This is a genomic window from Acetobacter sp. JWB (genome assembly GCF_003323795.1).
Classification (GTDB): Bacteria; Pseudomonadota; Alphaproteobacteria; order Acetobacterales; family Acetobacteraceae; genus Acetobacter; species Acetobacter oryzifermentans.
This window is the reverse complement of the sequence record NZ_CP030871.1, coordinates 57,672-115,342: the sequence shown is the minus strand read 5'-3', so window position 1 is coordinate 115,342 and position 57,671 is coordinate 57,672. Positions and strand designations below refer to the sequence as shown.

At 53.0% G+C, this 57,671-nt stretch carries 48 protein-coding genes, 1 other RNA gene and 1 pseudogene (1 of these 50 only partly in view); 18 read left to right on the top strand and 32 right to left on the bottom strand.

Features of this window, described 5'->3' with window-relative positions; translation table 11 throughout:
• Nucleotides 1–10: 10 nt before the first annotated feature.
• The 5 genes from cyoD to DS739_RS00530 form a co-directional block, all read right to left on the bottom strand.
• Nucleotides 11–343: a cytochrome o ubiquinol oxidase subunit IV gene (gene cyoD, locus DS739_RS00555; protein ID WP_003629825.1), complete on the bottom strand. Its 333-nt coding sequence runs from the start codon at nucleotides 341–343 to the stop codon at nucleotides 11–13.
• A complete protein-coding gene (gene cyoC / locus DS739_RS00550; RefSeq protein ID WP_006116681.1) occupies nucleotides 343–948 on the bottom strand; it encodes a cytochrome o ubiquinol oxidase subunit III in 606 nt (201 codons plus the stop codon). The genes cyoD and cyoC overlap by 1 nt, the downstream gene beginning before the upstream one ends.
• Before the next feature lies 1 nt (nucleotide 949).
• Nucleotides 950–2,941 carry a cytochrome o ubiquinol oxidase subunit I gene (cyoB, locus tag DS739_RS00545; protein ID WP_006116680.1) on the bottom strand — a complete coding sequence of 664 codons (1,992 nt, stop codon included), beginning with the start codon at nucleotides 2,939–2,941 and terminating at the stop codon, nucleotides 950–952.
• Between the two features lie 5 nt (nucleotides 2,942–2,946).
• On the bottom strand, nucleotides 2,947–3,873 hold the full coding sequence (cyoA, locus tag DS739_RS00540; RefSeq protein WP_006116679.1) for a ubiquinol oxidase subunit II: 927 nt from the start codon (nucleotides 3,871–3,873) through the stop codon (nucleotides 2,947–2,949).
• A gap of 612 nt (nucleotides 3,874–4,485) precedes the next feature.
• Complete coding sequence (locus DS739_RS00530) at nucleotides 4,486–5,262, bottom strand: Bax inhibitor-1/YccA family protein (RefSeq protein ID WP_006116678.1); 777 nt, start codon at nucleotides 5,260–5,262, stop codon at nucleotides 4,486–4,488.
• A gap of 189 nt (nucleotides 5,263–5,451) precedes the next feature.
• On the opposite strand from DS739_RS00530, the gene DS739_RS00525 reads away from it, so the two are divergent.
• The 4 genes from DS739_RS00525 to DS739_RS00510 all read left to right on the top strand — a co-directional run bounded on the left by DS739_RS00525 (nucleotide 5,452) and on the right by DS739_RS00510 (nucleotide 10,694).
• On the top strand, nucleotides 5,452–6,015 hold the full coding sequence (locus DS739_RS00525; protein ID WP_006116677.1) for a hypothetical protein: 564 nt from the start codon (nucleotides 5,452–5,454) through the stop codon (nucleotides 6,013–6,015).
• Nucleotides 6,016–6,223: 208 nt separating this feature from the next.
• Complete coding sequence (locus DS739_RS00520) at nucleotides 6,224–8,452, top strand: PQQ-dependent dehydrogenase, methanol/ethanol family (protein ID WP_006116676.1); 2,229 nt, start codon at nucleotides 6,224–6,226, stop codon at nucleotides 8,450–8,452.
• A 52-nt stretch (nucleotides 8,453–8,504) separates the two neighbouring features.
• The gene (locus tag DS739_RS00515; protein ID WP_035353914.1) at nucleotides 8,505–9,923 is read left to right on the top strand and encodes a cytochrome c; all 1,419 of its coding nucleotides are present in this window, start codon (nucleotides 8,505–8,507) and stop codon (nucleotides 9,921–9,923) included.
• Between the two features lie 129 nt (nucleotides 9,924–10,052).
• Nucleotides 10,053–10,694 carry a uracil-DNA glycosylase family protein gene (locus tag DS739_RS00510; protein WP_006116674.1) on the top strand — a complete coding sequence of 214 codons (642 nt, stop codon included), beginning with the start codon at nucleotides 10,053–10,055 and terminating at the stop codon, nucleotides 10,692–10,694.
• A gap of 6 nt (nucleotides 10,695–10,700) precedes the next feature.
• Here the strand turns inward: DS739_RS00510 and DS739_RS00505 are convergent, their stop codons facing one another.
• The 6 genes from DS739_RS00505 to DS739_RS00480 all read right to left on the bottom strand — a co-directional run bounded on the left by DS739_RS00505 (nucleotide 10,701) and on the right by DS739_RS00480 (nucleotide 19,673).
• Nucleotides 10,701–11,939, bottom strand: a complete 1,239-nt coding sequence (locus tag DS739_RS00505; protein WP_050793150.1) for a glycerate kinase — start codon at nucleotides 11,937–11,939, stop codon at nucleotides 10,701–10,703.
• Between the two features lie 120 nt (nucleotides 11,940–12,059).
• Nucleotides 12,060–14,294 carry an FUSC family protein gene (locus DS739_RS00500; RefSeq protein ID WP_035353917.1) on the bottom strand — a complete coding sequence of 745 codons (2,235 nt, stop codon included), beginning with the start codon at nucleotides 14,292–14,294 and terminating at the stop codon, nucleotides 12,060–12,062.
• 143 nt (nucleotides 14,295–14,437) lie between these two features.
• Nucleotides 14,438–14,971, bottom strand: a complete 534-nt coding sequence (locus DS739_RS00495) for an adenine phosphoribosyltransferase (protein WP_006116671.1) — start codon at nucleotides 14,969–14,971, stop codon at nucleotides 14,438–14,440.
• Between the two features lie 161 nt (nucleotides 14,972–15,132).
• Nucleotides 15,133–17,376 carry an ATP-binding protein gene (locus tag DS739_RS00490; RefSeq protein ID WP_035353919.1) on the bottom strand — a complete coding sequence of 748 codons (2,244 nt, stop codon included), beginning with the start codon at nucleotides 17,374–17,376 and terminating at the stop codon, nucleotides 15,133–15,135.
• A 103-nt stretch (nucleotides 17,377–17,479) separates the two neighbouring features.
• Complete coding sequence (locus DS739_RS00485) at nucleotides 17,480–18,742, bottom strand: multidrug effflux MFS transporter (RefSeq protein ID WP_035353961.1); 1,263 nt, start codon at nucleotides 18,740–18,742, stop codon at nucleotides 17,480–17,482.
• 151 nt (nucleotides 18,743–18,893) lie between these two features.
• Nucleotides 18,894–19,673, bottom strand: a complete 780-nt coding sequence (locus tag DS739_RS00480) for a TVP38/TMEM64 family protein (RefSeq protein ID WP_035353922.1) — start codon at nucleotides 19,671–19,673, stop codon at nucleotides 18,894–18,896.
• Nucleotides 19,674–19,687: 14 nt separating this feature from the next.
• Here DS739_RS00480 and DS739_RS00475 point away from each other — a divergent pair, with 14 nt between their 5' ends.
• The 7 genes from DS739_RS00475 (at nucleotide 19,688) to rodA (ending at nucleotide 28,560) form a co-directional block, all read left to right on the top strand.
• On the top strand, nucleotides 19,688–20,737 hold the full coding sequence (locus DS739_RS00475; RefSeq protein ID WP_035353925.1) for a COX15/CtaA family protein: 1,050 nt from the start codon (nucleotides 19,688–19,690) through the stop codon (nucleotides 20,735–20,737).
• Between the two features lie 293 nt (nucleotides 20,738–21,030).
• Nucleotides 21,031–22,620 (top strand): 2-isopropylmalate synthase, encoded by a 1,590-nt coding sequence (locus DS739_RS00470; RefSeq protein WP_035353929.1) that lies wholly within the window; start codon nucleotides 21,031–21,033, stop codon nucleotides 22,618–22,620.
• A gap of 204 nt (nucleotides 22,621–22,824) precedes the next feature.
• Entirely contained in the window at nucleotides 22,825–23,871 is a 1,047-nt protein-coding gene (locus tag DS739_RS00465; RefSeq protein WP_035353964.1) for a rod shape-determining protein, read from the top strand.
• A gap of 95 nt (nucleotides 23,872–23,966) precedes the next feature.
• Nucleotides 23,967–24,881: a rod shape-determining protein MreC gene (mreC, locus tag DS739_RS00460; RefSeq protein ID WP_006116664.1), complete on the top strand. Its 915-nt coding sequence runs from the start codon at nucleotides 23,967–23,969 to the stop codon at nucleotides 24,879–24,881.
• Between the two features lie 4 nt (nucleotides 24,882–24,885).
• On the top strand, nucleotides 24,886–25,449 hold the full coding sequence (locus tag DS739_RS00455; RefSeq protein ID WP_006116663.1) for a hypothetical protein: 564 nt from the start codon (nucleotides 24,886–24,888) through the stop codon (nucleotides 25,447–25,449).
• Nucleotides 25,450–25,468: 19 nt separating this feature from the next.
• Nucleotides 25,469–27,397, top strand: coding sequence for a penicillin-binding protein 2 (mrdA, locus tag DS739_RS00450; RefSeq protein WP_006116662.1), 1,929 nt, complete (start codon nucleotides 25,469–25,471; stop codon nucleotides 27,395–27,397).
• Nucleotides 27,394–28,560, top strand: a complete 1,167-nt coding sequence (rodA, locus tag DS739_RS00445) for a rod shape-determining protein RodA (protein ID WP_006116661.1) — start codon at nucleotides 27,394–27,396, stop codon at nucleotides 28,558–28,560. The genes mrdA and rodA overlap by 4 nt, the downstream gene beginning before the upstream one ends.
• A 104-nt stretch (nucleotides 28,561–28,664) precedes the next feature.
• Here the strand turns inward: rodA and DS739_RS00440 are convergent, their stop codons facing one another.
• The 8 genes and pseudogenes from DS739_RS00440 to hrcA all read right to left on the bottom strand — a co-directional run bounded on the left by DS739_RS00440 (nucleotide 28,665) and on the right by hrcA (nucleotide 38,164).
• The gene (locus DS739_RS00440) at nucleotides 28,665–29,894 is read right to left on the bottom strand and encodes a M48 family metallopeptidase (protein ID WP_035353932.1); all 1,230 of its coding nucleotides are present in this window, start codon (nucleotides 29,892–29,894) and stop codon (nucleotides 28,665–28,667) included.
• Nucleotides 29,895–29,906: 12 nt separating this feature from the next.
• Entirely contained in the window at nucleotides 29,907–30,347 is a 441-nt protein-coding gene (locus DS739_RS00435) for a biopolymer transporter ExbD (RefSeq protein ID WP_006116659.1), read from the bottom strand.
• Nucleotides 30,348–30,400: 53 nt separating this feature from the next.
• On the bottom strand, nucleotides 30,401–30,820 hold the full coding sequence (locus DS739_RS00430; protein ID WP_035351226.1) for a biopolymer transporter ExbD: 420 nt from the start codon (nucleotides 30,818–30,820) through the stop codon (nucleotides 30,401–30,403).
• A 30-nt stretch (nucleotides 30,821–30,850) separates the two neighbouring features.
• A complete protein-coding gene (locus tag DS739_RS00425; protein WP_198403919.1) occupies nucleotides 30,851–31,846 on the bottom strand; it encodes a MotA/TolQ/ExbB proton channel family protein in 996 nt (331 codons plus the stop codon).
• 86 nt (nucleotides 31,847–31,932) lie between these two features.
• Nucleotides 31,933–32,682: an energy transducer TonB gene (locus DS739_RS00420; protein WP_006116656.1), complete on the bottom strand. Its 750-nt coding sequence runs from the start codon at nucleotides 32,680–32,682 to the stop codon at nucleotides 31,933–31,935.
• 342 nt (nucleotides 32,683–33,024) lie between these two features.
• A protein-coding gene (prfB, locus tag DS739_RS00415; protein WP_096884278.1) for a peptide chain release factor 2 occupies nucleotides 33,025–34,156 on the bottom strand; the annotation gives its coding sequence in 2 pieces (ribosomal slippage) (nucleotides 33,025–34,086 and nucleotides 34,088–34,156; 1,131 coding nt in all).
• A gap of 58 nt (nucleotides 34,157–34,214) precedes the next feature.
• Nucleotides 34,215–36,967: pseudogene (locus tag DS739_RS00410) on the bottom strand (penicillin-binding protein 1A).
• A 96-nt stretch (nucleotides 36,968–37,063) separates the two neighbouring features.
• Complete coding sequence (gene hrcA / locus DS739_RS00405; RefSeq protein WP_006116653.1) at nucleotides 37,064–38,164, bottom strand: heat-inducible transcriptional repressor HrcA; 1,101 nt, start codon at nucleotides 38,162–38,164, stop codon at nucleotides 37,064–37,066.
• A gap of 100 nt (nucleotides 38,165–38,264) precedes the next feature.
• Between hrcA and rph the strand changes: the two genes are divergently transcribed.
• Both rph and rdgB read left to right on the top strand, forming a co-directional pair.
• Nucleotides 38,265–38,999 carry a ribonuclease PH gene (gene rph, locus DS739_RS00400; RefSeq protein ID WP_035350695.1) on the top strand — a complete coding sequence of 245 codons (735 nt, stop codon included), beginning with the start codon at nucleotides 38,265–38,267 and terminating at the stop codon, nucleotides 38,997–38,999.
• Nucleotides 38,996–39,595: an RdgB/HAM1 family non-canonical purine NTP pyrophosphatase gene (rdgB, locus tag DS739_RS00395; protein WP_006116651.1), complete on the top strand. Its 600-nt coding sequence runs from the start codon at nucleotides 38,996–38,998 to the stop codon at nucleotides 39,593–39,595. Before rph ends, rdgB begins: the two co-directional genes overlap by 4 nt.
• Before the next feature lie 16 nt (nucleotides 39,596–39,611).
• On the opposite strand, the gene DS739_RS00390 is transcribed toward rdgB, so the two are convergent.
• The 4 genes from DS739_RS00390 to aroA form a co-directional block, all read right to left on the bottom strand.
• Complete coding sequence (locus DS739_RS00390) at nucleotides 39,612–40,964, bottom strand: L-dopachrome tautomerase-related protein (RefSeq protein ID WP_170315320.1); 1,353 nt, start codon at nucleotides 40,962–40,964, stop codon at nucleotides 39,612–39,614.
• A gap of 114 nt (nucleotides 40,965–41,078) precedes the next feature.
• Complete coding sequence (gene rpsA, locus DS739_RS00380; RefSeq protein ID WP_006116649.1) at nucleotides 41,079–42,797, bottom strand: 30S ribosomal protein S1; 1,719 nt, start codon at nucleotides 42,795–42,797, stop codon at nucleotides 41,079–41,081.
• Between the two features lie 284 nt (nucleotides 42,798–43,081).
• On the bottom strand, nucleotides 43,082–43,735 hold the full coding sequence (gene cmk, locus DS739_RS00375) for a (d)CMP kinase (RefSeq protein ID WP_006116648.1): 654 nt from the start codon (nucleotides 43,733–43,735) through the stop codon (nucleotides 43,082–43,084).
• Nucleotides 43,732–45,132, bottom strand: coding sequence for a 3-phosphoshikimate 1-carboxyvinyltransferase (gene aroA / locus DS739_RS00370; RefSeq protein WP_081461454.1), 1,401 nt, complete (start codon nucleotides 45,130–45,132; stop codon nucleotides 43,732–43,734). The genes cmk and aroA overlap by 4 nt, the downstream gene beginning before the upstream one ends.
• A gap of 192 nt (nucleotides 45,133–45,324) precedes the next feature.
• On the opposite strand from aroA, the gene DS739_RS00365 reads away from it, so the two are divergent.
• Nucleotides 45,325–45,660, top strand: coding sequence for a TIGR02300 family protein (locus tag DS739_RS00365; protein WP_006116646.1), 336 nt, complete (start codon nucleotides 45,325–45,327; stop codon nucleotides 45,658–45,660).
• A gap of 73 nt (nucleotides 45,661–45,733) precedes the next feature.
• Here the strand turns inward: DS739_RS00365 and folB are convergent, their stop codons facing one another.
• From folB to ffs, 6 genes are all read right to left on the bottom strand, one after another.
• Complete coding sequence (gene folB / locus DS739_RS00360; protein WP_006116645.1) at nucleotides 45,734–46,135, bottom strand: dihydroneopterin aldolase; 402 nt, start codon at nucleotides 46,133–46,135, stop codon at nucleotides 45,734–45,736.
• A 3-nt stretch (nucleotides 46,136–46,138) separates the two neighbouring features.
• Nucleotides 46,139–46,939: an SDR family oxidoreductase gene (locus DS739_RS00355; RefSeq protein ID WP_035350721.1), complete on the bottom strand. Its 801-nt coding sequence runs from the start codon at nucleotides 46,937–46,939 to the stop codon at nucleotides 46,139–46,141.
• A gap of 20 nt (nucleotides 46,940–46,959) precedes the next feature.
• The gene (recR, locus tag DS739_RS00350) at nucleotides 46,960–47,556 is read right to left on the bottom strand and encodes a recombination mediator RecR (RefSeq protein WP_035350698.1); all 597 of its coding nucleotides are present in this window, start codon (nucleotides 47,554–47,556) and stop codon (nucleotides 46,960–46,962) included.
• Nucleotides 47,557–47,587: 31 nt separating this feature from the next.
• Entirely contained in the window at nucleotides 47,588–47,911 is a 324-nt protein-coding gene (locus DS739_RS00345) for a YbaB/EbfC family nucleoid-associated protein (RefSeq protein ID WP_035350700.1), read from the bottom strand.
• Nucleotides 47,912–48,010: 99 nt separating this feature from the next.
• The gene (locus tag DS739_RS00340) at nucleotides 48,011–50,005 is read right to left on the bottom strand and encodes a DNA polymerase III subunit gamma/tau (RefSeq protein ID WP_035350703.1); all 1,995 of its coding nucleotides are present in this window, start codon (nucleotides 50,003–50,005) and stop codon (nucleotides 48,011–48,013) included.
• 71 nt (nucleotides 50,006–50,076) lie between these two features.
• An RNA gene (gene ffs, locus DS739_RS00335) (signal recognition particle sRNA small type) lies at nucleotides 50,077–50,174 on the bottom strand.
• Nucleotides 50,175–50,203: 29 nt separating this feature from the next.
• On the opposite strand from ffs, the gene DS739_RS00330 reads away from it, so the two are divergent.
• Genes DS739_RS00330 through nagA form a run of 3 tightly spaced genes read left to right on the top strand, consistent with a single transcriptional unit; the run spans nucleotide 50,204 to nucleotide 53,171 of the window.
• Complete coding sequence (locus DS739_RS00330) at nucleotides 50,204–50,746, top strand: hypothetical protein (RefSeq protein WP_050793146.1); 543 nt, start codon at nucleotides 50,204–50,206, stop codon at nucleotides 50,744–50,746.
• Nucleotides 50,747–50,780: 34 nt separating this feature from the next.
• Nucleotides 50,781–52,055 (top strand): glucose/galactose MFS transporter, encoded by a 1,275-nt coding sequence (gene gluP, locus DS739_RS00325; protein WP_035350726.1) that lies wholly within the window; start codon nucleotides 50,781–50,783, stop codon nucleotides 52,053–52,055.
• A gap of 12 nt (nucleotides 52,056–52,067) precedes the next feature.
• Nucleotides 52,068–53,171: an N-acetylglucosamine-6-phosphate deacetylase gene (nagA, locus tag DS739_RS00320; protein WP_035350705.1), complete on the top strand. Its 1,104-nt coding sequence runs from the start codon at nucleotides 52,068–52,070 to the stop codon at nucleotides 53,169–53,171.
• 48 nt (nucleotides 53,172–53,219) lie between these two features.
• On the opposite strand, the gene mdoH is transcribed toward nagA, so the two are convergent.
• From mdoH to DS739_RS00305, 3 genes are all read right to left on the bottom strand, one after another.
• A complete protein-coding gene (mdoH, locus tag DS739_RS00315) occupies nucleotides 53,220–55,352 on the bottom strand; it encodes a glucans biosynthesis glucosyltransferase MdoH (protein WP_170315319.1) in 2,133 nt (710 codons plus the stop codon).
• Between the two features lie 2 nt (nucleotides 55,353–55,354).
• Nucleotides 55,355–56,899: a glucan biosynthesis protein gene (locus tag DS739_RS00310; RefSeq protein ID WP_006116637.1), complete on the bottom strand. Its 1,545-nt coding sequence runs from the start codon at nucleotides 56,897–56,899 to the stop codon at nucleotides 55,355–55,357.
• 66 nt (nucleotides 56,900–56,965) lie between these two features.
• Nucleotides 56,966–57,331: a winged helix-turn-helix domain-containing protein gene (locus tag DS739_RS00305; protein WP_006116636.1), complete on the bottom strand. Its 366-nt coding sequence runs from the start codon at nucleotides 57,329–57,331 to the stop codon at nucleotides 56,966–56,968.
• 69 nt (nucleotides 57,332–57,400) lie between these two features.
• Between DS739_RS00305 and DS739_RS00300 the strand changes: the two genes are divergently transcribed.
• A protein-coding gene (locus DS739_RS00300; RefSeq protein WP_006116635.1) for a GNAT family N-acetyltransferase crosses the window boundary here: on the top strand, nucleotides 57,401–57,671 show its 5' portion. Its footprint extends 242 nt past the window's final position; the window shows 271 of its 513 coding nt (coding positions 1–271); the start codon lies at nucleotides 57,401–57,403; its stop codon lies beyond the right edge, outside the window.

Below are 57,671 nucleotides of genomic sequence, written 5' to 3'. Positions count from 1 at the left end.
CATCACCATATTAGCGGGACATCATGTGCAGTGCGGTGTTGTTCATGATGAACACCGAACCAACAATCAGGATGGCCACAAAAGCAACGGTGAAAACAAAGCACATGTTGTTCCAGCGCTGTTCGGAATCTCCGCCCATGTGCAGGAAGTAGTGCAGATGCACCAGAACCTGAACCAGAGCGAGAGCTGAAACAGCAGCCAGAGTGCCTGCTGGCGAGAGGCTATGGCTCATCACCACACCAAACGACAGCACCGTTAGAACGACGGCAAGAACAAACCCGATAATGTAAGAAGATACGCTACCGTGGCTCTCGCCTGAGGAGGATGTATGCGGATTGCTCATCAGATCATGCTCGCCAGATAGACATAGGTGAAAACGCAGATCCAGACGATATCCAGAAAGTGCCAGAACAGGCTCAAGCAGGTGAGCTTATTCATCATACGTTCCGGAATTTCAGTCGTACCCATCAGCTGAACGATCAGGGTAACAATCCAGATCAGACCACACGTGACATGCAGACCGTGAGTAGACACCAGCGTAAAGAACGCAGACAGGAATGCACTGCGATCCGGACCGGCGCCTTCTGCGATCATGTGCGCAAATTCACGCAGTTCCAGCCCCACAAAGCCAAGGCCCAGCAGGAAGGTAACGCCAAGCCAAAGGATAACCTTGGAAACCTGGCTTTTATGGGCGGCAATCATGCCGAACCCATAAGTGATGGACGAAACCAGCAGGAGGGCTGTTTCCAGCCCAAGCCCACCAAATTCGAACAGTTCGTGGCCGGTTGGGCCACCGTTAAACTGGTTACGCAGAACTGCAAACACGGCAAAAAGCGTGCCGAAGATGATGCAGTCCGTCATCAGATAGACCCAGAACCCGAACACCACCGGAGATTCGTGGTGATGTTCGTCGTGGCCTGCGGTCTGAACAGTTGTGTTCTGTGCCATATTATTCAGCTGCCTGTGCCATCAGTTTACGGGTGTGCTCGTTTTCAATCCGGGCAACCTCATCGGCAGGGATATAGTAGTCGATATCCTTATCAGCGCTGCGGGCAATTACCGAACCGATAACACCAACAAGACCAATAGCAGCCAGCCACCAGATGTACCAAACCGCAGCAAAACCGAAGATCAGGGAGAAGATACCACAAGCCAGCCCCAAAGAGGTGTTCTTGGGCATGTGGATTGCTTCGTACTGAGCACCAGCCTGACGGGTATCAATACCATTTTCCTTATCATGCATGAACGCATCGAGTTCGTGCACATGAGGAACGATAGCAAAGTTGTATACCGGCGGCGGGGAAGACGTGGACCATTCCAGCGTACGGCCATTCCATGGGTCACCGGTCACGTCGCGGTTCTGCGGCAGGTTACGGTCACGGATGGAAACATACAGCTGTGTAAGCTGGCAAGCGATACCAAGCATAACCAGCACTGCACCAACTTCAGCAACCAGCAGCCACGGATGCCATGCCGGATTGTCGTAGTGGTTCAAACGACGGGTCATGCCTTCGAAACCCACAATGTAGAGCGGTACGAATGCACAATAGAAGCCAACAAACCAGAACCAGAAAGCGCGCTTGCCCCAGGTTTCATCCAGCTTGAAGCCCATCACCTTCGGGAACCAGAAGTTCATGCCACAGATGTAACCGAAATACACACCACCAATAATGGTATTATGGAAGTGAGCAATCAGGAACAGGGAGTTATGCAGAACAAAGTCAGCACCCGGGATAGCCAGCATAACGCCAGTCATACCACCGATGGTGAAGGTGATCATGAAGCCAACAGCCCAGTACATGCAAGCATGGAACTGGATGCGGCCCTTATACATGGTGAACAGCCAGTTAAACAGCTTAACACCAGTAGGAATGGAGATGATCATGGTCGCGATACCAAAGAAGGCATTCACGTCCGGACCAGCGCCCATTGTGAAGAAGTGATGAACCCATACCAGGAAGGACAGAACCATGATGGAGCAGGTTGCATAAACCATGGTGCTGTAACCAAACAGCGGCTTGCCGGAAAATGCAGGAACAACTTCCGAAAACACACCGAAGGCAGGAATAACAAGAATGTAAACTTCCGGATGGCCCCAAGCCCAGATCAGGTTCAGGTACAGCATCTGGTTGCCCCCACCATCATTGGTGAAGAAGTGCATCCCGAAGTAACGATCCAGACCCAGCAGAGCAACAGCAACTGTCAGAACAGGGAAAGCCACCATGATCAGGATGGAAGCGCAGAAAGCTGTCCATGTGAAAACAGGCATTTTCATCCAGGTCATGCCCGGAGCGCGCATCTTCACGATGGTTACAAAGAAGTTCACACCGGTCAGCAGCGTGCCAACACCGGAAATCTGAACGGCCCAGATGTAGTAATCAACACCAACGCCAGGGCTGAACTGATTTTCGGACAAAGGCGGATATGCCAGCCAGCCGCACTGCGAAAATTCACCAATGAACAGAGAAACGTTCACCAGGATAAACGCAACAGCCGTCATCCAGAAGCTCAGGTTGTTCAGGAACGGGAAAGCAACGTCACGCGCACCAATTTGCAGAGGCACGATGAAGTTGAACAGACCGGTCATGAACGCCATGGCCAGGAAGAAGATCATGATCGTTCCGTGAGCGGAGAAGATCTGATCGTAATGGTGTGGTGGTAGATAGCCTGGGTTACCTGCATACGCCAGCGCGAGCTGAGTACGCATCATGATAGCGTCAGCAAAACCACGGAAAAGAGCGACCAGTGCCAAGATGATGTACATCACGGCTAGACGCTTGTGATCGACAGAAGTGAACCACTCTTTCCAGAGGTAGCCCCACTTACCGTAATACGTAATAAGTCCCAGTACCGCGACACCGACAATGACAACGCCGATGAACGTCCCTACCAGGATCGGCACATCCAACGGGATGGCCGAGAGCGATAGTCTCCCTAGCATAGATCCTATTCCTTCATATTCATGTCGGACATCGCAGACTGCTGCACCTGGATCATCTTGCCAGTGCTTTTGTCCATGACCATGCCATTGTTGTACTTGGCAACGATCGTGTTGAACATGCCGGGTTCAACATGCGCGAAATACTCGACGGGGTTCGCTTCGCTTGGGGCAGCAAGTTTCGGATAGGTCTGGCTATCCAGCTGCTCGGAAGAAGACTTCACCTTTTCAACCCAGGCATTGAATTCATCACCGCTTACAGCAAGCGTGTGGAATTTCATGTCAGAAAAGCCACGGCCACTGTAGTTGGCAGACTCACCCAGATAGTCGCCTGGTTCGCTCGCCAGCAGATGAAGCTGGGTCTGCATGCCTGCCATTGCGTAGATCATGGAACCAAGACGCGGGATGAAGAAGGAGTTCATCACGGAATCAGAGGTGATGTTGAAGTCAATCGGGGTGTTGACCGGAATGGCCAGCTGATTGACCGTTGCAATACCCTGTTCTGGGTAGATGAACAGCCATTTCCAGTCCAGAGCCACCACTTCAACGTGCAGAGGCTTGGTATTTGCTTCTGCTTCAAGTGGCTTATACGGATCCAGAGAATGACAGGTCTGATAGGTAATCACTGCCAGGAAGAGGATAATCAGGGAAGGCACGCCCCAAATAATCACTTCAATTTTGTTGGAGTGGCACCACTTCGGCAGATACTCGGCGCTCGTGTTAGACTGGCGATACTGCCAGGCAAACAGAAGCGTCAGCAGGATGGTCGGAATCACAACAATCAGCATTGCGACTGTGGAGGTGGCAATTAGGGTTTTAACCCCTTCACCAACCGGGCCTTTCGGGTCGAGAACATCAAGTTCACACCCGGCAAGCAGCAATGCTGACGATAGGCCGCCCAATCGCGCCACTCTCGCCAGTAACTTGTTTTTCATCGCACGCCTCTTGGTTCTGACATCAAATTAGCCTCACTAAGACTCTTTGTTCTGCTGCCATAGAAGCCTGACAACAGCAAGAAAAACCGCGTTTCAACATTCCCCATCTACCACAAACACATATCAGACCGTTGTTTCCTTCATAAACACAAGGAACACGGCATATCGTGCTGGTGACAGAATGAACGGAGCGCGAAAACACCTTGCGCGCACTTTATTCCTAAAGCGCAGATTCTCAAATGTCGGAAAAGTTCCATCAGCCTTTCGTCATAATCAGGTTAGCTGATATGGCGGTGCGGCATGGGTACTCTGGTGCGATAAAAACAGAGGTAAACAACTTCACGAAATATTTCAAAATATTTCTGTATTTTTCTGGAAAATACAATTTCGCTTTCGATTTCATGCCGTTATGCGAAAATATTTTATCTCACATTTTCGTTACAAAATCTTGAATCAAGATAACGGCCTATTTTGGTACGCATTCCGGGCAAACATGCCGCCATTCATTCAGGGCATACCTTCCCATACAAAAAAACCCAGCCCTCTGAGAGGCTGGGTTTTCTTTTCGAGCATACCGGTGGAGCTTACGCCCCATGCCGACTCCTGTATAAATTAATCGTTGGAATTTCTTACGCCCATAAACTGTAGAAGAAACTGAAAAAGGTTGATGAAGTTCAGGTACAGGCTCAACGCATCATATACGCTGCGCTTAGCTGTCATTTCCGGGCCTTCATACGCAGCAAGCTGCGGATAAGTAACCCGAATACGCTGCGCATCAAATGCACTGAACGCTGTAAAGATGAAAACACCTACAATGCTGTACACATAGTACAAAGCCGGGCTCTTCAGGAACAGGTTCACCAAGCCAGCAATCAGCAGCCCAAACAGCCCCATCATCAGGAAAGAACTAAAGCGCAATAGATTGGCTTTGGTAACGTATCCCCACAAAGACGTTGCAGCGAACATGCAGGCCGTTACCAGAAACACCCGGACAATAGATGTATCTGTATAAATAACGAATATATTGGCCATGCTAGCGCCCATGGTGGCACAAAACGCCCAAAACAGCGCTTGCGCCCCCTGTAGGGAAAGCCTGTTCAAACCAAAGGACATAACAAGCACAAATGCCAATGGCGAAAGCATAGCCACATCACCCAACAATGTTGGGCGCGGCACCAAGCCACCCGGTACCTGTACCACCTGAAAAAACAGATGGCTCAAACTTGTGTTGGCAATAACATATGCCACTATACCGGTAAGCAGCAGGCCAGATGCCATCCAGTTATAAACGCGTAGCATATAGGCCCGCAGCCCAGCATCCAGATTGGCTGCCTGAGCATTCCAGTCTGTGGGCGTAGCGGGGGATCGGTAGTCGTGACTAAACGACATGGTGTTTAACTCTCCTTGTCCGGACAGGCCGGCTTTGCTTAATACTTGTGGCTGCCCTGCCCTGTCGTCAAGGGTTACAAAGAATCAGGTCAAAAACAGGGCGCTTTATTCCTGCCTGGTTTTTATCTCTTCATATAACGCGCTCCCCCACAAATCGGCCATCACAAGCCAAGGAATAAAGTACCAGCTATGTTTTTGATTGCCGGAATTCGCCTTCCCGCCCCCATGCTGGAATTCTTTCAGCAAATTCAGACCTTCTTCCCCAATAGGGAATGGGAGCCCGAACCCTTCCTGTTTCTTCCACTGGTGATCATGGGAGAAACCTCTGATCCAGACATCATGGAGAATCTGGATGCGGGGCTGCTCTCTATCCAGACATCAACTCCGGCAACACTTGTCCACTCCGGGTTGGACGTTGTGCAGCAAGGCGAGCGAATCATTCTTACGGCCAAGATTCTATCTGCCGTATGCGATCACCTTTCCGTGAAAATCAGGCGTCAGACTCAGCAAGCAGGCCTGAAGGTAAAGCGTATCTGCCACCCACTCAGCGTGCCACTAGGCACAATCTCAACTGTTCCACCAGAAGACGTCCATAACTGGTTGCGCATCCACCACAGTCTGCGTGCCCCAGAGGACGAGGTTTATGAATTCACCCTGTTCAGTTCTTGGAAAAATCGTGAAACGGCAGATATGGAACTTCTGGCCGATTATGCGTTTACATCAGGTTGCATAGAACCCACACACTTGTTATAACAAGATTTGTAAGCGCCTTTCATAACCTGATTGTGAGCATAATTTCCGGCTCTACAGGCCTGTAAGCACGGGAAATTATCCCGCAGAATGGAAGCTGCTATTCCTTCCCCGTGATTGACAGACAGCGTTCCCCTTGGCTGTTGTGTGAGAAACCGGCCTGCCGGCTATCTTTTTCCTCACCGTATATAATAGTCGAGGACATGAACGCATGACCCGCCCCGCCTCCGCCAAGAGACGTTCACTGCTAGGAATTCTCGCGGCCGGAACAATCTGTGCCGCTGCTTTGCCTTACGCGGCAGTCCCTGCCCGCGCTGACGGTCAGGGTAATACAGGGGAAGCTATCATCCATGCAGATGATCACCCCGAAAACTGGCTTTCTTATGGTCGCACTTACAGCGAACAGCGCTATAGCCCCCTAGATCAGATCAACCGCTCCAACGTGGGTGATCTTAAGCTGGCTTGGTACTACACGCTGGATACCAACCGCGGGCAGGAAGCAACCCCGCTGGTGGTAGATGGCATTATGTATGCCACAACCAACTGGTCTAAAATGGAAGCGCTGGACGCTGCCACAGGTAAGCTGCTTTGGCAGTATGACCCCAAAGTGCCCGGCAACATTGCTGATAAAGGCTGCTGTGATACGGTTAATCGTGGTGCAGGCTATTGGAACGGCAAGGTTTTCTGGGGCACGTTTGACGGCCGTCTGGTCGCTGCCGATGCAAAAACCGGTAAAAAGGTTTGGGAAGTTAACACTATCCCAGCCGATGCCTCCTTGGGCAAGCAGCGCTCCTACACAGTGGATGGCGCGGTACGCGTAGCAAAAGGCCTGGTGCTGATTGGTAACGGTGGTGCTGAATTTGGTGCCCGTGGCTTTGTTTCCGCTTTTGATGCCGAAACCGGCAAGCTGAAATGGCGCTTCTACACCGTTCCGAACAACAAGAACGAACCTGATCACGCTGCATCAGACAATATTCTGATGAGCAAAGCCTACAAAACCTGGGGCCCCAAAGGCGCTTGGGTACGTCAGGGCGGCGGCGGCACCGTATGGGATTCTCTGGTTTATGATCCGGTCAGTGACCTGATCTACCTGGCTGTTGGTAACGGCTCCCCCTGGAACTATAAATACCGTTCTGAAGGCATTGGTTCCAACCTGTTCCTGGGCAGCATTGTCGCCCTGAAGCCTGAAACGGGTGAATATGTCTGGCACTTCCAGGCAACCCCAATGGATCAGTGGGATTACACCTCTGTTCAGCAGATCATGACACTGGACATGCCAGTGAATGGCGAAATGCGCCACGTGATCGTGCATGCTCCTAAAAATGGCTTCTTCTACGTTCTGGATGCCAAGACTGGTGAATTCCTGTCTGGCAAAAATTACGTTTACCAGAATTGGGCCAACGGTCTGGACCCGCTGACAGGTCGCCCGATCTACAACCCAGATGGTCTGTACACCCTGAACGGCAAGTTCTGGTACGGTATTCCTGGCCCACTGGGTGCACATAACTTTATGGGCATGGCTTACAGCCCCAAAACGCATCTGGTCTATATCCCAGCTCATCAGATTCCGTTTGGTTATAAAAACCAGGTTGGTGGCTTTAAGCCGCATGCGGATTCCTGGAACGTTGGTCTGGACATGACCAAGAATGGTCTGCCTGACACCCCAGAAGCACGTACCGCTTATATTAAGGATCTGCACGGCTGGCTGCTGGCATGGGATCCAGTCAAGATGGAAACGGTCTGGAAGATTGACCACAAAGGTCCGTGGAACGGCGGCGTTCTGGCCACCGGCGGTGATCTTCTGTTCCAGGGCTTGGCCAATGGTGAATTCCACGCCTATGACGCCACAAACGGTAGCGATCTTTACAAGTTTGACGCACAGAGCGGCATTATCGCTCCGCCTATGACTTATAGCGTCAACGGCAAGCAGTATGTTGCTGTTGAAGTGGGCTGGGGCGGCATCTACCCGATTTCCATGGGTGGCGTAGGCCGTACTTCTGGCTGGACAGTTAACCACTCCTACATTGCTGCGTTCTCTCTGGATGGCAAAGCCAAACTACCGGCTCTGAACAACCGTGGCTTCCTGCCCGTAAAACCACCTGCACAGTATGACCAGAAGGTCGTTGATAATGGTTACTTCCAGTATCAGACCTACTGCCAGACCTGTCATGGTGATAACGGTGAAGGCGCAGGTATGCTGCCTGATCTGCGTTGGGCCGGTGCTATCCGCCACCAGGATGCTTTCTACAACGTAGTTGGTCGCGGTGCGCTGACGGCTTACGGGATGGATCGCTTTGACACCAGCATGACGCCGGATGAAATTGAAGCTATCCGTCAGTATCTGATCAAACGAGCAAACGACACGTATCAGCGTGAAGTGGATGCTCGGAAGAATGACAAGAACATTCCCGAAAACCCGACACTTGGCATTAACCCCTAATGCCTCGGCAGAGTTACGACGTCATTCAGCACACAGGCGATAAGTGGTAAAAATGATGATTAACAGGCTAAAAGCTGCCCTGGGGGCAGTCGCTGTCGGGCTTCTTGCGGGAACGTCCCTAGCGCATGCACAGAACGCTGATGAAGATCTGATCAAGAAGGGCGAGTACGTTGCTCGTCTGGGGGATTGTGTGGCTTGCCACACATCCCTAAATGGTCAGAAATATGCTGGTGGTCTTTCCATCAAGACCCCCATCGGCACAATTTACTCCACCAACATCACGCCAGACCCTACTTACGGGATTGGCACCTACACATTTAAAGAGTTTGATGAAGCCGTGCGCCATGGCGTGCGTAAGGATGGCGCTACGCTGTATCCAGCAATGCCGTACCCATCCTTCGCCCGCATGACGCAGGATGACATGAAGGCTCTGTATGCATATTTCATGCATGGTGTGCAGCCGATTGCTCAGAAAAATCACGCAACTGATATTTCTTGGCCAATGTCCATGCGTTGGCCGCTGTCCATCTGGCGCTCTGTATTTGCACCGGCTCCGAAGGATTTCACTCCGGCACCCGGCACAGATGCTGAAACAGCACGTGGTGAATACCTTGTAACCGGCCCTGGCCACTGTGGTGCATGTCATACACCGCGCGGCTTTGGTATGCAGGAAAAAGCGCTTGATGCATCTGGTGGGCCAGACTTCCTTGGCGGCGGTGGCGTAATCGACAACTGGATTGCCCCAAGCCTGCGCAACGATCCGGTTCTGGGCCTTGGTCGCTGGTCTGATGAAGATCTGTTCCTGTTCCTGAAATCCGGTCGTACTGATCACTCCGCAGCCTTTGGTGGCATGGCAGACGTGGTTGGCTGGAGCACCCAGTACTTCACCGATGCAGATCTGCACGCCATGGTGAAATACATTAAATCCCTGCCGCCGGTTCCGCCTGCACGTGGTGATTACAGCTACGATGCCTCTACGGCTCAGATGCTGGATTCCAACAACTTCTCCGGCAATGCTGGCGCCAAAACATATGTGGAACAGTGCGCTATCTGCCATCGTAATGATGGTGGTGGTGTAGCCCGTATGTTCCCGCCGCTAGCTGGTAACCCGGTTGTTGTTTCCGACAACCCGACATCTGTTGCTCATATTGTTGTTGATGGTGGCGTTCTGCCCCCCACCAACTGGGCACCTTCCGCTGTGGCCATGCCGGATTACAAAAACATCCTGTCTGACCAGCAAATTGCAGATGTTGTAAACTTCATCCGTTCTGCATGGGGTAACCGCGCACCGGCTAACACGACAGCAGCAGATATCCAGAAACTCCGTCTGGATCATACGCCGCTGCCAACACCGGGTTGGGCTAATGCAACTGAAGAATCCGCTACATGGGGCCTCTTCATGCCGCAGCCTTACGGCGCTGGCTGGACCTTCGCACCGCAGACACATGCTGGTGTGGATGAAGCACAGTAAAGCTTCTGCTTAAATAACCGGCCCTACTTTTATGGGCTGGTTACAAAGCGCCGTAGTGGCAACACTACGGCGCTTTTTTATATTGTTTGCATTGTAAGCGAACGGATCATCCCCACATATTTCAACAGAATGATCCACACTCAAACAAAATTGAAATGGCACGCGCCAAGTCCTGCGGAAAGCAGTGATGTTGAAACACAACTGAACTGTTTGGTGCAAGAAATCCGGCAATGCACAGCCTGTGCGCGTAAGTTACCGCTAGGCCCTCGGCCTGTTTTGCATGTTTCCCCTCACGCACGGTTACTTATTGCCGGGCAAGCCCCGGGCACGCGTGTGCATGAAACCGGTATTTCCTTTAACGATGCCTCGGGAGATCGGCTACGGGGATGGCTCGGAATGAGCCGAGATGCTTTTTATGATTCCAACCGTGTAGCCATTTTACCTATGGCGCTTTGTTACCCCGGCGTACTGCCTAAAGGTGGTGATCGTCCACCACCACCGGAATGCGCCAACCTATGGCGAGAACGTATTCTAGCTTTGCTGCCCAACCTTCGGCTAACACTTCTGGTTGGGTCTTATGCCCAGAATTACGTTTTAGGAAAAGGCAAAGTATACGAACGCACAGAGCACTTTCAGGATTTTCTGCCGCAATATTTTCCTTTGCCCCACCCATCATGGCGCACCGGAGCATGGGAGCGCAAAACCCCCATGTTTCAGGAAAAGATTATTCCTGCCCTTCGGCGCGAAGTAGCGCGTGCACTTGATGATTAAACAGAACTAAAGCACCAAAAGCAGGCGCACGTCATTCACATTTGTTAACGTTGGGCCTGTTTTAATAAGGTCATCGAGTTTTTCAAAAAAACTGTAGCTGTCATGCTGTTTCAAAAAATCCTCGGCAGCTACATCATTTTGCAGACCACGGGCTAATGTATCCGGGGCAAATATAGCACCAGCAGCATCTTCCGTGCCATCAATACCATCTGTATCCCCCGCCAAGCCCCATATGCCTGCCTGACCATTTAAGGCCAGCGCGCAAGAGAGCAAAAACTCTGTATTCCGTCCGCCTTTTCCCGGCTTTGTGCCTGCGCGAATACTTACCGTTGTTTCCCCGCCACTTAGCAAAACAGCCGGAGCACGAACAGGCACAGCGTGTGCCTGAACAGAACGGGCAATGCCACTCATCACCACACCCATAACACAGCTTTCACCTTCCAGCGCATCCCCTAAAATTAAAGGGGTCACTCCTGCTGCACGCGCCACCTCGGCTGCGGCGTGTAGCGCCATAAAAGGAGTTGCTATCATTTCAACCCGATTATCTGCATTGGCAGAGTGCTGGGACGAAACTGCCGTGGTGGTGTTCTCCAGAACATGACGAACGGTATCGGGCACATCTAAATTGTATTTATTGAGAATACGCAAAGCATCTTGAGGTGTTGTTGCATCTGGCACAGTGGGGCCGCTGGCAATAATTGCCGGGTCATCTCCTGGCACATCACTAATAACAAGCGTAACCACTTGCGCAGGAGCCGCGGCAACAGCCAGCTTGCCGCCTTTAATGGCAGATAAGTGCTTACGCACTGTGTTCATTTCAGAAATTGTTGCGCCAGAATGCAAAAGCTGGCGGCCAATGTTCTGTTTTTCTACCAGCGTGATGCCTGCTACCGGCAGAGCCAGAAGCGCAGACCCTCCACCGGATATCAAAGCAAGAACAAGATCATCTGGCCCCAACCCTTTTACGGCCTGCAAGATATCATGTGCTGCCTGTTCACTCCGCGCATCTGGCACAGGGTGGGATGCTTCCAGAATTGTAATGTGGCGCGTTGGAACAGCATGCTCATCCCGCGTGACCACAACGCCTTGCAAAGGCACATCTGGCCATGCCGCCTCCAGCGCAGCAGCCATAGCGGCAGACGCCTTGCCTGCCCCCACAACAATGCAGCGGCCTTTGGGTTTTTGGGGCAGATATTCTGCCAATACCTTGAAAGGATCAGCCGCGCTAACCGCAGCATCAAACATACTGCGCAACAGGTTGCGCGCCTGTTTGTTTTGTTCTTTTGTGATGTCTGACTGCGCCAATGCAACACTCTCCTACAATGCTCTACCTTAATATCAGAGCCTGTTTATGACCCATCTGGTTTAGGTAAATGCTTTATCCAGATACGGAGAAGACGCATCAAAGAACGCTCGGTTCTCTGCAAGTTCTGTTTCTATCACCCGCAAACTGGCTAATGCCCGCAGCATCTCTTCACGCACAGAAAGGTTTGCTTCGGTTTCTTCACAGTTCAACAAATACTCTACAGCTATATGTGTTGCCCGCGCAGTTCGGCCGTATTGCCCACCATATCGGCCAGTAAAACGCTGCATGCGTTCCATCATCACTTCTACGGCTTTCTGTGCCTCTGGTGGTAGAATATTCTTCGCTAAAACGGTACGTAACCGCAACACATTGAGCGCAATGGTCATACTAGACAACACGCCACTTAAATACCGCTCCAGCACATAGGTATTGCCATCATCTGTCGCCATGGTGGAAAGGCGTACAAACCCATCTACACTTCGCCCAATAATTTCCGTTACAGCGGGCGGTCTGCGCTGACCTGCCAAACGACGCAGACCGCGCAGAATATTCACACGCATATCCCACCGCAAACCATCTGGATCGTATGGCAGAAACACGCGGTACATCCACATGCAGAACATCATAGCCAACAACAGAGGCATGGCAGTGTTGAAATACATGATTTCATCCATCCGCCCCTGATTGATCGGCCCCACCAGAATAGGCAGAAACAGATTATAAGCGACTGCCGCAAGCACCAGCGGTGGCCATGCAAAAGCCAATCCACCAATCAGCATGGGCACAGCCAGACACATGGCCATCATTTCGTAAATTGTAGGCTGTGCCATCACCCACAGATCAAGCAGTGCGCTCATGCCAATCACGCACACAGTGCCGTGCAAGAATGCCTGCGTGGCAAGGGCTGGCTGCTCCAAAGTGGAAAACAGCGCACACACAATGCCTACAAACATAATAAATGTCAGCCCATCAGGCCAAGCGGTGGTAATCCATAGAACACCAGCCAGAAAGATGGTGACAGAAGCCCGCAAGCTATTGGTAAACGCCATCCGCCAGTCTCTGTAAGACTTCATGGGGTAGCGGAAATGGTCATGCGGCTGCGGGTTGCGGCTCATTTCAAACTGCTCAATGGCCAGATACAGCTCTTCCAGCATGGTATCCAGCTTATGCAGCAATTGCCCTTGCCGAGTCAGCACTTCATCCTGCTGCTCATCAAGCGGGGGATGCGTGGCCGCTTCCATTTCCTTTTCCAGACACCCAGCGGCAAGTTGCCGACATGTTGCCCGTAAAGATGTGAGATCCCGCAAAACTGGCTCAATAGGCTGATCATTATCCAGCCTGTCTGGCAAAGCTTGCAAAAAAGTGCTCACTTGCTGGGCTGTATTCTGATATTCCGCACCCTGACTGTGCGGTACCTCTAGCAGCGCACCCAAATCCAACCCGCGTGACAATAGTACCGTAATAGCTGCCAAGGCAGCTCTGGCATGATCACCTTCATGCTGATGTTTGCCCATTTCAATTTCGGCAAACTCAACCTGATCGCTCAGCGCAATAAGAGTGGAAAACACACCGGGGGAATTTGCCACAGCCCGTCTATCACCCTGCAACAAGCGCAAAATGGCGGGCACGGCACCTTTAAGGGCTTGCACAAAGTTGGTTGCCAATCGTGTTCTGGCCCGCAACCCTAACTGATACTGGAAAAGGGATGAAATTGTGGTTTCCACCACAATACCAAGCGTAATGTATGTGGCACGCGCCATTGCGATCTGAAAAATATGATCGGGCGCAACTATGCCATCCAACGCAATAATAACGTACGTAAAACCCGATGCCCGCATACCGTGAATACGATAATTGGTCATGGCGGCTGGGCCGGGCAGCAACGTGCCTATAAAGCAGAAAGTGCCAATTCCTACCGCCACAAAAAAGATATACAGCAGCGGAGATTGCGGCATGCTGGCCACCAGCACGATGGCACATATTGTGCCCACCACCATGCCAAACATATGCCAACGCGCCTTGGCAATGGATTTGCCGCGCGTGCCTTGCGCCACCATCCACACAGTAAGGGCCGCCCATTGCGGGCTCCCCAGTTCCCACCACAAGGCAATGCCAAGAGCGATTAAGGATGAAATGGTGGTGCGAAGCGCATACCCAAAAGAAAGTAGATTGGGCGCAAACAACCAACGTAAATGGTCAAGCTTGCGTGGTGGGCCGCCACCAACAAGCGCCTGCCGGACAATAATAGAGACCGACCGCCAAAGCTGCCCCAAGGAAAGCGTCATGCTTTTCACGCGGCCAAACCTGAGGTGCTAATGGGGAAACAACGTGCCATACATCTTCTCTTACCCCAACATGGCAGAAAAGCGTATTCACACCTCATATGTTCTGTTCAGCACCCAGATGCGCAAACAGAACATATGAATGTTGAAAGAGCTTATTCTTTGTACGTCAATAAAGTGGAAACAGGGGCATCTACTTTATTACGGCCACCCAAACTTGTTAATTCCACCATAACAGAAGCGCCTACCACGTTCGCTCCCGCCTTACGCAGCAGCGCTACAGAAGCAGCCAAAGTACCGCCGGTTGCCAGCAGATCATCCATAACCACCACGCGCTGACCGGGCTGGACGGCATCTGCCTGAATTTCCAGCGTATCGCTGCCGTATTCCAGATCATAGGTGTGGGAAATGGTGTCACCCGGCAGCTTGCCACATTTACGCAGCATCAGCAGCCCACAACCCAAGCGATCCGCCAACGGTGCGGCTGTTAAAAACCCGCGGGATTCAACGGCAGCCAGCAGATCTGGCTTAAGCGGCGCCACCTGCCGTGCCAAACGCCCCATGGCCAACTGCCAGGCATCCGGATTCCGCATCAGGGTGGAAATGTCGTAAAATAGAATGCCCGGTTTAGGAAAATCGGGAACGTGCCGGATAAAGCGCTTGAGGTCGATTTCCTCATGTGCCGTCATGGCCTTAATAATCCTTCCTGCGTGCCAGCCTTGGCTGGCCCTCTGTTACTTCTGCCTTGTATCCTGCCAAAAAAGAAGAACACGTTCGGGCAATCCGGCGCCCGCTCTATCCTGCATGCGCCGGTTCTGCAAGGTATGGCGGCTTTTCCCTTATGGTCTGCTTATGCTCCAGTGCGCGCACTCAGTGCTGCTGTTACCACTTCCATCAAGCCATCTCTGCGGAAAGGTTTGGCCAAAAGACGCGCATTGGCCACGCCACCTTCGGGTAATTTGGAATCCGCTGTAAGATCCCCCGACATATAAACGACAGCCAGTTCAGGATACCGTTCCACCAGCACGCGTGAGAGGGTTAGCCCATCCAGTGGGCCGGGCAGTTGAATATCCGTTACCAACAGATCAAGAGGCCCTTCCGCAGCCGCAGCCACATCAAAAGCCTGCTCACCATCTCCGGCTTCTAACACACGATGGCCAGCCATGCTCAGAATGGTCACAACAATATCGCGGATAGCAGCATCATCTTCCACCACCAGCACTTGCAAAGCCTGTGATGGCGCTGATTTGCTGATTTTAGGCAACACCGCTGGCTGCAAAACCTGTGCGGCAGAAAGAGCCGCAGCCTTGGGCAACCACAAGGAAACCTCTGTTCCGCTGCCACTCCCTGTTGCCACCACAACCCGCCCCTTCACCTGTTGGGAAAAAGCCAGAACCATGGCCATACCAAGCCCTGTGCCTGCGCCCTCCCGTTTGGTGGTAAAAAACGGTTCAAACAGGTGGTCCAACACCTCACGCGTCATACCACTGCCGCTGTCAATCACATCCAACCGCACCCAATCCCCGGCAGGCAGCGGAGTCGGGTCTGAAACCACGCGCATGTTGCGGCCTTCCTCAACGGGCAAGCTCATCAGATCTGCGTTGACAGAGAATGTGACATTACGGGCGGCAATACGCAGTCGGCCACCGGATGGCATGGCATCTCGCGCATTGATAGCCAGATTGAGCACAGCACTTTCAAGCTGCGCTGGGTCTGCACGCACAGGCCATACACCTGAGACATCAGCACATTCCACCACAATTCTGGGGCCGATAACACGCGCCAACAATCCATCCAGCAAAGAAAACAGATCGGCCAGATCAAAACAGTCTGGCACGCCAGTTTGTTGCCTGCGCATAAAGGAAAGAAGCTGGCTTGTAAGGGCTTCAGACCTATGCCCGGCATGTGTGGCGGCAGACAGATATTCCTGCCGTTGCTCTACCTGATCTGGCAGGTCGTGCTCTGCCGCAAGCTCCAGATTTCCCAAAATGACGGTGAGAAGATTTTTGAAATCGTGAGCAATACCTGCGGTAAACTGCCCCAGTGCTCGCAGCTTTTGCGCCTCACCCAATGCACGTTCACTGCGTAAACGCATGGTGATATCTGCGGCTGTCAGCACAAACCCACGCCGCTCTGCTGCACCATCTGGGGCAAAAAACAAGGTGCGGCACAATTCTAGATCTGCGCCGTTAATGCCTTTGCACTCCACGACGACAGGTGGTGCAGGCTGCCCTTTGGCCAAGCTGGTTTCCACATGTTCCAATGGTTCAAGCAGCGGCACACCATCTACCACCAGCACTGCGCTTAAATCATTGTAAGATAGGCCGGGTTTGAAAAAGCTCTTTTCCAAGCCCAAGGCCATAGCCAGTTGTTCGTTCCAGTGCCACAAATGGCCATCAGCACCAAACACAGCCACACCAAGGCTCAAGCTGTCCAACGTTGCCCGCAAACGCAATGCCAGATCACGCGATGAAGCCTCTGCCCGCGCTGCCGCCAAGGAAGAACGATCCAACACCCAGCCCGCAGAAACAAGGCTGAAAACACCAGTAAGAATACCCAGCAACGCCAAGCGCCGCTGCCAACTTGTGTTGCGCAGCATGTTGGCGACACGGTCTGCCTGATCCAACGTACTGGCACGGCTTAGAATAGAAAGATTCTGATCCAGATCGGCCAGAAGCTGCGCCCCTCCGGCGGGAGTCCCCTCTGGGGAATGGGGCCAGGCGCTTATGGTTTCAAGCTGCTGCCACACGCTTTGCAGCGGTTCTACACGGCCCCCACCCTCTCGCAGTTGAACGACGCGAAAGGATTCAAACCCACGCCGCGCATCAGAAAGTTGTTGAATAGCCTGAATGTAACAACTGCCATCCTGCGGCCTATGCTCGGCCATCCAAGCGTAATGGCATATGCGGGCATCACTGGTGGCATGGTGCAACCCGCGCAAGTAATTGCCTGCTGCGGTGCTCTGACGATCCAGATTACCATGCCGGGCCATTTCATTACCCAGCTCAATCCCCATTGTGCCAAAAGTTACAATCAGCAGCCCGGCGCCAATAAGCGCCAGAATGTGGGCCCGTCTTGCTGGATGCCGTGGCATGTTATGCACGCTCCCTTCCTTAACGCCATCTTTTCATCTGGACTGGGCCGCAGTCCTGTCACCGTCAAGAGCAGAGCGGGCATAACCGCTTTTTGTGCAATTTTTAGTTCACATTCTGTCGATGAGGGCGCGATAGACCCGCCAAGAACATCAGAATAGCACCACAACACATGCATCCTGCCATAGGAATTGCAGAAACAGCCGGAAATTGTCCAACCACAACACCAGCCACAGCCCCAAACACATATTGTAGGGTGCCAGCCAAAGCAGATGCCGCCCCGGCAAGAGACGGATGATCCGCCAAAGCCCCCATCATGGCATTAGGAAAAATAATGCCAGTAGGTGCAAGTGCCAGCAGCATAGCCGCAATAACCAACCACACTTCATATGGCTGCCATGCCGGAGGTGCGTACCAAGCGCTCCACAAACTTACTGCTACCAGCAAAATTCCCCCGACAACGGAAAGACAGATAGCCCCCTGAAGCAGTTTGCCAGAATCGATGCGCCCAACCAAAAGCCCGTTCACCTGCGAAGCCCCGATCATGAACACCGCAAAGAACCCAAACAGCATGGAAAAATGCAGCGGTGAGAAATGAAACAACTGCACAAACACAAAAGGCGCTGCGGTAAGGTAGCTAAAGGACATGAAGGTAGAAAAAGCCGTTATCAGCGCATGGCTGGCAAAGGCCCGATCCCGAATCAGGGTGACGTAACGTGATACCAGCGTGAAAGGAGAAAGAGCCACGCGCCGGTTATATGGCAGTGTTTCTGGTAAAATAAACAGAATCAACGCCACACATATCGCGCCATAGGCCGCAGAAGCCCAAAAAATAATCCGCCAGGAAACAAACTCAACAACCAACCCGCCCAGCATAGGGGCCAGAATGGGCACAACACCCATCACCATAACCAGCTGAGACATCATGCGTGCTCCGGCATTACGGTCTGGCACCATATCGCGCACACAAGCTGTTGGAATAACCAGACTGGCAGATGCCCCAACGGAGGCCACAAACCGTGCAATGGAAAATGTGGTGATATCCGGCGCAAACGCACATACGGCAGAAGCCACGGCATACAGGGCATTGCCTATAAGCATAGGCTTGCGCCGCCCAAACCTATCGGACAAGGGGCCTACAGTAATTTGCCCAATAGCTAACCCAACAAACCAGATAGACAATGTGAACTGCACATTGCCCGCACTTGTATGGAAGGTCTGCTCCATGGCCGGAAAAGCTGGCAGATAGATATCTGTCGAAATAGGTCCAACGGCTGTCAGGAACCCTAAAAGCACCGGCATCCACATGGGGATGCGCCCACCAATAAAAGACGTTCCGGCATCCCGCACAGCAGAGGGAGAAGCCATAAGCAGCACTCCAAAAACAAACAAAAACAGAAGGAAAAAGAAAAATGTCTGGCAAAAAGACAGGCAACAGGCCAGCGCCTTTTATTTTACAACGGGCGTAAGATCAGCCTTTAATTCCTGACATCTCAGCAGCAGCCAGACCATATATGGATCAGGAAACCTGCCGGGCTATACGTGCATGCCGCCATAGCCACACGCCAATAGCGCCAGAAAGCACAAACAACGCGCCACCTGCTGCATACTGCCAAAAAGTACCTACCTGAACCCCCGCGCCCAACAAAACGGCAACAAGGTTCTGCGGTATGCTCCCCAAAAGGGTTGCTGTAAAAAACGGCAGCACATCCATACCTGAAATGCCCCCCAAAAGATTCAGCAGTAACGCTGACCCCACGGGCAGCAGCCGCAAGGTAAGAATACTTGAAAACGGCTGACGTGTCAGAAATGCGTCCATTTGGGCAAAACGTTGCCCCAATTTCTGCCGCGCCCATGCGCGCCCGCCCCATCTGGCCCAGAAAAACCCTGCCAAGCACCCCAATGTGGAGGCTATGGTGATAAGTACAAGACCTTCCCACAAACCATAAGCCAATCCGGCGGCAAATCCGGCCACCTGACGTGGCAGCCCAAACCCGCACCACAAAACAGCGCCAGATAAAAACACCATGCGGCCCCACACGCCTTGGCGCAGCACATCTGTGCCATGCAACATACTGTGGAGAGCTGGCACATGCCGCAACCCAACCGCCCCCACCACCAATACAAGCAGCATAAGCAGTGGACGCAGAAGCGATACAGAAGACCGGGAGGGTGGACGAATATGCTGTTCCATCCAGCCTAGCGGTACCATCTTCTTGCAGCAGCCCGCAAGCTGGCTGTAAACCCGATACAGAAATTTAACCCACAGCGCCAAAGGCTGCCATGCCCACCTCATCATCCCCCCAGACAGACATGACACCCGCCCACCGCAAACTCATTTCAGGCTGGCTGTTTCTGCTTTGCTTCATGCTGCTGGGCATGATCGCCATTGGTGGCGTAACGCGCCTGACAGGTTCGGGCCTTTCCATTATGGATTGGCAACCCGTAAGCGGTTTTATTCCGCCTCTTTCCCATGCTGAGTGGGAAAGGTTGTTCGCACTTTATAAAACCATTCCGCAATATCACCTTCAGCACGAAGGATTTGGGCTGGAAGGGTTCCAGAGAATTTTCTGGGCAGAATGGATTCACCGCTTCTGGGGCCGCCTGATGGGGCTGGTTCTTCTGCTGCCTCTGATCTGGTTTGTTGTGAGAGGCATGATCACGCGCCGGTTGGCCCTGCGTTTGTTCATCTTCTTCATTCTGGGTGCGCTACAGGGTGCCATTGGGTGGTTTATGGTGGCTTCTGGCTTCCGCCCCAACAGCACAGCAGTAGAACCTATACGGCTTGTGCTGCACCTGAGTGCAGCCCTGTTGCTTTATGGCGCCATTTTGTGGACGGCATTTTCTATCCGTTGGCCTGTACCAGAAAGTCATACCTCATCCTCCGCCGCACGCATGGCCAAGCGGTTGGCCTGCTTTACTATTGTGCTACTGTGCACCACGATTATTGCCGGTGGGTTTACGGCTGGCACACATGCGGGGTTCCTGTTCAACACCTTCCCGCTGATGGATGGGCATTTGATCCCGACAGATTACGCCCAACTTTCCCCTTTCTGGATGAACTGGTTCATCAACAAAGCGGCTGTGCAGTTTGACCACCGCCTTCTGGCCACCCTTACAGCCCTCAGCATTGGTGCTGTGTTATTTGTTGGCCTGAAAGCAACAGATCTGGGGGCTAAAGCGCATAACGCCTTCATCCTTTTAGGGTGGGCCGTTGTTATCCAGTACGCGCTAGGCGTTACCACTTTGTTGCTGGTCGTGCCTGTGTGGGCAGGTGCGGTGCATCAAACATTCGCTGCCGTGTTGCTGGGTGTTATGCTGTATGTGCTGCATTGCCTGCGTGGCACAAAAGCTATGGCCTAAAGGGCATTTAACAACGTTTACTGTTGCGTTTGAAAAACAAGACGGTATGGTGCTGCGCATGAATTCCGAGTGGTTCACGTCCGATTCCCTGCACACCCGTAAATTGACGGGTGCGGGCGGCGTGGCCCTCCGTCTGGATCTTCTCCTTCGACTAATCTGCCCCTGAGCGAGCCAGGTGGCCAAGCGCTGCCACGCCCAGGGGAGAACGAAAAGAGCGCCCGTGCATAAACGGGCAGAATATGGCACAGCCCCTCTATTCTTGTTCCAGACCAGACTTTTTCAGGAAGAATTCCATGTCTGCTGATACCACCAGCTTCAATCATCCGTCCTTTGGCCGCATGACGCCAGACCGCGTGATTGTGTTTGACACCACCCTGCGTGATGGCGAGCAATCTCCCGGTTTTTCTATGAACCTGGCAGAAAAGCTCCGTATGGCGGAAGCACTGGCCAATCTGGGTGTAGACGTGATTGAAGCGGGCTTTCCTGTTGCGTCCAAAGGTGATTTCGAATCCGTTAACGAGATTGCCAAACACACCAAGGGTTCCGTTATCTGCGCACTGGCACGCAGCGGCGGCGCCAAGGATATTGCCGCTGCGGGTGAGGCTCTGGCCCCGGCAGAACGTAAGCGTATCCACAACTTTATTTCCACTTCTCCGCTGCACATGAAATACAAGCTGCGGATGGAACCAGAAACTGTTCTGGAACTGATTACCTCCGGCAACGCAGCCGCCCGTAATCTGACAGATGATGTGGAATGGTCTGCTGAAGATGGCTCCCGCACAGAACCAGATTTTCTGTGCCGCTGTGTAGAAGCCGCTATTAAGGCTGGCGCTACCACCATCAACATTCCCGATACGGTTGGGTACGCCACGCCAGAAGACATGGAAAAGATTTTTTCCATGCTGCGCCAGCGCGTACCGGGAGCAGATCAGGTGATCTTCTCTGCCCATAACCATAATGATCTGGGGCTGGCTGTTGCCAATACACTGGCCTCTATCCGTGGTGGTGCACGGCAGGTGGAATGCACCATCAACGGCATTGGCGAACGTGCCGGGAATGCCGCGCTGGAAGAAATTGTTATGGCGCTGCGCACACGGCATGACCAATACCCCTTCACCACCGGCATTCACACTGAAGGGCTGCTGAAGGTTTCTCGGATGCTGGCCACCATCACCAGCTTTGACGTGCAGCCTAACAAAGCCATTGTGGGCCGTAACGCCTTTGCGCATGAAAGCGGCATCCACCAGGATGGCGTGCTGAAAAATGCCGCCACCTATGAAATCATGACCCCCGAAAGCGTGGGTTGGACACGCTCCTCCCTCGTAATGGGCAAGCACTCCGGCCGGGCTGCATTCCGCGATAAGCTGAAGGTGCTGGGTTATGATGGCATGGATGACACACGCCTGAACGAAGCCTTCACCCGCTTTAAGGATCTGGCAGACCGTAAAAAGGTTGTGTACGACGATGACATCATCGCACTGGTGGACGATGAAGCCCGTGATCATGACCGCATCCGCTTTGGTGCGCTAAGCCTGAAATCCATTTCTGGCCAGCCTTCCGAAGTTGATCTGGAACTGAGCGTGGATGGCAAAGCCATTGAAGCCAAAGCCACAGGCAACGGCCCAGTGGATGCCGCCTTTAACGCGCTACGCAAGACCTTCCCGCATGAAGCGCGTCTGGCCCTGTTCTCTGTTGGTGCCGTAACCGAAGGTACTGATGCGCAGGCCCGCACAACCGTGCGTCTGGAAGAAGCCGGTAAGATGGTAGATGGCCAAGGCGCAGATGCAGATACGGTTGTTTCTGCCGTGCGTGCTTACGTGCATGCGCTAAACAAGCTGCTGGTGAAACGGGCACGCACAGAACCAGAAGCCCTGACAGCCTGAAAAAACTTTTCAGGCCCTCCTGCAAAACCGGGCAGACAGACCTTACCTTGACATTATATGTCAGTTTCTTGACGGAAGGTCTTGTCTGCCTCGTTACGCACCGGTAATTCCTGCTCACATATTTCCAAAGCAGCAGGGGCGGGTTAGCGTGTCCGGCTTTCTCGCCCTCTGTTGTATGGTGCCCGCTTCAACCAGGAGTCCTGGATGTTTTCTCGTCTGCTCGGTCTCATGTCTGCCGACATGGCTATTGACCTGGGTACTGCCAACACCCTTGTTTACGTAAAAGGACGGGGTATCGTACTGAACGAACCCTCTGTTGTGGCTATTGCAGATATACGAGGAAAAAAGCAGCTTCTTGCCGTAGGGGAAGAAGCCAAGCTGATGGTTGGTCGTACTCCGGGCAATATTACGGCCATTCGTCCCATGCGTGATGGCGTGATTGCTGATTTTGAAGTGGCGGAAGAAATGATCAAACATTTCATCCGCAAGGTTCATAATCGTCGCGCTTTCGCCAGTCCCCAGATTATTGTGTGTGTGCCTTCTGGCTCCACTGCGGTAGAACGCCGTGCCATTCAGGAAAGTGCGGAAAGCGCTGGTGCCCGACGTGTGTTTCTGATTGAAGAACCCATGGCAGCCGCCATAGGTGCGGGCCTGCCGGTTACAGAACCTTCTGGCAGCATGATTGTAGATATTGGCGGCGGCACAACAGAAGTGGCCGTTATCTCCCTCGGCGGCATTGTGTATGCACGTTCCGTACGCGTGGGCGGAGATAAAATGGATGAAGCCATTATCTCTTATATTCGCCGCACCCACAGCTTGTTGATTGGTGAAAGCTCAGCAGAGCGTATCAAGATCAGCCTGGGCTCCGCCATGATGCCAGATGAGCCTTATGAAAATGGCCCGTGGCAGGATGTTAAAGGGCGTGATCTGATTAACGGTGTCCCGCGTGAAGTTCAGGTTTCACAAGCGCAAATTGCAGAAAGCCTTATGGAGCCTGTAAGCCAGATTGTGGATGCCGTAACAACCGCGCTGGAAAACACGCCCCCGGAACTTGCTGCCGATATTGTTGATAAAGGCATTGTTCTGACCGGTGGTGGCGCATTGCTTTACCGGCTGAGTGACGTACTGCGCCTTGCAACAGGCCTGCCTGTTACCGTAGCTGAAGATGCACTTTCCTGCGTGGCTTTGGGTACAGGCCGCGCGTTGGAAGAAATGAAACGTCTGCGCAACGTGCTAACAACCATGTATTAACCCAAGGCACCAGCTATCTGGCTGTAACCCGGCGCCAGAATGCAAATGGGCATGCCTTTCGCTTTCCTTCCCTCTGATAGGGGTTCCCGGCTTTTATGATCCCGGTTTCCATCCAGGTAAGACAAGCTCTTGGCAAACTGGTTTTGCCAGTGCTGCTGCTGTTGTCTGTCGGGATTATTATTGCAGGCCAAGCCGATAGAAAGCTGGCTGATACTGCGCGTATGTATGTGGCAGATGCTTTGGCCCCTTTGTGGGGGCTTATTGCCCATACGCAAACAGATGTTAGCCACCTTGTGCAAGGCATAAAAGATGCCCGCCATCTGGCGGAAGAAAACGCCAAACTCCAAACCGAAAATGCCAAACTGCGCCGGTGGTATGATGTTGCAGTCTCTCTTGCGCGGGAAAATGATAGCTTAAAGACAGAACTGCACTGGGTGCCAGAACCTACCCCAGCCTTTGTAACGGGCCGAGTGGTGGCAGATAGTGGTGGCATGTATGCCCGCGCTGTTTTGCTTGTGGCTGGCACCACCAGTGGCGTGCATGTTGGCAATGTTGCTTTAGCAACAAATGGTCTAGCAGGACGCGTTACTGAAGTTGGCCCACATGCGGCCCGCATCTTGTTAATAACCGATATTGCCAGCCGCCTGCCCATTGAGCTGGAATCCAGCCATGCCACGGCCATAATGGCAGGCGACAACTCCCCCATGCCAAGGCTGATGTATTATCCGCAGGATTCACGCCCCATTGAAGGGGAGCGTGTTGTAACCAGTGATCAAGCTGGCGCCTTCCCCATGGGGTTGCCTATTGGCACGGTACATTACCTGCACCCGGGGCAACCAGTTGTGCAGCCCTTTGTACAATTGGATAAACTGACCATGCTGCGTGTGTTCGATTTTGGACAATCTGAAATTGAGCCGCCTGATGCACCGGGCCATGTACCACTTACCCGCCCGCATCGGCCATTAGCACTGCCTTTCAAAACACTTCTGGGACAAGGACAGGAAGGGTAACCTGATGTCCGATCCCTCACCCCCATCATGGGACCCAGATCTTGAACCGCGCCTAACGCTCGGCCAGAAGCTTGACCGCACAGCGCGCCATCTGTTGCCATCTGCTTTTATTGTTCTGGTTATTATCTTTTTTTCGGCACCCCTAGCCATTCCCGGTTCTGCCGAACTGCTTTCTGCCATTGTTATCGGCTCTGTATTTTTCTGGTCTGTTTGGCGGCCTACCGGTATGCCTGCGCTGGCGCCTTTCTTGCTGGGCCTGTTTATGGATCTGGTTGGCTTTACACCTTTGGGCGTAAGCTCATTTATTCTGCTTCTGGTTTACGGAATCAGCACCTATGCCCGATTTGGGCTCATGCGTATGAATTTTTTAGTAGTATGGTGCCTTTACGGTCTGATAGGTGGAGCCGCCTCTTTCCTACAGTGGGCATTGGCATGTTTGTTCCGGCTGCATGGCCTTGATCCGGCTCCTGCCTTTTTTGAAGCACTACTGTGCATAGGGGTTTATCCGTTGCTTTCCGCCACTTTCTCATGGTTCCTGCATATTCTGGATGAAAAGGAATCCGCATGAACAGGCATGAAAGCTTCTTATGTGGCTGAAGCGGCGCAAGAAAGAAAACCGGCGTTTTCTACCTGTTCGTGAACAGAAAGACCCTGCCCGTGGCGTTTTTACACGCCGAGCGCTGCTGTTTATGGCTGTCCAAACGGTGGCATTGGGGGAGCTTGGCCGCCGCCTGTATAAAATCCAGATAGAAGATGGTGACCATTATGCCCGCATGGCCGCCAAAAACCGTATCAGCAAGCGCCTTTTGGCACCACCACGCGGGCGTATTGTAGACCGCTACGGCGTGGCCCTTGCCAATAACAAGGAAAACTGGCGCGCCCTTTTGATGCCTGAAGAAACCACGGATGTAACAGGCACGATTGAACGCTTTTCCAGCATTATTCCGCTAGATGAACGTGACCGCACACGAATCGCGCGTGAAATGCGGCATCAACGGCGCTTTGTGCCGGTCATGCTGCGAGATTTCCTCTCGTGGGATGAAATGGCACGTATTGAACTCAACGCCCCCTCTCTCCCCGGCGTGTTGATTGATGTGGGCACACGCCGCGTTTACCCGGAAGGCGAACTACTCGCCCATATTATCGGCTACGTAGCCCCGCCCAATGAAAAAGATGTGGCCCGTTCTGCTTTGTTGGCCCTGCCAGGGATGCGCGTAGGCCGTGCGGGTATTGAGCAAAGTCAGGATGACAATCTTCGTGGCACGGCCGGATCTGTGGAAATGGAGGTCAACGCCGTTGGACGTGTGATGTCTGAGCTAAACCGCGAAGAAGGCGTGCCGGGTGAAGAAATCAGCCTAACCATAGATCGCGCGCTTCAGCAAAAAGTACTGAACGCCATCGGAGATCAAACAGCCTCTGCCGTGGTGATGGACTGCCAGAATGGCGAGGTGCTTGCCATGGTCAGTACACCCTCGTTTGATCCCTCATTGTTTGATAGTGGCGTAAGCCATGCGCAGTGGATTGAATGGACAAACAACCAGCGCACACCCCTTATCAATAAAGCTGTGGCTGGGGTGTATCCTCCCGGTTCCACCTTTAAACCCGCTGTTGCCATGGCGGCTTTAGAATCTGGCCTTGTTTCCCCCACAGATCGTTTTTTCTGTCCCGGTCACCTAGATGTCGGTGGTACACGCTTTCACTGCTGGTCTCGGTGGGGGCATGGGTCTGTTGATCTGCATCTGGCGCTTAAATATTCCTGCGACGTTTATTTTTACGAAGTCGCACGTCGTATAGGCATGGAACGTATTGCAGCCACAGCCCATAAATTCGGCCTTGGCACGCAGTTGGATATCGAGTTGCCCCATACCCGCACCGGCCTCATTCCCACTCCCGCATGGCGGCAGGCCCACCACCACCATTGGAATGGCGGAGATACAATTGTAAGCGGCATTGGCCAAGGGTTTGTACAGGTTACGCCTTTACAACTGGCGACCTATACAGCCCGCATTGCCTCTGGCCGGGCCGTGCAGCCCCATCTTGTGCGCGCCATAAACGGAGAAATTGGCAAGCAAGTACAGCCAGACCATTGGCCCACTCTTGATATGCCAGACAGATATCTAGCAGCCCTGCGCTCTGGCATGTTTGCTGTTATTAACGAACCGCATGGAACGGCCCCCAAAGCGCGGCTGGATCTCCCCGGCATCACTATGGCTGGCAAAACGGGTTCTGCACAGGTACGGCGTGTTTCACGCGCATTGCGTGAAAGCGGGCATTTTAACTCTGCCAATCTGCCATGGGAGTATCGGCCGCACGCGTTGTTTATCTGCTTCGCCCCGTATGATTCCCCACGTTATGCTGTTTCTGTTGTGATCGAACACGGAAACGCAGGTGCAGATGCCGCAGCCCCTCTGGCCCGTATTATCATGCGCGATACTTTGTTGCGTGATCCGGTAACACACACCACGCCGCCGCCAGAAAGTGTAGCTGATGCAAGCAGCCTGGTAAATGATCCATGAAGTTTCATAAACGGCTGCTCCGGGCAGAACCAAGCTTCCGCCTGATGTCCAAGTTATGGCGTATCAGTTGGTTGTACATTCTACTGATCTGCACATTGGCTGGTGTTGGGTACGTTACACTCTATTCTGCCGGTGGTGGCACGCCTTACCCTTTTGCGGCCCCACAAGCTGCACGCTTTGCTGTGGGTTTGGTAATGATGATTACCATCGCCATGCTTCCCCCACGCATGCTTATCCACGCGGCAGCACCCATGTATGTGCTTTCGCTTATCCTGCTTGTCGCCGTGTTACGCATGGGCCATGTGGGCAAGGGCGCAGAACGCTGGTTGATTATAGGCGGGTTGCAGGTTCAACCCTCAGAATTCGCCAAAATTGCGCTGGTTCTGGCGCTTTCTGCATGGTTTTCTCGCATAAGCTATGCCCGTATGGGCAACCCTTTGTGGTTGATTCCTCCTGCGCTTATCGTACTTGTGCCTGTTGGCCTTGTATTAAAGGAACCTAACCTTGGCACTGCCGTCATTATTGGCGGCATTGGCGCATCTCTGTTTTTTGCGGCAGGCATGCGGCTTTGGCAAATTGTGCTGCTTTTACTTCCCGTACCTTCGCTTATCAAATTTGCATACAACCATCTGCATGATTACCAACGCGCGCGCATAACCACCTTTTTGCATCCGGAAAATGATCCACTAGGAGCAGGCTACAATATCATCCAGTCTAAAATTGCCTTGGGTTCTGGCGGTATGTGGGGGCAGGGCTATCTGCATGGATCACAAGGGCAATTAAACTTTCTGCCTGAAAAGCAAACAGACTTCATTTTTACAATGATTGCAGAAGAATGGGGCTTTGTTGGCGCTGCTGCTGTTATCGGGTTGCTGCTCATAATCATTCTGGGCGGCATGATCATGGCTATCCGCTGCCGTAACCGCTTTGGGCGCCTTATTGCCCTTGGTATCAGCATGAACTTCTTTTTCTACTGCTTGGTTAATCTTTCCATGGTGATGGGCGCTATCCCTGTAGGGGGGGTGCCTCTACCATTGGTCTCTTACGGTGGCTCCGCCATGCTGAATGTTATGCTGGGGTTTGGGTTGCTCCTTTCAACATGGGTTCATCGTGATTCTGTTAACGATGGGGAAGAAGAAGACGCCAACAAAGATCTTATCTGATAAAATCAGTCTCATGCTTCCGATACCGCAGTTGCGTTCCTTAATAAAAAAGGGCCACCCTCAATATCAGGATGGCCCTTTTTTATATCACTTCGCAGTTTAAGCTATTTAGCACTCACGGGCTGCATCACGTGCAAGATCCAAAGCTGCGCGATATCATGCGCACCATTATCTCCTTCAACACTACGCAAAGCAACCAGAGCCTGATCCTTATGGCCAGCATAAAGCTCTGCAAGCCCTAAGTGCAGGCGCGCAATATTCACGTCACTTACACCTTTGCTGATGGCCTGCTGCATAAGTTGCAAGCCTTTATCAGCCTGCCCAAAAGTAACGTAATTGTACCCGACTGTCAGCAAATCATCCCCATTGCTGGCAGAAGCAGCCGCCTGCTCATCTGCTGCAATGGAAGCCTTTTTGGAAGCTACAGCTTTTTCAACCATAGCTTTCAAACGGGCTTGACGGGGAGCCTCCGCCCCCTGCCCTAAAATACCAGATTGGTAACCTTGATTCATCAGATCCAGCGCCAGTTGCGGCGTATTTTGCTGGACAGCAATTTCCGTCATATCCATAAAATCACGCGCTTGGGAAACATCCCCAACGGCCAAACGAATACGATAAACATCCAACTGTAAGGATGCCGGAATTTTGGTATTTACCACCAGTTCATGCAGCAACAGCGCCCAGTATTCCTTTTTAGGGTAATACGTTGCCAGCAGAACGTATGCGTGGGTTGTAGCGGCAGAATCCTTTAGTGCCGTCGCACTGGCTGCAAGCATTTGCAGTTCAGATTCTGTTGGTGTTTTGCCGGCCTTTATGGCGGCACTCGCCTGTTGCTTCACCACCTTGATGGTATTGGGGTAATCCTTCTGAAGATAGTAAGATTGCGCCAGCAATGTTTCCATCTGGGGATCAGAACCAGAGGTTTTCAGGTAACGCTGAATATTGGCAACTGCCTTAGGGTAATCCTTGGCAGTATAAGCCATGGTCGCTTCAGACTTTAACATCTGATTTTTCATGGCCTGCGGCGTGCGGGGGGAGGCAATCAGCTTATCGTAAGCCGCTGTTGCCGCCGAAAGATTGCCTGCCTGTGTGGCCACAGCGGCACGCATCTGCGCAATGGTGTAATCTTCGTAATCTGTTTTGCCTTTTACGGCATCTGCAGCATTTACTGCATCCATCGCCTTGGCATAATTATGTGCTGCCAGAGCAGACTGCGCGGCTTCCAGTTCTGTCCCAACCTGTTGGCCGAGTTCATCTGCCGCATGTGCAACGGGCTGCATGACAATCCATGCTGTTGTTGCACACAAAAGGGTACGTAAAAAACGAGAAGCCATTCTCAAAAATCCTCACTTACCGTCTACGAACTGTTCCTGTCCGACGATTCCGAGTTTTGTAACGCCGAGGCGCTGTGCATCGGCCATGACGTGGATGACGGTTTTGTAGTCTGCCAGACGGTTGGGCTGGAGATGGAATTCTGGTCGGCTGGCCTCGGGCCCGCTGGCGATCTCGCGCAGATGCGCCTGCAGATCGGCTTCCCCATTAATTGGCTGGCCATTCCATGTCAGCGAGTTATCAAAGTCCACAACCAGCGTCACCACAGGGGTTTCTTCCGTGCTGGGCGGCGGGTTGCCCTGCGGCAGATCAATCGAGACCGCCTGCGTCTGCAACGGGATGGTGATGATCAGCATGATCAGCAACACCAGCATCACGTCAATCAGTGGCGTGGTGTTGATGTCAACAATGCCTTCATCTTCCGTTGTGCTCTCAGAGCCAACATTCATGCCCATGGCTGTGCTCTCCCCACAAGGATGGGGTGGCGTGCTGCGCCACCCGCCCCTGCCTATTTCGGCTTTTCCGTAATGAAATCGATATGGCTGATGCCCGCTTCCTGACACGTCGCCACCAGACGGCCCACACTCTCATAGCGTGTGGTCACATCCCCGCGGATCTGGATCTGCGGCTGGGGCTTTTGCACCGCTGCCTTCTCCAGCCGGGCCAGAAGATCGGCCCGATCCCTGATCGGCGTTTCATTCCAGAAGGTCTGCCCATCTGCCGTGACAGCCAACACCACATTGCTCAGCTTGGTCTGGGTGGGCTGGTTCGTGTCCTTGGGCAGATGCACCTTGACGGTATGTGTCGCCACCGGAATGGTGATCAGAAAGATGATCAGCAGCACCAGCATCACATCCACAAGCGGTGTGGTGTTGATGGCGGAGACGACGTCGTCTTCCCCGCCACTATCGCCAATCTGCATGCCCATAAGCGCTCTCCTTAGCCTTGACCTGACCGATTATCCGACGCGGTTGGATACCGTGGCTGTGGTGGGGGAGTTGTCTGGGCGCACCTCAATCTGCTCTGCAGCCGCACCGTGGCGCACACCCCCGATCAGGATGGACTGCAGGTCAGACGCAAAGTCACGCACCAGATCCATGGCTGTCTTGTTGCGGCGCACCAGCAGGTTGTAGCCCAGAACGGCAGGCACGGCGGTTGCCAGACCAATGGCCGTCATGATCAGGGATTCACCCACAGGCCCCGCCACCTTGTCGATAGATGCCTGACCGGCAATGCCGATAGCTGTCAGCGCGTGGTAGATCCCCCACACCGTGCCGAACAGACCGATGAACGGAGAAGTGGAGCCCACCGTGCCCAAAAAGGCCAGGCCCTTTTGCAGGCTGTTCTGGATGTTGTTCACCGCGCGCTGAATGGACATGCCCGTCCAGCTATGCAGATCAATGCTTTCCTGCATCGTGCCTTCATGGTGCTCGGCCGCCACAATACCGGTATCAGCAATATAGCGGAATGGGGATGTGGAGGTGAGAGCTGAAGCGCCTTCCTGAATGCTGTGTTTGGTCCAGAAGCTTTTGGTGGCTTCCTTGGCGGCGGCAAACAGGCGGGCCTGCTCAATGAACTTGGTGATCATGATATACCATGTGCCCAAAGACATGATGAGCATGATCAGCAGCACGCCGCGGGCGATGATATCACCGTTGGACCACAAAGCCCCCAGACCGTAGGGGTTGGCTTCTTCCTTGGTGTCTGCCGCAGGTGGGGCCTGTTCGGCCGGTGCGGGTGCTGGGGTGGCATCCGGTGTGGCGGCAGGCGCCGGTGCGGAAGATGGCGCCGCATCGGGGGCTGGAGCCGTGGCCGCAGGCACTGTGGGGGCTGCATCCTGCGCAAAGGCCGCAACTGGGGCGGCCGTGCTCATCAGCAGCGCCAGAGCCGGAGCGGCAAGACCTGACACAAAAGAACGGGGCAGTCTGGTCATCTTCCTCATAATCCTCATCATCAGGGCCCAATCCGCTACCCTGTTACGCAAACAGATTGGGCAATCCGTATTTGTACTACTGGCCAGTATGAAAAACTGACCCCGTTTTAGTCATCCAGCCTAAAGCGGATGACATAGACCTTGTGCAGTTCCTTCACCGGAGCGCCATTGCGCGTGGCCGGGCGATACCGGGCCTTGTGCACATAATCCAACGCCGACTGAGCAAAGGCCTGCCCCCCAGAAACCGACTGCACATGGCAGTTGCTGGTCATGCCCGAAGGTTCCACATCGCAAATCAACGTAACGCGGCCTTCAATATTGTCTTCCTCCATTTCTGGCGGATAGACCGGCTGCACATTGTTTAAAGGTGCCGAACCAGCAGATGTATCTGGTGCATCTGTTGTGCCATTCCCTGCTGCTGCCGCACTGCTTGGAGCAGTTGCTGCTGGCGGTGCCGCTGCCGTTTTGGTTTGCGGTGGCGTTGGGTGCTTGGGCGGCGCCTTGGCCACATGCTTGATGGGCGGCTTGGGCGGTGGCGGCACCTTGATCTTGGGCGGCGGAATATATGGCGGCGGAGGCACTGCCATAACCGGCGGCGGTGGAGGCGGTGGAGGTGGTGGCGGGGGCGGTGGAGGCGGCGGCAGCATGACTGTTTTGATAGGTGGATGTGTAACGGGAACGCTTGCTGTGGTTCCCATACCGTACATCAGCCCCAGCACGCCCATAAGATGCAGCGCGACAACCACCAGCAGGGCAACAACACTGACAACAGCCCCTACCCGGAACGTATATTTCACCGAGCCCGGCTGTTGCTCGTAGTCATTCATATTTGCACGTCCTCCTTTGTCACCCTGCATCTCAACAGATGCTATTGTCTTACCCTTGATGCACAGGGCGTTACCGGAGCCTGTTTACGCTGGTATGACAATAACAGATTGCTGTTCTGCCATACAGGTAACCTTTTCCAACTTTCGATTGGGCAATTAGATAGGCTTTCTGTCAAGAATGTTCTGCTAATTTCACATTTTCTTTCATAAAGACAATCTGTTCTGGCTTAGGAACAAACTCTCTCTAAAGCGGAGTTTTCTCGGCTCTGCCGGCGTTTTCTCTGTTCAGTTCTGTCTTTCAGCACAACAAAAAAGCAGGCCCAAACTGGAGCCTGCTTTTTTGTATTTTTATTCCGATATAGAAATAAATACTTACTGAGCAGAGGCGCTGGCCTCTGACCGCGTTGCCCCTACGCGCATGGCAAGTGCTGCCGCCATAAAGGCATCCAGATCTCCATCCAGCACGGCATCCGGGTTGCCGGTTTCTACCCCTGTGCGCAAATCTTTTACCATCTGGTAAGGTGCAAGCACGTAAGAGCGGATCTGATGCCCCCAGCCGATATCCGTTTTGGCGGCTTCTGCCGCTGCGGCCTCGGCTTCGCGCTTCTGCAACTCTGCTTCATACAAACGCGCACGCAGCATTTGCATGGCCGTTGCACGGTTTCGGTGCTGGGAACGATCCGTCTGACACGCCACAACAATACCTGTGGGCATATGTGTGATACGGATAGCGGAATCCGTTTTGTTAACGTGCTGCCCACCGGCACCAGAGGCCCTAAAGGTATCTACCTTCAGATCTGCGTCATTGATCTCGATTTCAATGGAATCATCAATAACGGGATATACCCAAACAGATGCAAAGGATGTCTGGCGCCGGGCGGCAGCATCAAACGGTGAAATACGCACCAAACGATGCACACCGGCTTCTGTTTTCAACCAACCATACGCATTGGGGCCAGAAACCTGAATGGTGGCGGATTTCAGACCTGCTTGCTCACCTTCGGAGCTTTCCATCAGCGTGACTTTGTAGCCATGCGCCTCTGCCCAGCGAGTGTACATGCGCAGCAACATTTCTGTCCAATCCTGCGCTTCCGTACCACCAGCACCTGCGTTGACTTCCAGATAGCAGTCATTGCTATCTGCTTCGCCAGAAAGCAGGCTTTCTGTTTCACGCCGTTTGGCTTCTTCCGCCAGATCACGCAGCGTGGCCATGCCTTCGGCCACCAAATCCGCATCACCTTCGGCTTCTGCCAGTTCAATCAGTTCACTGGTATCGCGCACATTGGTTTCAAGCGCTTCCACACCTTCAATCTGATTGGCCAGAAGAGTACGCTCACGCATCATTTTTTGCGCGGCGTCTGAATCGTTCCACAAATCGGGGTCTTCTGCCCGGTTGTTCAGTTCAGCAAGTCTTTCCTGAGCGACATCCCAGTTAAAGATGCCTCCTCAGCAGTGCCACTGACTGCTTGATCTGGTCGTTAAGGGCTTCAGTCTCGGCAGACATCAGGCCGATTCTCCATATTTTTCTATCATGTCAAAAAAGACAGTGCGGTGCTGGTCTCTCAATAAAGGCCACCCATACCAATGTCACCCCCAGCTGGCGCAGAAGGTGCCGCAGAACCAGACGATCCACCAGCCCCAGAAGGTGCGCTCCCCCAGCCTGCCCACCGCCAGAACCTTCAGCCGCCATATCGCTTTCAGAATCAGGCATGTTTTCAGCACCTGTATCTGCTGCTGTAAGTTCCTGCGGGTTTACGTTGCTTGAAAGGTTTGCGCTAAGCCCCGGCACCTGCCCTTCCTTAAAGGCATCTATCGCCACGCCCCTGCCCGTATCATACTGCACAAGCGTAATACCCGCAGGTGGCACAAAGTCCTGCCGTGGGTAACCATCCAAGGCGGTTTTCATCACCTTGTTCCACAAGGGGCCCGCAATAGCGCCACCGGTTTCATTCTTGCCGAGAGACTGCGGCGTATCAAACCCAATCCACACTACGGTTACAATATCTGGGGTGTACCCAGCAAACCATGCATCATTGAAGTTCTGGCTGGTGCCGGTTTTGCCTGCAATTGGCACATCTATGCCTGTTCCAGCCCGCATACCCGTGCCGCGCCGGATAACATCCTGCAACATGGTGGTAATCTGGAACGCACTTTGGGCGGATGCCACCTGCTGTCGGCTATCATGCAAGGCAGGCAGATCATTCTGCCCCGGCATCACAATAGGCTGTTGTGCAGGCGCTGGTGCTGGCGCAACTTTTCCTGCGTCTCCAGATTTTTGATCCGACGGCGCATCTGGAAACACAGCATCAGCGGCAGGTTGATCTGCTGTTTGTCCGCTATTGGGTTGCGCTAAGGCGGCTGTGGTCAATGCCAGCCCCTCCGGACGCCAGATCACGTGCCCTTCTCGGTCCTGCACGTCATCCACCAAAGTTGGCGTCACCTTGCGCCCACCTGCTGCGAGCGAAGCATAGGCTCCAGCTTCTTTCAGCACCGTGGTTTCCACTGCCCCCAGCGCTGCGGGCAGCACATGCGGCATGGAATCCACCAGCCCCAGGTTGGTTGCCATATCCGCTACGGTTTTCATGCCCAGATGGGCCGCCAAACGAATAGTGACCAGGTTGCGCGATTCACGCAGCGCATCATGCAGAGTGGTGGGCCCCCAGAAATCTTTTTCATAGTTATTAGGATGCCATGCCCCGTAGGAAACCGGGGAATCATCAAACTTCTGGGAAGGGGAAATCCCCTGTTCCATGGCATCCAGATAAACAAATGGCTTGAAGGAAGACCCCGGCTGACGCAGCGCCTGCGTTGCGCGATCAAACTGCGAGGCCTGAAATGACCATCCCCCCACCAGAGCCAGAACCCGGCCCGTGCGCGCGTTCATGGTAACAATGGCACCTTCCACCACAGGTACCTGCATAAGGGCAACATGCCCCCCCTCGGCCTGCGGTTGCACCATCACCACATCACCCACACGCAATGGTTTGAAGCGCCGCGCCCATGCCATATCCTTGGCCTGCACAACGCCTGTACGGGGCTCTCCTCCGCTTTGGGAAGCATTGTTCCGCCGCACCACGCTGCCTTCTAGCCAGCCCACCTGCCCCTTTGCATCCAGAACAACAGCCAAACGCCATTGGTCGAGCATACCAGCAGGCACGGGCACCCCCCTTAAAGCCTGCACCCAGTCTGCCGTAGAGGCAGATGACCCGATATCGGAAAGATGGTGCACAGGCCCTCGCCAGCCACGATGCGCACGATCATACGCCATCAAGCCTTGGCGCAAAATATCCTGCGCATTGCGCTGGAGTGGCAGATCCAGACTGGTATGAACATCCAAGCCCCCCTGCATTGTTACGTCCTGACCGTAACGCTCCATCAGTTCGCGGCGCACTTCTTCCGCAAACCATTCAGCCCCTGGCGCCGGGCCGGGCCGGGTGAAGCTGCGGGTAGTAAGTGGTTGGGCTTCTGCTACGCGGGCCGCATCATGCGTAATGGCACCAATATCAGCCATACGTTCCAGCACCCAGTTTCTGCGCCCTCTGGCTGCATCTGGGAAACGTACTGGATTATAATTGGTGGGAGACTTTGGCAGCGCCGCCAAAAACGCGGCTTCTGCATCATCCAATTGATCAAGCGGCTTGTTGAAATAGGTTTGGGATGCCGCGGCAATACCATATGCCCCGCTGCCCAGATAAATTTCGTTGAGATAGATTTCAAGAATCTTATCTTTGGGCAGCACCTGCTCCACCCGCATGGCCAAAAAAGCTTCCTTGGCTTTACGCTGGAAAGACACCGCATTGCTGCCCAGCAGCATGATACGTGCCACCTGCTGCGTAATGGTGGACGCCCCAATGGGCCGCTTGCCCTTACCGCGCGTTAAATCTGTAAGCCCGGCACGGGCAATAGCAACGGGGTCCACCCCTTTATGCGTCCAGAATTTCTGGTCTTCCGCCGCAACAAAAGCGTTTTTTACCTTATCTGGCACAGCGCTGATGGGTACAAAAATACGCCGCTCATTAGCCAGTTCAGCAATAAGCTCATCATCCCCAGCGTAAAGGCGGCTCATGACTGGCGGCTGATAGGAGCGTAAGCCCTCTACCGTTGGCAGATCAGCTACAATCCCTTCGTACTGAGACCAAAGCAGAACCACAGCGCCCGTTGTGCCAACCAACGCCAGTGCAGCCGTTGCTCCAATTACCTTCCGCCACTGTCGAAAACGTGGGCGGCGCAGATCGGGCCTGCGATTTTGCGGAGGCCTGCCTTGAGAATGGCTGGAAGATAAACCCGGATCACCAGAAGACGGAGCGCTTGTCATACAGGCCCTTTACCATTCTCACACATAATCGTCTGCCCTGTTTGCGCATTGTAATAAAAATCATGGCCGAATTCCGACCACATGCACAAACAGTTACTAACCTAACATTTCACCTAGCAGGCGGGCTGTATAATCTACCACCGGCACAATACGCCCGTAATTGATGCGGGTAGGACCAATAACACCAATAGCACCTACAACCCGGTTCGCGTCATTCCGGGCTGGAGCCATAACAACGGACATGCCCGTGGCCCCAAACAACCCACTTTCCGCACCAATAAAAATACGCACGCCCTCTGATCTCTCCACCAACTCCAACAGACGCAGCATGGTTTCCTGCGCTTCCAGCCGGTCAAACAGTGTTTGAATGGCCAATAGCCTGTCCTGCCCATCGACATCAGCCAATAAACGGGATTGCCCGCGCACAATCAGGGTGCCGCCCAGCCCATCTCCGCCACCATCCCAAATAGCAAGACCACTTTCTACCACCTCTGCTGTTAGACCGTTGAGAATGCTCCGGTCTTCCGTCATTTCAGAACTTACGCGCATGCGTAAATCCGGCAAAGATGCACCCATGGCCCGTGCATTCAGGTAATTTGCAGCCTCCACCAAAGCGGAAGGCGGCATACCCGGAGGCGTTTCAATCACACGGTTTTCAACATGCCCATCCGCCCCCACCAGAATAACCAGTGCACGGTTGCTGCCTAACGCCACAAACTCAATATGCTTGATACCTCCGTCCCCTTTGGGTGCCACCACAAGCCCTGCGGCATCGGACATACCTGCCAGAAGCGAAGAAGCCTCCGTAAGCGTATCTTGCAATGAACGCCCCTTGGCCTCCAGAGATTGGCCAATTACCCGCTGGTCTTCTTCCGAAAGCGCGCCAAACTGCAACAAGCCATCTACAAACAGCCGTAATCCTTTTTCTGTAGGCAGCCGCCCGGCAGACGTATGGGGGGAAAACAGCAATCCAGCTTCTGTAAGGGAAGCCATGATGTTGCGTATTGTGGCCGGAGAAAGCGGCAGCCCAAGCCTGTGAGACACCGTGCGCGAACCAACGGGCTCCCCACTCGCAACATATTCTTCCACCACTTCACGCAGAATAGCCGCAGACCGTGCATTCAGCCCCGGAGGCAGAGCAGCTTTTACTGGCAGCAAACCACGCTTCATGACACAAGGGCTCCTTCGTATATCCATAAATCCTGGATAGCCTTTATATACCTTATTCGTGCAGTTTTACTGCCGACAAAAGCGCATCATACGCGCCACACATCTTAATTTTACCAAGGAGCTTTCTATGCGCCCTTCAGGCCGCCAGCCAGACCAGATGCGCCCCATTACCATTGAAACCGGCTTTGCCCATCACGCTGAAGGTTCTGCCCTTATCCGTGTTGGCGGCACGGAAGTACTGTGCACTGCCAGTATAGAAAACCGCGTACCGCCTTTTTTACGTGGCAAAGGCACCGGCTGGGTTACGGCCGAATACGGCATGCTGCCCCGCGCCACCCACACACGCGGCAACCGTGAAGCCGCCAAGGGCAAACAGTCTGGTCGCACGCAGGAAATTCAGCGTCTTATTGGCCGTTCCCTGCGCGCGGTAACAGATCTGAACGCTCTGGGTGAAATGAGCATTACGCTGGATTGTGACGTGCTGAACGCTGATGGTGGCACGCGCTGCGCTTCCATTACAGGTGCATGGGTGGCACTGCGTCTGGCCCTTGGCAAACTGGTTGCGACCAACGTGCTGCCTCGGCTGCCGCTGCGGGGACAGGTTGCGGCTGTTTCCTGTGGGTTAACAACGGAAGGCGCTGTGCTGGATCTGGATTATGTGGAAGATAGCTCTGCTTCTGCCGACACCAACTTTGTGCTGACAGCAGACCGCCGCATTGTGGAAATTCAGGGCACGGCAGAAAGCGCACCGTTTACAGAAGACGCGTTTGACAACCTGTTCGCACTGGCCCGCAAAGGTGTGACCGAGCTGTTTGAAGCCCAGATAGCTGCCGTGGAAGCTGCGGAAAAAAAGCACGCATGAATTCTATAAAACTAGAACGTGGCAGCACCCTTGTGCTTGCCACGCACAATGCTGGCAAGCTGGCAGAATTTGCCACGCTGCTGGCTGATTTTGGCATCAAGGTTGTTTCTGCTGGTGCGCTAAACCTGCCAGAACCAGAAGAAACGGCCACTACCTTTACTGGCAACGCTGCCATTAAGGCCTTAGCCGCAGCCAAAGCTGCCAACCTGCCAGCACTGGCCGATGATTCTGGGCTATGCGTAGCAGCTCTAGATAGCGCGCCGGGCATTTATTCTGCCCGCTGGGCTGGCCCCAACAAAGATTTTGCTGGGGCTATGGCGCGTATTGAAGAAGGTATTGGCCAAGGCAAACGCAACGCATGGTTTATTTGTGTGCTGTGTCTGGCTCTGCCTGATGGCCGTACGGAAAGCTTTGAAGGCCGTATAGATGGCCAGATTGTCTGGCCACCACGCGGCACGCATGGCCATGGGTATGATCCCATTTTTGCCCCCGAAGGCGAAACCCGTACCTTTGCAGAAATGGCTGATACAGAAAAAAATGCAATCAGCCACCGTGCCCGCGCGTTTGATGCCTTTAAAAAAGCGTGCCTGAGCTAAAAAGCCGCATTTCGGATTAACCACCTGCCGGTTCTGCGGAACTGACAGGTGGCCCCTGAATGGGGAAACGAATCAGCAAATACGGTGGTTGGCGTTCATCTTTGCCATCATGAAACCCGGCAAGCCGATTCCATTGCCCCAACGTGCAGTAAACATGGGTTTGCGTGCAAAAAATACCATCTGGGGAAAGCACGCGCGGGTCATGCACCATGAGTTCCATAGAACCATCGGTATTGCGGCGGAAAATAGCATCATGCTCGAAATTGGTGGTGTAAATGCGCCCTTGTGCATCTGTTGCCAGACCATCCGCAACGCCTTTCTCCCCTTCATCCTTTACCGCAGCAGCCAAATTACTTTCTGAGACAGACATATCAGACAACAAAGCCGTTGGCAGACTATACAAGCGGCGGCTGGTAAGAGGTGAATAAAATACACGACTGGAATCTGGGCTTAGAGTAATGCCGTCTACCCCGCCGGTAACAAATTTAGGTTTTTGCGCGGGATCATATTTGAGCGGCAGCCCTTCCACCACGGCCATAAAACCTGCTTCTGCCTGTATGGATGGATGCTTCCCCAACACGCGCTTTTGCTGTCCTGTGGCAATATCCACCACCACCAAAGCCGGGCTATGGCCGAAGGAACTATCGGTCACGTAAACACTTCCTTCCGCCCCATGCGTAAGATCCACCCGCAAATCATTCATATGGCTATCAGGCAACAAAGTCGGTGATTTGAGAACGATAGAACGCACCAATTTATTAGTAGCAGGGTCAAAACAGACAATTTTTGCAGCCTCCGGCTGCAAAGGTAAGCCAGCCAATTTGCCGTCATCAATCGCCCAGATAAAACCGCGCGTATCCTGTGTCATACCGTGGATGGAAAGAAGGCGTTCTGCCGGAGGTGCATCTGATGGCATGCTCAGCGCAGCGCTTGGCCACGGAACAAGATGGCCGTTTACCAACTCTGCCAGCGTAGCCCCTTTGTGGTTGATGGCATGCCGCGGAAAGCCCACAAAAATACGGCCATTATCCGTAACAACAATGCCTGATGGCCCCGGCCCATAAAACTCTGCCACAATCTCGAACGACCCAGCGGATTCATAACCCTGATCACCATGCATCCCGGTTTGCACAATAGCTCTCGACACTGCACGCGCTGCGCGGGAAAATGCCAGACCTAACCCTATGCCACCAGCTACAAGCAGATGCCGACGTGCAAGTTTTGAGCTGATTATAGGGCTGAGTGATTTTTGATTCAGCGTTATGTTCCTGCGCACCATTCCGTTGTGTCTCCAGTTCTTTGATGAATCTGAAACACAGTGTGGCACAGATTGGCGGATATCCGCGTGATTTCTGTCCGTAACTCTCATCACAACACGGCACAGCACAAAAAAAATGGCGCCGGAAACCGACGCCATTTTCTTAAAACGTAATGTTCAAAAAACATAAAGGAGCAGCCAGACCGCCCCTTTATGGCTGAACAATTAGTCTTCGCCGTCTGTATTACGACGACGGATAGCTGCACCCAGGATATCACCCAAGGAAGCGCCGCTATCAGCAGAACCGTATTCGTTAATGGCCTGCTTGTCTTCTTCCACTTCACGGCCCTTAATGGTCAGGGCCAGCTTGCGGGCTGCACGATCAACAGAGATGATCTTTGCATCCACGCGTTCGCCAACAGCAAAGCGTTCCGGACGCTGTTCTGCCTTATCACGGGCCAGTTCAGCGCGGCGGATAAAGCCGGTCAGAACATCGTCAACCTTCACTTCGATACCGTTCGTCTGAACAGCGGTCACGATGCAGGTTACGATGGAGCCCTTCTGAACGCTGGCAAGCGCATCGGCTGCCGGATCTTCCTGAAGCTGCTTGATGCCCAGAGAGATACGTTCTTTTTCCACATCCACGTCCAGAACCTTGGCTTTGACAACCTGGCCCTTTTCGTAATGCTTCATGGCTTCTTCGCCCGCTTCGTCCCAAGACAGGTCGGACATGTGAACCATGCCGTCGATGTCTGCAGACAAACCGATGAACAAACCGAACTCGGTGATGTTGCGGATTTCGCCTTCTACGGTGGAGCCAACTTTGTGCTCTTCCGCGAACTGCTCCCACGGGTTGCGCTGAACCTGCTTGAGGCCCAGAGAAATGCGGCGCTTGGCGCTGTCCACATCCAGAACCATCACATCCACTTCCTGAGAGGTTGCGACGATCTTGCCCGGATGTACGTTCTTTTTCGTCCAAGACATTTCGGACACGTGCACCAGACCTTCAACACCCGGTTCCAGCTCAACAAATGCGCCGTAATCGGTGATGTTGGTCACGCGGCCCGTGAAGCGAGCACCCGGCGGGTACTTCAGGGCAACATTTTCCCACGGATCAGCTTCAAGCTGCTTCATGCCAAGGGAGATACGCTGCGTTTCCGGGTTGAAGCGGATAACCTGCACGCGCACTGGCTGGCCGATCTGCAGAGCTTCAGACGGATGGTTGATGCGCTTCCATGCAATGTCGGTCACATGCAGCAGGCCGTCAACGCCACCCAGATCAACGAACGCACCGTAATCGGTGATGTTCTTGACCACGCCATCCAGAATCATGCCTTCCGTCAGGCCCTGGATCAGTTCGCTGCGCTGTTCAGCACGCGTTTCTTCCAGAACGGCACGGCGAGACACAACGATGTTGCCACGAGCGCGATCCATTTTCAGAATCTGGAACGGCTGGGGCACACCCATCAGCGGGCTAACATCACGCACAGGGCGGATATCCACCTGGCTGCCGGGCAGGAACGCCATGGCGCCACCCAGATCAACTGTGAAGCCACCCTTCACACGGCCATAAATGGTGCCGTTGACGCGATGATTGGCTTCGAAAGCCTTTTCCAGGCTGGTCCAAGCTTCTTCACGACGTGCTTTTTCACGGGAAAGCACGATGCTGCCATCGCGATCTTCATACCGTTCAACATATAGTTCAACGATATCGCCAGGCTTAACTTCCGGCTTTACACCCTGAGGTGCAAATTCACGCAGGGCAACGCGGCCTTCACTTTTCAGGCCGACATCAACAATGGCGTAATCATCGGTCAGACGAACAACGCGGCCGCGAACAACGGAGCCATCAAAGCCCGAATCCCGGCCAAGGGTTTCGTCCAGAAGGGTTGCAAAATCTTCACCGCGGAAATGATCCGCAGTCTGGGTTGTGGCTGAAGCCATGTGTAACTGTTAACCTTGGGCCTGCCTGCAATGGGCAAACAAGCTATTCCTGCGCCCCGCATCCTGCGGCACGGCTTACTTGGCGCGCCTATAGGGGCCATCCCCTGTAGCCTTTTTGCCAAGCCTCAAATCAAAATAAAAACAAACCTGCATGGTACGCAGTGTTTGATCATGCACAGACACTGTCCACAGGCCGCTTGTCAATACAAACCACCCGTGCACAGCCTGAAAACTGCCAGAAAAACGGTATTGCGCAACCGCTCTAACACACTTTCGCAGAATTTTTATTCTGAGATTCCAGCGAGTCGTTCCCGTACGATCTGCAATGCTTTTGCCAAAACGGCATCTGCTTCCAGCATATCTGTCTCAATCACATATGCGTCATCCGCCACAAGCATGGGAGCAGATGCACGCCCGGCATCTGCATCGTCCCGAGTGCGTAAGGCATCTTCCAGTTCTGCTATACGGGTTGGGGCATCTGGAGCATTCCGGTCACCACCAAGCTGCAAAAAACGGCGCAAAGCCCGCGTGCTGGGAGATGCCGTAATAAACAGTTTTACGTCTGCATCCGGAAAAATAGCGGTGCCAATATCCCGCCCATCCAGCACAGCCCCTTTTGCCTGCGCAAACCGGCGCTGCGTTTCCACCAAAGCGGCACGCACTTCTGGCTGCCCTGCCACCTTGCTAGCCGCTTGCGCTACCAACGGGGTGCGTAGATCCGTTCTTTCCAAATCTTCTGGCAACAAACGTGCAGCAAATTCCTGCGCGGGAGAGGCTGGGTCCTGCCCCGCATCCAACGCCAAGCGCCCGACAGCACGGTAGAGCAAGCCTGTATCCAGATACGGCAGGTGCAAAGCTTCCGCCAATCTGCGTGCCAAAGTGCCCTTACCTGCTGCGGCAGGGCCATCCACTGCAATAACTGGGCCGCCCCGCGTCATGCTACAAACCCCGCGCCAATGCTGTTCATCAGATCCAAATACTGCGGAAAGCTGGTTTCGATAAAAGAGGTGTCATCAATTTCCACAGGTTTTTCGGCAACAAGCCCCATAACAGAAGCGCTCATGGCCAAACGATGATCCATATGGGTTTCCACCTTGCCGCCACCGGGAATATGCCCAGCCGTGCCGTACACAACCATGTCATTCCCTTCCACTGCAGTGCGGACTCCGTTGTTTTCCAACAGTGCTACGGTTGCGGCCAGACGATCACTTTCCTTCACCCGCAGTTCTTCCACCCCGCAAAAGCGTGAAACACCAGAGGCATAGGCCGCCGCAACAGCCAACACCGGGTATTCATCAATCATGGAAGGCGCACGTTCTGGCGGCACCTCCACGCCCTTGAGAGCAGAAGCCCGCACATGCAAATCCCCCATGGGTTCTCCGCCTTCTATGCGTGCATTCAGGATTTCAAGCTGCGCACCCATTTCCTGCAATGTGGTAAACAACCCGGTTCGCAACGGATTGAGCCCTACGCCAAAAATGGTGATATCAGACCCAGCCACCAACAGTGCGGCAACAAGCGGGAAAGCAGCGGAGGAAGGATCTCCCGGCACAGCAACATCACGCGCCACAAGGTTGGGCCGCCCCTGCAAACGAATAATCCGACCACCTTCTGGCGTTTTTTCTACGGAAACTTCTGCCCCAAAATGGCGCAGCATATTTTCCGTATGATCACGCGTGGCAACTGGTTCTTCTACGCGGGTTTCCCCCACTGCATTCAGCCCAGCCAACAATACAGCAGACTTAACCTGAGCAGAAGCAACGGGAAGACGGTAATCCAGAGGCTTAGGATCTGCCAAGCCGCGAATAGCCATGGGTAAACGGCCACCCTCACGCGCAAGGAATGTGGCCCCAGTGCCTGCCAGTGGGTCCATAACGCGCTTCATGGGTCTGCGGCGCAGGCTGGCATCACCCGTCATCACAGATGTCATGTCGTGGCTGGCCAAAATGCCGGACAGTAAACGAGCTGCTGTGCCCGAATTGCCCATATCCAGCACGTTATTCGGCTCTTGAAGCTGGCCGACACCCGGCCCGCTTACACGCCACTGGCCAGGGCCTTCTTGCACGGCATCTGCGCCCAATGCACGCATGGCTGCGGCCGTGCACAACACATCCTCACCTTCCAACAGGCCGGAAATATGCGTGGTCCCTTTGGCAAGGGAGGCAAACATGAGGGCACGATGGCTAATAGACTTATCGCCCGGCACCCGGATGGAACCAGAAAGAGAAGCCGGAGCACGAGAAACCCGTAATGGGCGAGTAGAAGATGTGGTCTGCTGTGTCATACCTTGTTCATTCCGGCGTGTGGGGCGGCAAGTCAATCCGCCAGAAACCATAAAAACTGCTTTCTGCTGCCAGAAAATGCATTTGTTCTGCAAGTCGGGTTTGACAGGACACAAAACACAATGGCATTTGGCGTCGCCTTATAGTCTGGTTCGATTCCACCCCGTGTTGCGGGAGGGAACCGTCCTTCTTTCCGGGGCATCTGTGCCCCCCAATCTGACTGCTCAGGATCGACAGGTAGCAAGATGTCTCAGCCCGATCTCGGCACCAAACGCGTCTGCGTCTCCTGCGGTGCCCATTTTTATGATCTAAACCGCACTCCTGCCGTATGCCCCAAATGTGGCACGGAACAGCCCCCACTGGTGCCCCGTTTGCGCCGGAATTCTGATACTCTGTCCAGCACCCCGGTAACGGCAGCTCCCGCCAAAAAAACCAGTGAAGACGATATTGATCTGGATACAGATGCGGATACAGATGCCGATGACGTACTGGAAGATACCGCCGATCTGGATGATGACGATGATGATGACATCAGCTCCGATATTGATGTCAGCACGGATTCGGACGAACACGATTCCTGATCTGCTGCCATAAACACAGCAAAGAAAAAGCCCGCCTTTTGGCGGGCTTTTTTATGAAGATCTCATCAATTTTTTACGGAGTTGTTGAACGTCTTTCTATTTCCACCCCTACGGCTTCGATTTCTTCAAAAACATCCAGCTTTTCAATCCGTACCCGCACAACCTTTACGCGATTATCTGCCAGCACACCGGCGGCAATACGTTCAGCCAGCGTTTCCACCAGCCTTACGTGCCCCTCCGCCACAATCTGGCGTACCAGCACAACCACTTGCTCATAGGAAACTGTGCGGCTCAAATCATCCGCGCCAATTTCCAGATCTGTCCGATCATCCACACCGAACGAAACGGATACGCGAATGCGTTGCGATACCCCCTGTTCGTGCGGAAAGACGCCAATATTGGCGTCCAGAATCATGTTGCGGATAAACAGACGGCGCAAAGGCGGCTGATCCGCCCATGGAGCAAAAACAGCCATTTTCTATTCTTCCAATACAGCACCGGCAGGCAAAGCCGGAGACCATTGTAAATGCTGCCCGCCATCCAACGCCAGCATCTGGCCTGTTACAGAGGGCAAAGCCAGCAGCGCCAGCGCAGCGCGCGCAACTTCTTGCGGTGATGTGCCATGCCCCAAAGGCACAGATGCACATTGCCGGGCAAACTGCTCTTCTGTCTGCCGCGTACTGGGTAATGCTGGCCCGGGGCCTATAGCATTCACACGTATGCCTTTGGGGGCCAGCGCTAACGCCATTGTTTGGGTTAACGTCCACAAAGCGCTTTTAGAAACCGTATAACTGACAAAATGTGGCGTAAGAGACCACACGCGCTCATCCAGCATGTTCAACACCATGCCCTGCGCCGTTTCTGGCAGCGCCTTGGCAAAATGCTGCATCAGCACAAACGGGGCGCGTAGGTTGGGTTTAAGGTGTGCCATCCAGCTTTCACGGGTGACATTATGCCACTCATCCCGCTCAAACGTAGAAGCGTTGTTGACCAGAACACCCAGCGGCCCACCCAAGGCCGCAGACGCCTGTTGCACCAGAGGTTCTACCCCTTCTTCCCGCGCCAGATCAGCTTGCAACAGGCAGCTTTTTTGCCCGCATGCGTTAATAGCAGCGGCTGTTTCCTGCGCATCTTCCTGCCCGGAGCGATAGTGAATCGCCACATCAAATCCGGCCTGCGCCAACCCTAGGGCTATGGCACGGCCAAGCCGAGCACCTCCGCCCGTAACCAATGCACGACGGGGAATAGCCGCCGAAATGGGAAAACCATTCAGTGGCATCGTGTCTGCCTCCTTTATCGTCATGCAGGGCGCCGTGCGCCCAGTGCTGCTGCCAAAGTGCCATCATCCAGCACATCCAACGCCCCACCCATCGGCACGCCTTGCGCAACACGGCTGACAGTCACGCCACCATAAGATGCAAGCTGATCCATGAGCCAATGCATGGTGGTAGCACCTTCCACCGTGGCACCTAGCGCCAGAATAATTTCGCGCACCGTGCCTTTGTTCAGCTTTTCAAACAGCGGAGCGACATCCAGATCTTCTGGCCCGATTCCCGCCAGTGGGGACAATGTGCCACCTAGAACCTGATAGACTCCACGATGCACGCCCGCACGCTCCAGCGCCCACAGATCACCCACCGTTTCCACGACACAGATCAGGCCTTGATCTCGCAGAGGATCAGAGCAGATATGGCACGGGTTTATCGTATCCAGATTACCGCAGGATGAGCAGGTTTTTATAGCATTGCCTGCCCGCTCCATTGCGCGCGCTAAAGGTGCCAGCCGGGTTTGAGGCTCCTTTAGCAAATATAGCGCAACCCTGCGCGCAGAGCGCGGGCCAAACCCCGGCAACCGGCCCAAAAGCCGGATAAGCTGCTCTATTTCCTGCCCACCCATACCGGACAATTCTGCTACCCGTTCCGTTATATCAGAACGGCAGCTTCATGCCTGGAGGCAGGTTCAGGCCACCGGTCACTTTCTGCATTTCTTCTGCTGCTTTTTCATCCAGCTTTTTGCGGGCATCTGCACAGGCCGCCACAATCAGATCCTGTAGCATTTCCATTTCTTCTGGATCTGCCAGCTTGGGATCAATTTTAATGGAGCGCATGTCTCCTTTACCGCTCAGCACAACCTGAACCATGCCTGCGCCGGCTGAACCATCAATGTTCATGGCTTCCAGCGTGCTCTGCATTGCTTCCATTTTGGACTGCATCTGCGTGGCCTGCTTCATCAATGAGGCAAGATTTTTCATCAACTATCCCTTTATTCTCAAACTGCCCTGTTACTGGCAGCCTGTTGCTATATGTCACACCACACAGCCTGATGGGCGTGCATTACCTGCTCACCGGAGTCAGTCTGGAGACATGCCCGGATCATAGGGGCGTTCATCATCATCCAGAAACTCTGCATCCAACGGTGCAAAAAGCAGTTCTGGGGCCGGTTCTTCTGGCGGTAGGCCGTAATCATCCAAACCATGATCACGCACTTCGCCCAGTTCTGCATCCGGGAAAAACTTGAGAATGGCCTTCACCAATGGGTGAGCTTCAGCTTCCTTACGCCGAAACTGAATGATTTCAGCCCCCTGCGCATCCAGCGTGGGTTCGCCCTCTTCCTCCGAAAGCCCCACCCGCCATGACATACCCGTGGCACGATCCAAAACTTTACGCAGTTCTTGCGCGGCCCCAGAGGGCACGTGCTGCTCAAACCGCAACACAATATGCCCCGGCGCAAAGGACACCAGATGCGCCGCATGCCGAAGCTGACCGTGCAGGATGGCTTCTTTCTGGTCCTTCACCAAAGCCACGGCTTCTCGCCATGTGCGTGGGTTGGGAAAAACCTGTGGTTCAGGAGAGGGAGCAGAAACCGGAGCAACGACTGGCACGGCGGCAGAAACACTTTGTCCACCACTCACCATACGCAATGGCGGCGGCTGATGCCCTGCTGAAGCTGATGGCGTAGGCAACGCAGAACTTGCCCCAGCCGTGGGGGCTTGAGAACTTCCACCTGTATTTGGAGAAGCTACTCCCTGCCCTGCTGAATGCCCCGCGCCAGAAAGACGTTTTATTAAATCTTCAGGAGATGGCAGATCCGCCACATAACACAGGCGAATCAGCACCATATCTGCGGCAGCGCGCCTATCAGATGCGGCTTCCACTTCCTGCATCCCTTTTACCAGCATCTGCCACGCACGCATCAGCACAGGCACAGTAAAGGTATCAGCCATATGCGTGCCCCGCACACGCTCGGCCTCTGGCATATCTGCCGAATCGCGCAAGCTGGGAACGGCCCGCAAACGAGAAACAGTGTGCACCAGTTCCAGCATATCCCCCAACACAAGGCCGGGGTCTGCGCCGCGTGCATATGCTGCATCCAGCAACGCCAAAGCCTGCTCTGGCTTGCCTGTTAACACCGCTTCCAGCAGATCGAACACAACTTCCCGATCTGCCAAACCCAGCATGTCACTGATAACTGTGGCGCCAATTACACCATCTGCATCCGTTTGGCCGGTACCCTGCGCAATAGCCTGATCCAACAAGGAAAGCCCATCACGCACCGAGCCATCAGCAGCCCGTGCTACCAATGCCAGCGCATCTGGTGACAGACGCACATGCTCTTTATCTGCGATGCGGGAGAATAACCCCACCAGTTCAGATTGTGGAACGCGCCGTAAATCAAACCGCTGGCAACGCGAAAGCACCGTTACCGGCACCTTCCGCAGTTCTGTCGTGGCAAAAATAAACGTAACTTGTGCAGGCGGCTCTTCCAGCGTTTTGAGCAGCGCATTGAAGGCATTGCGAGAAAGCATATGCACTTCGTCAATAATAAAGACCTTCATGCGCCCTTGCATGGGGCGGAAGCGCGTGGCGTCTATAATCTCACGCACATCATCTACACCTGTGCGGGAGGCAGCATCCATTTCCAGCACATCTGGGTGCCGATCGTTCAAAATAGCCACACAGTTTGCGCAAACACCGCATGGATCTGCCGTTGGGCCACCTTTGCCATCTGGCCCGATGCAATTAAGAGCGCGTGCAATAATACGGGCCGTGGTGGTTTTACCCACCCCGCGCACACCTGTAAGCATAAACGCGTGGGCCACCCGCCCCAGTGCAAACGCATTACGCAGCGTGCGCACCATGGCTTCCTGGCCAATCAGATCATCAAATGTGGTGGGGCGATATTTACGGGCCAGCACCCGGTACGGCGATGCTGTCTGATCCTGCGTTGCGGGAAGCTGCTCAACCACTTGTTGGGCAGGCTCATCACCAAACAGACCAGGGCCTTCCATTTCAGGATTGGGGAGTCCCTCATCCTGAGGAAGCTGCGCGTCTGTTTTGTCGCTCATGTCTTGCCCGAAGAAAAAGTTCACGCCTTGTTTTATATGCGAAACACGTGCCGCATTGGCGGAAAATAACGGGTGGAAAGCCGAACAATGACCCGGACGAAACTTACCATGGCTGCTTCCTTCCGGATCTGACCGGGTTGGCAAGGTGTCCGTCCACTGCCGACTTTCCGCTTTTTACATAACACTAAATGCAGGCAGATGCCAACCCTGTGTAATAGCTACCAAAGCCCGTTGCTTTACCTTCTGGCCATGAACAGGCTAAAAACAGAACACCCCAGAAGCACAGACCTGTGTATTAAGAGAGTTTTGCGCGTGTTTTTATTCCGCCCTTCCACTCCGCTTTTTCGGCCTCTTACTTTGGCATCCCTCTTTTTTATGGGCTCTCTTGCTGCCTCAGCAGTTGCGCGCGCAGATGATGATCCGCCAGCCCGTACAAACGTGCCAAATGTACAGTTACAAAAAGAGTTAGCCGTATTGCACTTTAAACCAGAAGCAGCTAGCCCGGCCTGTATTGATGCACTGAAAGAACTGCACAAAACGCAGGATATGCTTAAAGCTGAAGAAGCGCGATCTCATGATCAGGATCTGGCTATTGCGGAAGATGTGCTGGAATCTGATTTTGAAAATTCTATAGAAATGTGTGCACCAGATGTGCAGCGCCTGTGCGAAGCACCCAATCCTTCTGCCGAGCTGGCGCATACCTGTGAGAAAATTGACAGTCTGCCTGATTCTGCAAACTGATTTTTCTTTAACCCCAGATAAGGCCTGGCCCTGCATGCACAATCGCACCTTCTGGCGCGCTGTTTCCTGCCCGGCCGGGCCTTATGGCTGGCTACCACTTATTCTGGTTGCAATATTGTTTTTTATAATCGGCTTTGTAACATGGCTGAATGGGCCTCTTATATCTTTTGTAAAAATTGCATTTTCCCTTGATGATATAAGCGCATTTTTGATCCCTTTTGTTTTTTATATTTCATATTTTTTATTCGCCATTCCGGCCGGTAAAATTGTAACACAACAAGGCCTGCGACAAAGCCTGATATATGCCTTAAGCATTATGACAGCAGGCATGATTGTTACAGGCCAATTTATGAAAACATCATCCTACCTTGGTGCATTATGCGGATTTTTAATTTTGGGTAGCGGGTTGGCGCTTCTGCAGGTTGCCATAAACCCTTATATAAGCTTTTTAGGCCCAACTGATCGCGCTGCACAACGTATTGCAATTATGGGTATTTGCAACAAAGTTGGCGGCATTTTAGCTCCTATTGCTTTGGCAGCGTTTGCCATGCCGCATATTGGAGATTTTCCACTTACTTACAATGCACAAAACAATTCGATCTTACAGCAACAATTCATTTCTACAATTTACTGGCCTTATATAGGAATGGCTACGCTTTTAGCTCTGACAACTTTGTATATAAAATGTTCAACTCTACCTGATATAAAAATATCTCATCTAAAAAATATAGAAACAAGCGTTCCCACAAATTCAAACCCAACCTTATGCTTTGGTGTTTTGGCCATGTTTCTTTACGTTGGTGTAGAGGTGTTGGCTGGAGATGCTATTGGAACCTATGCATCTGGATTTCATATTCCATTCAGAATATCCAGTCTTTTTACATCAGCCACCCTTGTTTGTATGCTTTGTGGGTATCTGGTTGGGTTAATATGTGTACCACGCTACATCTCTCAAGAGCGTGCACTTCTGCTTTCCTGCCTTACAGGTTTTGCCTTAAGCCTTCTGGCATATATGACTCATGGATACATATCTGTTGCATGCGTAGCGCTTCTCGGCTTCTCAAATTCCATGATATTTCCATCTCTTTTTCCAACCGTCTTAAACTCCACCCACAACAAAACCTCTTTTATCTCTGCGTTGTTGGTTATGGCATATTGTGGAGGTGGTATTTTACCACAATGCTTTGTATGGCTAAAATCCATTATAGGGTTTCAGGCAGCATTTTCAGCATTATCCTGCATATGCTATTTTGTAATTTCATTATTTATTTTACGTTTTTCAAAAACACCCTACAACACAAACACCTAATGGTTGGCTGATATGAACGAACTTTCCGGAAATCTTGTGCTTCCAAATACAATTGTAAGCGGAAGTATACATTTTGAAACCAAAATTCAGGATATTACACCTACTCAACATGAAACAGACCGCTATATTCTCCCTGGCTTTATCGACGGACACATCCACGGGGGCGACGGCGCAGATACAATGGATGGTGTAAAAGCCATTCACACCCTTAGCCGGTTTCATGCTCGGCATGGCACGACAACATTATTGCCAACAACCATCACCAGCCCTTGGCCGGATGTTATCAACACATTACATGCTATTGCTGAAGTAACTGGGCAACAAATTCCAGATGGCCCGATGATACATGGCGCACATCTGGAAGGACCTTTTGTGAGCCCCCATAAACTCGGAGCTCAGCCTCCTTTTAATATCGCCCCAACATCAGAAAAGGTTTTAGAAGTTCTTGCTACAAACTGCGTGCGTGTTGTGACACTGGCACCGGAGCTTCCTCATGCACAAACTGCCATGGAAAGTTTTGCCAAAGCTGGCGTGCGCGTAAGCCTTGGTCATACAGTTGCCAGTTATGAACAAGCTCATCAGGCTATTTGTCATATTTGCAAATCTGGTGGTGTGGTTGGCGGCACGCATCTCTTTAACGCTATGCCCCCCATTGAAAGCAGACGCCCCGGCCCAGTTACCGCCTTAATGTGCAGTGACGCCTATGCCGAAATGATTTTTGATACACACCATATCCATCCAGCAACATTTCAACTAGCTCAACGCATTATGCCAGATCGGCTTGTTTTTGTAACCGATGCCATGCGTGCTGCTGGTTTGCCAGATGGGCCAAGCCAACTTGGTGGGCAAGACGTAATTGTAGAAAATGGAACAGCACGCTTGCCAAATGGTAGCCTTGCAGGAAGCGTGCTGACATTAGATGTTGCCCTACGCAATGCTGTAAATACCGGAACATCATTGCACGAAGCAGTAGCACTTTTAACGCGCAACCCAGCAAACTATCTAGGGCTGCATGACCGCGGCATATTAGAGGCCGGAAAACGTGCTGATTTTGTTGTAATGGATTCCAACCTGCATGTGCAGGAAGTATGGGTAAGCGGCCAGCGTATTTATTAAAAAAGACGGGAAGACTTTTTATGTTTCTTCCCGCCTTATACGCAAGATTTACTCTGAAAGTTGCAGAACGCTTTCCACGCCTTTGCGTGTGCCAAGAACTGCAGCTTTTTCTTTTACCGTAAGCTTATGTTCAACCTCAGAAACTGTGTGAGATTCTGAAAGTTTTACTAAACCCACGAGCTGATCCGCATTAATGGGATCTCCCGCTTTACGCTCTGGCGGCAGCATAGCCATATGCGCCTGCGCCAGCCCCACATCTGCCCGCAAAGCCCGCAAGGCATCTTCTGGAAGATCTGGGGTTTCATCACTTTCGCGGTCTTGCTCTACCTTTTTAAGAACATCCGGCATATTGGTTTCTTCCGGCACTAAAAGAAGGCCAGCTTTGCGAAAGTCCAAACCAACATTACGACTGCTGGTAAACGCCACCAGAGGAATGGAAAAAACCAGCCCCAGCAAAACCGGTGTCATCCAGAAGAAAAGAGAGGGAGACACAACCCATGCTCCAGCCCCTAATAGCACACCAAAAATGGTAAAACGCCCATACTGACGGACAATATCCATAAATGGCACACCGCCATCATCTCGTCGCTGTGCGTTCCAACCGGAATCATGGCCTGTAAGAATGGAGAATACACCGAGTGTTTGAATCAGCATGGCTATTGGTGCAATCAAACCACCAATTAGTGTTTCCACTAATATGGAACCTGCCGCACGTATGGCACCACCACACCCTTTGCAGTTTTCCCTATCCAGCAACAACGCGATATACGCAAGAAGTTTTGGTGCTAGCAGCACAATCATGGTGCCGATAAACACATACTTCGCCTGCACAGGGTCAACATGCGGCCAGTGTGGATAAAGAAGCTTTGTTTCTCCAAAATATTCTGGCCGCTCAAAATGAGCCTGAAGAGAAATTAAAATACCTGTCAACAAAAACACAAGCCACAAAGGCGATGTTACATAAGCCCCAATGCCAACAACCATGTGCATCCGGCTGACCCAATGCAGCCCCTTTGTTGGCAGAACCTTGACGTGCTGCAAATTACCTTGGCACCAACGCCTATCGCGAATGGCAACATCGGTAAGGGAAGGAGGACTTTCCTCGTAAGAGCCATCAAGAGCTGGCACCATATGAATGGCCCAGCCCCCGCGGCGCATTAAGGCAGCTTCTACAAAGTCATGGCTCAGAATATGTCCACCAAAAGGTGGCTTGCCCGGCACATGCGGCATGCCTGCCTGTTCGGCAAAAGCGCGAGTGCGAATAATGGCATTATGGCCCCAGTAATTTCCCTCCGAGCCATGCCACCATGCAATACCGTACGCAATAACAGGCCCGTACACACGGCCCGCAAACTGTTGCAAACGTGCAAAAAGCGTTGTGCCACCAGTAATAACCGGAAGTGTCTGTATAAGGCCCACACCAGGGTTACGCTCCATGGCTGCGGCCATACGCACCAACGTGGCGCCAGACATAACGGAGTCTGCATCCAACGTAACCATGTGGTCATATGCTCCGCCAAAGCGGCGCACCCATTCCCCCAGATTACCAGCCTTACGCTCTACATTATTATGGCGACGGCGGTAAAAGATATGATCATATCCGCCAGTTTCTTCACGCAGCGCCAGGAAGGCTGCCTCTTCCTCTACCCATACATCCGGGTTTGTGGTGTCTGAGAGAATAAAGAAATCGAAGGCATCCAATTCCCCCGTTTCCTGCAAACTATCGTAAATAGCTTTCAACCCCGCCATAACACGGCGAGGAGGCTCATTATACGTAGGTAGCAGAACAGCATTCCGCCGTGTAAGCTGCGGCAGCGGGCCAGATTTGCTGATACCTAGCCCAAGGCCACCATGCGCAACCAGAGAACAGAACCCGGCAACAGAAGATGTAAATGCCAGTGCAATCCACATAAATAGAGCAATAAACAACAGCAGCATGATCACACCCAAGGTGGAAACACCTGCTTCATCCATCACTTTATGCGTGCGCCATGCCCCGTAGGCCGTCAGCAACAATGCTGATCCAATAACAGCCAACCGACGCAGCACGATATTCCGCGGAGAGGTAAGAGGCGTGCGGCCACGCCCTGCCATATTGGGTGCAGCATGAAAATCCTGCACCGGCATATCCAACGGAGATTCTGAAGGGAGAGCACGAAACATTTGTGTAGAATCCGGCATGCTTACGGCGTCCATCGGTATAGCCACTGTTCAGACACTGGGCCCGTATCGGTTTCTAGGGCACAACTTAAATCCGCCACCTTGGCATCACCTGGCACAAACTCAAATGTTGTGCGCCAACCGTTAATTTCCGGATTTGGCTCTACAACAACATTACGAATTGTGCCCGCAGATGCTTGCGGAGAAACGTGGAAGTGCGTGTCTTTTGGCAGATGCTCAAAAGGTGCGCCCACAAAATCTATGGCGAAGAAACGAGCGGTCTTATCATCCACCACAGCGCCTACACGTGTGGCACCAATACGCGCCAACGGAGTGGGAAAAGGTGCATCCCATCCCCAGTACATACGATAGGTGAAGCTGTATTCCTTGCCAGCCAGCAAAGGTTCCTTGGGCCGCCAGAAGGCAACAATATTATCGTTTACTTCATTGGGTGTAGGAATTTCCACCAGATCTACCCAGCCGGAACCCCAGTCTCCAATAGGCTCAATCCACAGGGAGGGACGCTTTTCATAATGCAAGGCCAGATCTTCATAATCATGAAAAGAACGTCTGCGCTGCATCAGCCCGAAACCGCGCGGAGAGGTATCAGAAAATGTTGAAAACTGGAGATCAAGCGGGTTACGCAATGGGCGATAAAGCTGTTGATCTGCTCCTGTCCACATTTGCAGAGCTTCGCTATCATGCGCAGCGGGGCGCCAGTCATCAATGTGGTTGCGATCGTTGCCATCAAAATAAAACATGCCCGTAAGGGGCGCGATGCCAGATTGTTCTATCTTGGTGCGTGGGAATAATGTGGACTGCACATCAAACACCGTGCTGTCACCGGGGCGGATGGTAAAACGAAATGCCCCTGTAAGAGATGGGCTATCTAACAGCGCATGTATAACAACAGACTGCACGCCCGGCTGAGGTTTTTCCAACCAGAAGGCGCGAAAAAGAGCAAATTCCTCGCCTTTAGGATCACCCGTGCCATCAGCAAAGCCACGTGCAGAAAGCCCATAAATCTGGTCTTTACCTACTGCACGAAAATACGATGCCCCAAGAAAAACACAGAACTCTTCCATTACACCCGGGGTGTTAATGGGGGCACGTAGCCGCAAACCTGCAAAACCCAGATTATCTTCTACCCGCAAAGAAGGATCTGCATATGTAAACAAATCTGGAGAATAGGGAACAGCTGCTGCCTGCCCATTCTGCACTTCGTAAATTTCGATCCGCGGCTTGTATAAAAAACCACGCGGATAAAATTCCACATCAAAACCCAAATTATCGCCAGCCCACAAAGCGCGATCTGGACGGTAGGCAATGCTCCGGAATTGATCAAAATTCAGGTTTGAAAGTGCCTTTGGTAACGTTTGATCTGGCCCCTTGTAAGGTCCATTTGCCAGCCTGCGAGCAATCTGCGCAACTGTGTTATCATCAAATGCACCAGTAGCATTTGCTAGCCCTTCGGCATGTGCCCGCCTAATGGCACCCCCTACCAGCGAAGCCAGGGTAGCGCCTGCCCCTGCCTTGATTACATCACGTCGCTGCACATTTGCTGACACGTCTGTCTCCCGCTCTTTTGCTAAATTTTATGGGATGGTTGTTTCATTGTTCTGAATAGACCCATCTCATTCTGGTGAGGTTTTTTGTGGGCACGCAGACAATAAATTTTCCAGTTCCGCTATATCAGAACGAGCAGCCTGTGCTGCCTTATCTGCAATCTGCCGATACAGCGTGACAACAGTTTTACCTGTAAGTGTAAGAAAAGCCCCACCACCACCGCCGGGCCGCGTGATAACCAGAGGTTCCTTAAAAAGCTGGTTCAGATTATCTACCAACAGCCATGTACGGCGGTAAGACATACCCATGGCGCGCCCCGCCGCTGAAATGGAGCCTGTTTCTTCCAACTTTTCCAGAAGATGTATCTTACCATGCCCCAACGCAGGCTTACCATCTGCATCTAGCCGCAATGTCAGTCTTACTCGTGCCGTCATGCCTACCCACTTTTCCAGTTATCAGCCTTTAAGCTGAATAACTGTATAAGGAAAAAACGGAAATTCTATATGACTCCCAGCGCAGATACCACTTGGCGTTCCATGACACCAGATGATCTTGCCGGTGTTATGACATTAACTGCCCGTATCCATCCCGATTACATGGAAGATCTGGTCGTTTTTGAAGAACGCCTGAAACTTGCACCTGATGGCTGCTTTTCTCTTTTGCGGGGTAAAGAAGTGCTTGGCTATCTGATAAGCCACCCATGGCAAGGCCTTGTTTCCCCGCCATTAAACACCTTGCTGCATACCCTGCCTCGTAAGGCAGATAGTTGGTATA

Excerpts from the sequence above, each read along its gene's own strand:
- cyoD (WP_003629825.1), bottom strand. The coding sequence starts at position 343 with ATGAGCAATCCGCATACATCCTCCTCAGGCGAGAGCCACGGTAGCGTA.
- cyoC (WP_006116681.1), bottom strand. The coding sequence starts at position 948 with ATGGCACAGAACACAACTGTTCAGACCGCAGGCCACGACGAACATCAC.
- cyoB (WP_006116680.1), bottom strand. The coding sequence starts at position 2,941 with ATGCTAGGGAGACTATCGCTCTCGGCCATCCCGTTGGATGTGCCGATC.
- cyoA (WP_006116679.1), bottom strand. The coding sequence starts at position 3,873 with ATGAAAAACAAGTTACTGGCGAGAGTGGCGCGATTGGGCGGCCTATCG.
- DS739_RS00530 (WP_006116678.1), bottom strand. The coding sequence starts at position 5,262 with ATGTCGTTTAGTCACGACTACCGATCCCCCGCTACGCCCACAGACTGG.
- DS739_RS00525 (WP_006116677.1), top strand. The coding sequence starts at position 5,452 with ATGTTTTTGATTGCCGGAATTCGCCTTCCCGCCCCCATGCTGGAATTC.
- DS739_RS00520 (WP_006116676.1), top strand. The coding sequence starts at position 6,224 with ATGACCCGCCCCGCCTCCGCCAAGAGACGTTCACTGCTAGGAATTCTC.
- DS739_RS00515 (WP_035353914.1), top strand. The coding sequence starts at position 8,505 with ATGATGATTAACAGGCTAAAAGCTGCCCTGGGGGCAGTCGCTGTCGGG.
- DS739_RS00510 (WP_006116674.1), top strand. The coding sequence starts at position 10,053 with ATGATCCACACTCAAACAAAATTGAAATGGCACGCGCCAAGTCCTGCG.
- DS739_RS00505 (WP_050793150.1), bottom strand. The coding sequence starts at position 11,939 with ATGTTTGATGCTGCGGTTAGCGCGGCTGATCCTTTCAAGGTATTGGCA.
- DS739_RS00495 (WP_006116671.1), bottom strand. The coding sequence starts at position 14,971 with ATGACGGCACATGAGGAAATCGACCTCAAGCGCTTTATCCGGCACGTT.
- DS739_RS00490 (WP_035353919.1), bottom strand. The coding sequence starts at position 17,376 with ATGCCACGGCATCCAGCAAGACGGGCCCACATTCTGGCGCTTATTGGC.
- DS739_RS00485 (WP_035353961.1), bottom strand. The coding sequence starts at position 18,742 with ATGGCTTCTCCCTCTGCTGTGCGGGATGCCGGAACGTCTTTTATTGGT.
- DS739_RS00480 (WP_035353922.1), bottom strand. The coding sequence starts at position 19,673 with ATGATGAGGTGGGCATGGCAGCCTTTGGCGCTGTGGGTTAAATTTCTG.
- DS739_RS00475 (WP_035353925.1), top strand. The coding sequence starts at position 19,688 with ATGACACCCGCCCACCGCAAACTCATTTCAGGCTGGCTGTTTCTGCTT.
- DS739_RS00470 (WP_035353929.1), top strand. The coding sequence starts at position 21,031 with ATGTCTGCTGATACCACCAGCTTCAATCATCCGTCCTTTGGCCGCATG.
- DS739_RS00465 (WP_035353964.1), top strand. The coding sequence starts at position 22,825 with ATGTTTTCTCGTCTGCTCGGTCTCATGTCTGCCGACATGGCTATTGAC.
- mreC (WP_006116664.1), top strand. The coding sequence starts at position 23,967 with ATGATCCCGGTTTCCATCCAGGTAAGACAAGCTCTTGGCAAACTGGTT.
- DS739_RS00455 (WP_006116663.1), top strand. The coding sequence starts at position 24,886 with ATGTCCGATCCCTCACCCCCATCATGGGACCCAGATCTTGAACCGCGC.
- mrdA (WP_006116662.1), top strand. The coding sequence starts at position 25,469 with ATGTGGCTGAAGCGGCGCAAGAAAGAAAACCGGCGTTTTCTACCTGTT.
- rodA (WP_006116661.1), top strand. The coding sequence starts at position 27,394 with ATGAAGTTTCATAAACGGCTGCTCCGGGCAGAACCAAGCTTCCGCCTG.
- DS739_RS00440 (WP_035353932.1), bottom strand. The coding sequence starts at position 29,894 with ATGGCTTCTCGTTTTTTACGTACCCTTTTGTGTGCAACAACAGCATGG.
- DS739_RS00435 (WP_006116659.1), bottom strand. The coding sequence starts at position 30,347 with ATGGGCATGAATGTTGGCTCTGAGAGCACAACGGAAGATGAAGGCATT.
- DS739_RS00430 (WP_035351226.1), bottom strand. The coding sequence starts at position 30,820 with ATGGGCATGCAGATTGGCGATAGTGGCGGGGAAGACGACGTCGTCTCC.
- DS739_RS00425 (WP_198403919.1), bottom strand. The coding sequence starts at position 31,846 with ATGATGAGGATTATGAGGAAGATGACCAGACTGCCCCGTTCTTTTGTG.
- DS739_RS00420 (WP_006116656.1), bottom strand. The coding sequence starts at position 32,682 with ATGCAGGGTGACAAAGGAGGACGTGCAAATATGAATGACTACGAGCAA.
- hrcA (WP_006116653.1), bottom strand. The coding sequence starts at position 38,164 with ATGGATATACGAAGGAGCCCTTGTGTCATGAAGCGTGGTTTGCTGCCA.
- rph (WP_035350695.1), top strand. The coding sequence starts at position 38,265 with ATGCGCCCTTCAGGCCGCCAGCCAGACCAGATGCGCCCCATTACCATT.
- rdgB (WP_006116651.1), top strand. The coding sequence starts at position 38,996 with ATGAATTCTATAAAACTAGAACGTGGCAGCACCCTTGTGCTTGCCACG.
- DS739_RS00390 (WP_170315320.1), bottom strand. The coding sequence starts at position 40,964 with ATGAGAGTTACGGACAGAAATCACGCGGATATCCGCCAATCTGTGCCA.
- rpsA (WP_006116649.1), bottom strand. The coding sequence starts at position 42,797 with ATGGCTTCAGCCACAACCCAGACTGCGGATCATTTCCGCGGTGAAGAT.
- cmk (WP_006116648.1), bottom strand. The coding sequence starts at position 43,735 with ATGACGCGGGGCGGCCCAGTTATTGCAGTGGATGGCCCTGCCGCAGCA.
- aroA (WP_081461454.1), bottom strand. The coding sequence starts at position 45,132 with ATGGTTTCTGGCGGATTGACTTGCCGCCCCACACGCCGGAATGAACAA.
- DS739_RS00365 (WP_006116646.1), top strand. The coding sequence starts at position 45,325 with ATGTCTCAGCCCGATCTCGGCACCAAACGCGTCTGCGTCTCCTGCGGT.
- folB (WP_006116645.1), bottom strand. The coding sequence starts at position 46,135 with ATGGCTGTTTTTGCTCCATGGGCGGATCAGCCGCCTTTGCGCCGTCTG.
- DS739_RS00355 (WP_035350721.1), bottom strand. The coding sequence starts at position 46,939 with ATGCCACTGAATGGTTTTCCCATTTCGGCGGCTATTCCCCGTCGTGCA.
- recR (WP_035350698.1), bottom strand. The coding sequence starts at position 47,556 with ATGGGTGGGCAGGAAATAGAGCAGCTTATCCGGCTTTTGGGCCGGTTG.
- DS739_RS00345 (WP_035350700.1), bottom strand. The coding sequence starts at position 47,911 with ATGAAAAATCTTGCCTCATTGATGAAGCAGGCCACGCAGATGCAGTCC.
- DS739_RS00340 (WP_035350703.1), bottom strand. The coding sequence starts at position 50,005 with ATGAGCGACAAAACAGACGCGCAGCTTCCTCAGGATGAGGGACTCCCC.
- DS739_RS00330 (WP_050793146.1), top strand. The coding sequence starts at position 50,204 with ATGCCAACCCTGTGTAATAGCTACCAAAGCCCGTTGCTTTACCTTCTG.
- gluP (WP_035350726.1), top strand. The coding sequence starts at position 50,781 with ATGCACAATCGCACCTTCTGGCGCGCTGTTTCCTGCCCGGCCGGGCCT.
- nagA (WP_035350705.1), top strand. The coding sequence starts at position 52,068 with ATGAACGAACTTTCCGGAAATCTTGTGCTTCCAAATACAATTGTAAGC.
- mdoH (WP_170315319.1), bottom strand. The coding sequence starts at position 55,352 with ATGCCGGATTCTACACAAATGTTTCGTGCTCTCCCTTCAGAATCTCCG.
- DS739_RS00305 (WP_006116636.1), bottom strand. The coding sequence starts at position 57,331 with ATGACGGCACGAGTAAGACTGACATTGCGGCTAGATGCAGATGGTAAG.